Here is a 55,752-nt window from a genome sequence, read left to right as displayed (position 1 = left end):
TCGCCAAGGTGATCGGCACGCCGGTCGCCAAGATTGCCGCCCGCATCATGGCCGGCGAGAAGCTCGCCGACTTCAGGCTGAAGAAGGCCCAGCTAAAGCATGTCGGCGTCAAGGAATCCGTGTTCCCCTTCGCCCGCTTCCCCGGCGTCGACACGGTGCTCGGTCCGGAGATGCGCTCGACCGGCGAGGTCATGGGCATCGACCGCTCCTTCGAGGTCGCGTTCGCCAAGAGCCAGCTCGGCGGCGGCACGCGCGTCCCGCGCAAGGGCACGGTGTTCGTCTCGGTGCGCGACAGCGACAAGAACCGCATCGCGGACGCGGTGCGGCTGTTGCAGGCCGTCGGCTTCAAGGTGCTGGCGACGTCGGGCACCCAGCGCTTCCTGACCGACCAGGGCATTCCGACAGAGAAGGTGAACAAGGTGCTGGAGGGCCGGCCGCACATTGTCGACGCCATTACCAATGGCGACATCCAACTCGTCTTCAACACCACGGAGGGCCCGCAGGCGCTTGCCGACAGCCGTTCACTACGGCGCGCGGCCCTCTTGCATAAAGTGCCGTATTACACCACTCTTTCCGGGGCCGTGGCGGCCGCGCAGGGCATCCGCGCTTATCTGGGCGGGGACCTTGAGGTTCGTACCCTGCAGAGCTACTTTTCGGAAACCTGATCGTTAGCAGGGGCCAGGCCCTCGCTAAGTGATTGGCAATGAAGCCACAATGGCCGGAGGAACTGTCCGGCCATGTGGTTGTTCTGTTCCGGCGCCAGCCCCACATAACGTTCCGGTGGCCGCGTGTTCAGCCCCGGAATCACCGACGAATCAAGGTTGCGGCGCCCTTTGTTTCCGAGGGCGCGCGACCCGAGAACGAGAGAAGAGATGGAAAAGGTTCCGATGACTCTGGCCGGTTTTACCGCGCTCGGGGAAGAATTGAAGCAGCGCCAGTCGGTGGACCGTCCGCGGATCATCGAGCATATCGCCGAGGCGCGCTCGCACGGAGACCTGTCGGAAAACGCGGAATATCATGCCGCGAAGGAAGAGCAGTCCCACAATGAGGGCCGGATCGCCGAGCTCGAGGACAAGCTCGCGCGCGCCGACATCATCGACATCTCGAAACTTTCTGGCGACACCATCAAATTCGGCGCCACCGTGACATTGGTCGACGAGGACACCGAGAAGAAGACGGTGTGGCAACTCGTCGGCGAGGTCGAGGCCGACGCCAAGAAGGGCCGCATCTCCATCACCTCGCCGCTCGCCCGCGCGCTGATCGGCAAGAGGAAGGGCGCCTCCGTCGAGGTCAACACGCCCGGCGGCGCCAAGGCCTACGAGATCACCAAGGTCGAGTGGCGGTAATCCGCGCCGCAAGCTGGACGAAAAAGCCGCGCTTTGCGTGGCTTTTTTGTTTCGTCTGTTTCCTGGGCGCGATTGTGAACGGCAACGTCCTCCGCCATGCTTGGCGCCGCTGCACCTTGAGGCCACAAGGGAGGACACGATGGACGTCGATCGCATCGCCGCGCAGAGCCAGCCCTATCTGCTCAGCCTGTTCCGTTTCGTCACCGGCCTTCTGCTGTTCCAGTTCGGTGTGGCAAAACTGTTCAAGTTTCCGCCCGTCGAGATCTTCGCCGACGTCACGCCGCTATCGCTCTGGGGCATTGCCGGCATGATCGAGCTGGTGTTCGGCGGCCTGTTGATGCTTGGACTGTTTACGCGTCTCGCCGCCTTCATCCTGTCGGGCGAGATGGCATTCGCCTATTTCATCGAGCATCTGCCGAACAGCTTCTTCCCGCTCGTCAATGACGGGACCCTGGCGATCCTGTTCTGCTTTGCCTGCCTTTATCTTGCCGCCGCCGGCGGCGGTCCGATCAGCGTGGATGCGATGCGGCGCGGTTGAGTCTTGCGTCAGCGCCGCCCCTTCACCTCGAGCGGCACGGCGGCTTCGTATTTCGAATTGTGCAGCACCAGCGACGTCCGGACGTTGCGCACATGCGGGGCCGCGGTGAGATGCGTGACGAAATCCTGGAACGTGGCCATGTCAGGCGCGACGCATTTCAGGATGAAGTCGACCTCGCCCGACAGCATCCAGCATTCGCGCACCAGCGGCTCGGCACGCACGAACTCCTCGAAGGCACGCAAATCCACCTCCGCCTGGCTCGACAGATGAACCGCGGCGAACACCGTGACGTCGAAGCCGAGCTTTCGCGAATCGAGCAGTCCGCGATAGCCGTGGATGTAACCCTCCTCCTCCAGCGCCCGGACACGGCGCAGGCAGGGCGGCGGCGAAATGCCGACGCGCTTGGCCAGCTCGACATTGGTGATTCGCCCGTCGGCCTGGATTTCGGCGAGAATTTTGAGATCGATCTCGTCTAGGTTCCGCGACACGTGATTGGAACTCCTGGCCTTATCTGCGGTATCGGTTGGGTTCGTCGCAATCCTCATAGCCAGTCCGGCCAAGATGCGCAATTTTATTGCGCGTGCAGCGCAACGATCTTTTGTTCCCGGGGGGAAAAATCCGCCGACATGGGCTGCAATTCTTGCATAGCTCGCCAGAAGGCTTAGATTAGCACTGACATTTCAGCGCCTCCGCGGCGCCTTCCCAGGCACTATCCGCGCCCGCGCTGCAACTCCCCCAAGAGAGGCACCGGTCCACATGCGCGCGCCCATCCATGCCAAGGTCGTCATCATCGGCTCCGGCCCCGCCGGCTACACCGCGGCGATCTACGCCGCGCGTGCGATGCTCGAGCCGATCCTGATCCAGGGCATCCAGCCGGGCGGCCAGCTCACCATCACCACCGACGTCGAGAACTATCCGGGCTTTGCCGACGTGATCCAGGGCCCCTGGCTGATGGAGCAGATGGAGAAGCAGGCGCTGCACATGGGCACCGAGATCAAGACCGATCTGGTCACCAAGCTCGAGACCGCTCTGCGACCGTTCCGCCTCACCTGCGACTCCGGCGACGTCTACCTTGCCGACACCGTGATCCTCGCGACCGGCGCGCAGGCGCGCTGGCTCGGCATCCCCTCGGAAGAGACCTTCAAGGGCTTTGGCGTCTCGGCCTGCGCCACCTGTGACGGCTTCTTCTACCGCGGCAAAGAGGTCATCGTGGTTGGCGGCGGCAACACTGCCGTCGAGGAAGCGCTGTTCCTGACCAATTTCGCGAGCCAGGTCACGATCGTGCACCGCCGCGATCATTTCCGCGCCGAGCGCATCCTGCAGGAGCGCCTGTTCAAGAACCCCAAGATCAAGGTGGTCTGGGACAGCGCCATCGACGAGGTCTGCGGCGATGCGAACCCCAGCAAGGTCACGCATGTCCGCCTGAAGAACGTCAAGACCGGCGCGCTCACGAAGGTGAAGGCCGACGGCGTCTTCATCGCCATCGGGCACGCACCGGCGACCGAACTGGTGAAGGGCCAGGTGAAACTCAAACCGTCGGGCTATGTCGAGGTCGCCCCGAACTCGACCGCCACCTCGGTGCCCGGCCTGTTCGCGGCCGGCGACGTCGCCGATGAAACCTATCGCCAGGCCGTCACGGCCGCAGGCCTCGGCTGTATGGCCGCACTCGAAGCCGAACGTTTCTTGGCCCTGCGCGCCAGCGAGCGCGCGGCAGCGGAATAACGACCATGCCTCGAACACGCGACGGATTTACCGATATGGACTGGGACAAGCTGAAGGTGTTTCACGCCGCGGCGGAAGCGGGCAGCTTCACGCATGCGGGCGAGCAGCTCGGCCTGTCGCAGTCGGCCGTGTCACGCCAGGTCTCGGCGCTGGAGCAGGAGCTCTCGGTCTCGCTCTTCCACCGCCATGCCCGCGGCCTGATCCTCACCGAGCAGGGCGACCTCTTGTTCCGCACTGCGCATGACGTGTTCATGCAGCTCCAGGCGGCGCGCGCCAAATTGACCGACAGCCGCGAGCGGCCGAGCGGCGACCTCAAGATCACGACGACGCCCGGCGTCGGCATCAACTGGCTGATCCCGCGGCTCGGGGAGTTCACTGCGCTCTATCCGGAGATCCGCATCTCGCTGATCGTCACCGACGAGGAGCTCGACCTGTCGATGCGCGAGGCTGATGTCGCGATCCGCACCCGCAAGCCGACGCAGCCGGACCTCATCCAGCGCAAGCTCTTCGCGATGGGCTTCCACGCCTATTGCTCGCCGGAATACATCAAGCGTTTCGGCACGCCGCGGACGCTTGAAGAGCTCGATGCTCACCGCATCATCACGCTCGCCGATGGCAACTTCGCCCCGCACTTGCAGAACCGCAACTGGCTGGTCGAAGCGGCGCGCAACGGCTCCGGTCCGCGCGAGGCCTACTTCAAAGTCAACAACATTCTCGGTCTGGTGCGCGCCTGTCAGCAAGGCCTCGGCATCGCGGCATTGCCCGATTACTTGGTCGAAGAGAACAGCCGCCTCGTGCAGTTGTTCGGCGAATCGGACTCGATCCAACTCGATACGTATTTCGTCTATCCCGAGGAGTTGAAGACGGTCGCGCGCGTGCAGGTGTTCCGCGACTTCGTAGTGAGCAAGGCGCAACGCTGGCCGTCCTGATTTCCGCATGACTGACATGCGGCCCCGGCTGTTGCTGCATGGCGCTCGGCAAGCCCATAATGTTTGCACGCTGAGCCTTCGCGTTGCGCATTTGTCCCCCTCCTCCAGTGGCGCGGGAGTTCAGTAATCCCTCTTGGAAGGTGATTGTGTCGGCCTCACGTGGCCATACCTAAGCCGGGTCCTTCGGGCCCGGCTTTTTTTCTGCCAATTTGGCTTTCGCTTTCCGCGTGTATTGACAGTTCCACATATCCCCCGCATCATTTGCGCACCATGATCACGAATTCGTGCGCAATCCTCTCGAAGGCGATCGCCTCGAAAAAAGGCCCCCATCCGGGGTCCTCGGATTTTTGCGCGCGCTAACGACTTCGTTATCGTTGCAATCTTCGAAAACCCCCGCCGTCTGGACGGGGTTTTTTCATGTGCCCTCCGTCTCAGGCGTCAACTGAAAAGGAGATGACACATGACCGACCTGAGACAACAATTGCAGGGCCTCTGGCTGCCTCTGGTGACGCCGTTTCGCGACGGCCGTCTCGATGAGAAGTCGCTTCGGCAGCTCGCGCGGCATTACGCCGCCGAGGAGGCACGCGCGGTGGACGGCTTCATTCTGGGCGCGACCTCCGGCGAAGGCATGACGTTGAGGGGCGCGGAGCTCGAGCGCCTCGTCGCGACCGTGCGAGAGGAGCTCGCCGCGCACCGCCGCAGCATTCCGATCGTTCTCGGCCTCGCCGGCGCGGACACGACACGGCTGAAGGACAGCCTGGATGAGACCGCGGACTGGCCGATCGACGGCTATCTGATCGCGAGCCCATACTATCTTCGGCCATCGCAGCGCGGCTTGCTTGCGCATTTCGAGGCGCTCGCCGATCACGCCGCCTGGCCGATCGTTCTCTACAACATTCCCTACCGCACGGGCGTCAACCTCACCAACCAGACGCTGCTCCGGCTCGCCGGGCATCCCAACATCGTCGGCCTGAAGGATTGCAGCGCGAGCCGCGAGCAATCGGTCGCGCTGCTCCGCGACAAGCCGGATCACTTCCGTGTGCTCACCGGCGAGGACGCGCACACCTTTGAGGCGCTGAGCGACGGCGCCGATGGCGCCATCCTGCTGTCCGCCCACATCGAGACCGCAACGTTTGCTGCGATTCAAACCGAGCTGAAGCGCGGCAACACCGACGCGGCCCTCGCGCGCTGGCAGGATGTTGCCGAGCTGACGCGGCTGTTGTTCGCCGAGCCGAGCCCGGCGCCGGCCAAGTACTGGTTGTGGCGATGCGGCCTCATCGACAGTCCCGAGGTGCGCCTGCCGATGGTCGAGATCGGAAGCGAGCTCGCCGCCAGGCTCGATCGCGAGATCGCACGACGGATGAAGGCCGCGGCATAGCTCTTCGCCATCGCCGTCGCGGGCGCCGCATGGCGCATCCACGGCTCGTTTACGCATCGCGCCCCATCGTTTCCCCCAAAGACCAATCCATAGGGGCAAATCATGGGACATCGCACCCGGCCGACGGCCGCGAAAGACTTCGCGCCGGCGGATCTCATGCAGGGACTTCTGGTGATCTCGTCGTTCGGCTTGTGGGCCGTGATGCTCGGCCTGATGCCGGTGCTGCTGTTTCGCGTCTGGCTCGCGGGCTGACGCGAAGATGGTTAATCCGCGGTAGCGTCCGTGCCCAAATTGCACGGGGACCAGCGAGGCGGATGTTAAAACGTTTCTAGTATCACCTGACGCCATAAGCGAAGAACTCGCGGGGGCATTTTGTGAATACTCAATATGATATGGCGCCTGATTATCAGGCCGCCGAGCAGCAGGGCTTTACCACCGAGGACATCCTCTGGGCCGCCGGCATCTGGTCGGTGATCCTCACGCTGTCACCGGTGATCGTGTTCTACATGCTGATGGTGGCGTAGAGCACGATACGGAAAAGCGGGCACCGGTTTTCCCTAAGCGACAAACGCGTAAACGCGTTTGCGGGGAGATCATGCTCACTTGAAAAGCTTCATTTCCGGAAACGCAAAACGCGCGGGAACAGCCGCGCGCTTTTCGTTACAGAAAATGAACAATAAAAACTACGCAGCCTGCTTGTGCATTGCGCCGGAGGCCGACGCCGTGCCACGGATCGCCTTGACCGAACGCTCGATCGCAGCCCACAGCCTTGCGATCTCCTGCGCGGCGCGGCTCTCGGCCTGATATTCCCGCGCGCCCTCGCCGTGGCTCAGCGCCATCAACAGATCCGAGCGGTTGGTGATTTGGCCGCCCCAGACCGGCGCGCGGAATTTGGCGAGCGCCTCGCGGGCGATGGTGACGATCGGGCTTTCGGCTTCGTCGCGGCGGGCGGGTGCGCCGTTGAGCACAACCGCGTAGGGCTTGCGCGCCGCGCGGCACATCTGGATGGTTTCCTGCACGGCGTTGACGTCGAACACGCCAGGCCGCGCCGGAATGATCACCATGGTTGCATTCTTGATCGCGTCGTCGACCACGGCCGACAGGTTCGGCGGCGTGTCGATCAACACCCATTCATAGCCGTCGCGCCTCGCAGCGGAGACGATGCCGCTCACCGAGTTGACCGCGGCCTTGATCTGCGGCTCGTTGGTGCCACGCAGCTTGTGCCACAGCGTGAGCGAGCCCTGCGGATCCGCATCGACGAGCAGAACAGGCTTGGTCGCCTTGATCTGCGCGGCGAGATGTGCAGCCAGGGTACTCTTGCCCGAGCCGCCTTTACGCGATGCAAAAACAATAACGTTCATACCCTTGCCTCCAGATTGACCCCAGGCCGCGAAAATGAATCAGCGCGCTGATTCGTGAAAGAAAAATTTACCGGGAGTTGCGCCACGGCCACGAAATAACGAGTCGTGTTGGCTTTTGAGTCACAGTGCATGCGGCATCATGAACATGAACCGCAATGAACGGCTGTTGGACGGATCGTGCGTTTATTGAGCAATCGTTCGGGAAACGGCGAACTGCAACCTGCCCGAGCAAATCGAATGTCGGCTCTTTTCCGTCGCTCGAAGGCAGAATTACTGCGGGGGATCGCTGACCGAAGCGAACAAAAGGAGTCCTGAGGTTCGTCGCGCCCGACATTCAAGCTGCGCTTCAATGTGGCCTCTCCCGCAAGCGGGACGAGGTGACGCGGCAACTGCGGAGCTTCTGCTAGGTATCGTCAGCCTTCGGTTTCTTCTTGCCCGACTTGCTGCTCGCCGTGGTCTTCTTCGCGGCCGGCTTGCTCGAGGTCTTCTTCTTCGCCACCGGCTTGATGTTGACGGGCTGGCCGGCGGCCGCCTCGCCCGGCTCCGGCCCCTCGCGGAAGAACGCCCGGCACTGCGGCGAGAGCTGCGACTTCTTCTGGATCATGCAGGCGGTGATGGCGTCGACGTTCGGAACGAACTCGCCGCACAGCCGCATCGCGTCGGGCGTGCAGGCCTGCTGCTGCTCCGGCGTATAAGCGTGGCTGGTGACAGGCTGGACGATGACAGCCAGCGCGATCGCACAGACCGCGCTAGCCAGGAACTTCCGAAAGCGAAACGCCGGCATCGATCCCCCCAACCTTTCCGAGACGGAGGGAATAGTGGGTGAAGGCTTCCACGTTGGCAACCGGGCCGCGAACCGAAAACCGCCGGCTGTGCGCTCCGGGCAACAGGCGTCGGAGCGCGATGGGATTAGGCTTGATTTGCTGCCACAGGGGAGATGCGCCCCTCTCCCGCTTGCGGCGGAGGCATAGGCGGCCTTCGCCGCCGTTAAGGAAAACGCCGATGCGGAGCATCGGCTATGGGTGGGGATCTATCCACGTTGTGTCCCATTGCGGAGACACCCTCTCCCCGACCCTCTCCCGCAAGCAGGAGAGGGAGCGCACTTCCTTCGGCCTACTTTCATCCCGCTTGACCCCTTGGCTGCGCTGACGAGATCGGGGGTCGGTCCTTAGGCTGCCATGCGCCTCCGACAAAAATATCGAAAACAACCCCATGCAAAGGAGTCGGCGAGACCGTCGCGGAGGCTTTGCGGATTTTACGAAATCTAGTTGACACGTCGGGCAAATCAGGGGCATGATGCCATCATCGAGGGCGTGTGGGATGGTCAGCGGATCTCCCCTTGAGGTGAGGGCCGCACGGCCGGCGTGTTGATGGTCGCGCCGGTCTTTGCCCTGATCGCGCCGGCTGTGCAGCGGTGCTGTTTCGCTTCATCTCGGAGACCGCGCACAATCTCGGAGACCGCGCACAATGAGACCGCACACAGAGCCATCTCCGAATTCGCTTTCGGCAACGCGATCCCTGCAAATGGACGTCGACCGCAAGCAGACCGGCGCGGTCCTGTCGATCATCCTGCCGGTGCTCTCGGATCTTTCGCGCAGCCCGATCATGCTGGCGATTGGTTTCGGCCAAAGTGCGATGATGATTTCATCCCAGTCTCATCGCGATTCAGTGCGCAGCCGGGCATAGCCGGATGGAGACAAGCCGGACGACGCAAGGCCTAGACAGGGGGCCTCGGCTGGAGGATCATGCACGCCGAGCGAGCTGGGGCGCACCGACGGGGCTTTCTAGGAAAGGGAGATCGAGATGTGGCAGCTGCGAGTGCGTGATCACATAGTGGCGACAATGACCGTGCTCTTCGTGCTGCTCTTCGGTTTTGCAGCCGCTGACGCGAAGGGCCCCGGTCTGCCCAACGTCATGGTCCTGGCGACCGGCGGCACGATCGCCGGCACCGGTGCAAGCAGCACCACCGTGGTCGGTTACACCGCAGCAACGGTGGGCGTGGAGCGCCTTTTGGAAGCCGTTCCGGAATTGAAAACGGTGGCGAACGTCAAGGGCGAGCAGGTTTTCCAGATCGCCAGCGAGAACATGAACAATGACTACTGGCTCAAGCTTGCAAAGCGCGTCAACGCGCTCCTCGCACAGGACGACGTGGATGGAATTGTCATCACGCACGGTACTGATACGATCGAGGAAACCAGCTATTTCTTGGATCTTGTCGTCAAGAGCAAGAAGCCTGTCGTCATCGTCGGCGCGATGCGGCCGTCGACAGCGATCAGCGCGGATGGGCCGATCAATCTCTACAACGCCGTGATCCTCGCCGGCAGCGACGAGGCGGTCGGCAAGGGCGTGCTCGTTGCTCTCAACGATCAGATCAACGCGGCTCGCGACGTCACCAAGAACAACACCTCGACGGCAGACACCTTCCGTACACCTGAGCTCGGTTTTCTCGGCTACATGCAGGGAAACAAGCCGTACTTCTATCGTCAATCGACCCGCCGGCACACGGCGGACTCCGAATTCGACGTGTCTAACCTCGATGCCCTGCCGCAAGTCGATATCGTCTACGGCTATGCCAACATGAACCGGGTCGCGATCGACGCTTTTGTCGCCGCAGGGGCCAAGGGGATCGTGCATGCTGGCGTCGGCGACGGCAGCCTTGCCCGGCCCGCGGTCGAGCCGGCTCTCGACGACGCCCGCAAGAAGGGTGTCGTGATCGTTCGGAGCAGCCGTGTCGGGAACGGCATCGTCGCGCGCAATGGGGAAGCCAAGGACGACGAACACGACTTCGTCGTCTCGGATACGCTTAACCCTCAGAAGGCACGTATCCTGCTGATGCTGGCGCTGACCAAGACGACCGACACCAAGGAGATCCAACGGATGTTCTACACTTACTAGGCCGCCCGAAGCGCGGCTACGGCCGTCTCCGCTGTGTCGAACGTCAATTGGATGCAATGGTCGAGCGCTCGGTCACCTCGACCCGTCGATTTGTCGCCGCGCGATTCACGGCCGGTGACGCCGGGTTGTCGACCGTGATCCAGTGCGTGCATCGGTCGCCACGATAGGCGCGATCTTGGCACATCGCGTCGCGGCGTCGCGCTGCTCGCGCAGGCGGGATCGCCGGCCGCGCTGATCGCGCTCGGCATCGATCTGTTCCGCTTCGAGGTCAGGGGCGAGAAGCTCGGCATCGTCGTCATGTGCGCGCCCGAGCTGCCGGCGATGCCGGCAGTCGCCTTCCTGCTGGCCAAGCTCTCGAACCTGGCGCCGCTAACCTTACTGTGTCACTAACCCTCATGGTGAGGAGCGCGAAGCGCGTCTCGAACCATGAGGCCCCGCCCGTGGCCCACATCCTTCGAGACGCTTGCTTCGCAAGCTCCTCAGGATGAGGAGTTAGAGCGTTTGTGACGGAGTAAGGTTATTTCCGTCTACGCCGTCGTCGCTTGATGGTGAGACTCGGATTGGGCTTGCCTAATCGTTTCGCATTCGCCGCCACACGCCGCCTGTATCGACGAACGATATCTTCGTCCGAAGCGCCAGCCATGAGGCTCGCACCGGCTTTGAATGCCTCGTCTATCTTTTCTCTGACCATGAGTTTGGCTTCTCCCCGAGCGCGTTTGCCGCCCGCCATCAGCTTCAACATCCGCAGACCAACGACCTGATTGGCCTCCAATGCCAGCATCATCCAGGAATGAAGCAACCGCTGTTTTCCGAACTGCCGCAATTCAAGCGCTCCTAAAGGTCCGTTCGCGTTTTGCCAGGAGCCGTTCGGTCGAAGCAGACGACGCGATTGCGACGGCCAGGACAGTCGACAAGCCCGCTGATCGTGAAATCCTGGACCATAGAACCATTGCCATGGAACAGGAACACCCACGGAGTGCTGGGACCGCCTCGCTCCACGTAATGAAGTCGCATCCCATCATCCATCCGCCCATTCAACTGGACCTCCGAGCCCTCGTTCCGTCGTAGCTCCAGCACTGATGAAACGATCGCGGTAGAAAGGATCATCACAGCTGGAACGGTCCTCACGCGCCCACGTTTGGCTTTCAACGGTGAAGCAGATTGTGCTGACGACACAAAATACCAGCCACCTAACCAGCCACCAAAGAGGGAACATCGACATGGCCCATTCCCGCCAAGAGGAGAAAACGACCCACGCTGCTGAAGAGACGGTTCGGCGTACCGGCGAGAAGGCGGCCGAGCAGTCGCGGCGCATCGGCCTGGCCGCCACGCAGGCCGGAGAGGAAATCGCTGAGGTGAGCGCAAACCTGTTCCAGCAGAATGCCGAGATGCTGCAGAACACCTGGCGCCGCGAGGTGGACATGGCGACGACGATGTTCAGCCGTTCCATGGATCAACTTGGTCGCCCGCTCGGCTTCTCAGGACAAGAAGCGCAAGGGGCGGTCGAACGGTCGGCCCGCAACGCCGAGACGATCCTGCAACTCGCCAACGCGATGACAAAGGGCGTGAACGAGATTTCTCGCGAGTACTTTGACTTCATGCGGCAACGTTTCGAGAGCAACATGGACCACATGAATGAGCTCTGGCGCTGCCGGACTCCTCAAGAACTTGCAGCGCTTCAGACGGAGGTCGTTCGTGACAACGTCGCCAGCCTGCTCGAGAGCAGCCGTCGGATGGCCGACATGTCGCGCCGGCTGGCGGATGATGCTCGCAAACCGATAGCCGAAAGCATGGGACGCGCCGCTTAGCCGACAGGAAGGAAGCGGGCAGCGGCGAACGTCGAGGACGAGGTCAAACGGATCTCCATGCACATTCACCGAGCTGTCGGCCCATCCATCGGGTCGTTGCTCGAACTTGACGTGAGGAGTCGAAGCGCGCGCCAACAGAAGCGCGCGCTTCGCCTTTCGGGGAACGGTCCGTGATGACGACTTGCCGGCGCTGCTGCAGTTGGGGGTACTGCCGGCCACCTAAAGCGGGATCCGGATTTGGTCTGAGTACGGGCCGCGAAGTGAGTACGCTCCCTCTCCCGCTTGCGGGGGAGGGCTGGGGTGGGGGTGCTTCCGCGATGAGGCTATGGAGAGAGCCCCACCCGGCGCTACCCCATAGCCGAGGCTTCGCCTCGGCGCCTCTTAAGGAGACGGCCGCCGAAGGCGGCCTACGCCTCCCCGCAAGCGGGAGAGGTGAACTGCGTCCTCGGCTTGCATCGATTCAACCAAAACCCGTCCCGCTCTAGCTTCCCTTTGATAAGCCAAATTTATTTGCTCCTTCATTGAGCAGCTTTCGTATCGGGGCAGCGTCCAGATTGGCGCCCAGATACCGGGATTTTGCCTTTGCACGCGAAGGTAGCTACTCTGTTCTGGCGTGAGAACTTTGCAGGGGAGGTCCGATATGGGACATCGCGAAGACATGCTCGAAGTCATCAGGGTGGCTTACGCGGCGCGCGCTCGCGGCGATGTCGCTGGCCTTGTGGCAGCGTTTCATCCCGAAGGTGTTTTCACACTGGTCGGCGACAAAAGCGCACTCGAACTAACCGGAAGTGTTCAGGGGCACCCGCCCCTGCGCGAGGCTTTCGGTCAATTCATTGCCAACTTCGACTTCGTAAAGCGCGACATCCTGGGCGAGGTTGTTGAGGGGCAGCATGCGGCCGTGCGATCCCGCCTCGTCGTCCGACATAGCCCGACCGGGAAAACTTTCACGACCGAGGTCCTGGATCTCTTCAGATTTCAGGACGGCAAAATCGTTGAGCTAACTGAGTTTGCGGATACTGCGCAGATCAAGGCTATAGTCTCGTAGGACAGTGGGTGGATAGCGCCGCCGCGCAGGCGGGATCGCCCGCGCTGATCGCGCTCGGCATCAACCTCTTTCGCTTCGAGGTCAAGGGCGATTAGCTCGGCATCGTCGCGACGTGCGCGCTGAAGCTGCTGGCGATGCCGGCGCTCGCCTTCTTGCCAAGCTGTTGGACCTGCCGCCGCTGGCGGCCGGCGTGGTGGTGCTGTTCGCGGCGATGCCGACCGGCGCGAACGCATATATCTTTGCGGTTCAGTATCAGCGGCTGGTGAACCCGGTGTCGGGGGCCTGTTGCGCTGAGGACGCTACTGGCTGCGGCGACTTTGCCGGTGGTGGTGACGATCGTGGCGAGTTTGTCGATGGCGCGCGTTGACTGCTGCGGCATTGTGGTCGCCCTTGTCGTCGCGGTTGAGCTTCTCTCCGGCGATCGCGAAATTTTTGATTCACAGGTCCCCGCACTTCTGATTCAATGTCGCCATGGCCGATACTTCCATCGAATGGACTGATGCGACTTGGAATCCCGTTGCCGGATGCACGGTGCTGACTGCGGGCTGCACGAACTGTTACGCAATGCGCATGGCGGCCCGGTTAGAGATGATGGGCCTCAAGAAATACAAAGGGCTTACTCGCAAGAGCGGCGGCAGAGCGGTCTGGACTGGCGCAATTCGCCTCGATGAGAAGTCGCTCGATGCTCCCCGAACCTGGTCGAAGCCACGAAGAGTGTTCGTCAATTCAATGTCGGACCTGTTTCATCCCGATGTCCCCACGACCTTCATTCGCCGCGTGTGGGAGGTAATGCAGGATACTCCTCGTCATACGTATCAGATCTTGACGAAGCGCCCTGAGCACATGGCGGAAGTCCTCTCCGATTGCCATTTCAAGGTTCTGCCCAACGTTTGGCTGGGCACAAGCATCGAAGACGAGAGAGTTTTGGAACGCCTCGATGCGCTCCGAGCTGTGCGCGCGACGGTCCGATTTGTCTCCTTCGAACCGTTGATTGGCTCGGTTGCGGCAGCCGATCTGACTGGGATCCATTGGGCGATTGTCGGAGGAGAGAGCGGGCCACGTGCTCGCGAAATGAAACCGGAGTGGGTTGATGAAGTCGAAGCCCTGTGCCGGCGCTCCGGGACGGCCTTCTTTTTCAAACAATGGGGCGGCAAAAACAAAAAAGCTGCCGGCCGACTGCTTCACGGGCGCACCTACGATGCCATGCCAGCTTTGAGTATGTGATTTGCGACATCGCTAGCGAGGCGGATCGCCTTCGGATTCGAGATGCAAAAAAACAAGGAGAAGCGCTGGGGCCTTTCGTGCATCGGCAACGGTAGCGGCTTTAGAACGGCCGCGAAGATTGTTTCAAGCCTTGATTTTGCATAAGCCTCAAGCCCCGCAACATCTGCAGCACGCTGCCTTGGCTCTTCGACCAGTCCATCGAACAAATCCTCTCGCACCGTTTTCGGATACAGTTCCTCTTCCCACGCATCAGAACCAAACATGCGAGTAAGTGCAGCGCGCTTATGAGCGTCCACGTCCGCCAAATCGCGGGTAGCCTGCCGGTAGAGGCCAGACAACGGGAATAGGAACCAAACATCGATTGCCTTCGTGGCCGCCACTTTTTCAAGAGTCGACCATTCTAGCTGCATACCGTATGGATCCAGGAAGAGAACAGCACGAGTCGAATGCCAACTGTTCGTTGCTATCAGGGATTTTAGGGCCTCATTCGCGTCGTTCTTTATGACGACAATCCGTCGATTGGGATAATTGGCCTTCAGCTCCTCCAAGGCGGCAAAATAGGAGGGCTTGTTTTCGACGAAGACAATGAGGTCAAATGGCGGCTTTACGTCGATAGCGATGCGAGCAGAACCTCGGCGACGCTCGACCCGTTCAGGTTCTCCAGCATCTAGCAGGCCTGCGGGGCGGTGCTCGTGACGAATGGTTCGTGAACCTGTCCCGGCGAACGCGTCAATGTACCAAAGTTCATCAAACTTGCCGCGGAGGGCTGTCGTAAAGAACCTCAAATATTTCTCGACGATCGATAGCTTAAGTTCGGTGTGCTGGTCCCCGAATTCGTGATCGACTGGCATCTACCGCGTCCCCTCAACGACTCCCATGCTCCTTTCAACCACGAGTCGTTCTCGGCCTGCAATACCGCCTTGGTGGCATAGCGCCTGGCATCCGCCGTGCAATGCCATTCCCGCACAAAGGTCATAGCAGCGCTCAGCGAGCGCAGCCGATGTCAGGCCGCGCCCGCCACACCGAGCGAGGGACTCCGTTCAGTTCTGCATCAGCTGCTTCGCGTTGTCGGGCGTGATCGCGGTGGTCGGCACGGTCACCACGGTCTGCACCTTCTCGGCGCAATCGAGCAGGATCGACTTCGCCATGTCGATCGCCTCCGGGCCGCCGGTCGGATAGGTGAAGGTTGCCGCCCACTCGCCTTCCGCGACCGCGCGGATGCCGCCGGCGGGACCGGGCAGGCCATCCGTTCCGAGGATCTTCACCTGATCGAGCTTGCCGGCGCCCTTCGCCGCGAGGCGCGCGCCGGCGGCCATCATGTCGTTGCTGGCATAAACGGCCTTGATGTTCGGATGGGCCTGGAGCATCGCGGCGAACGCGGTCTGCGCCTTGTCCGGCAGCCAGTCGGCGGCCTGCTCGGCGACGACCTGGACCTTTGGATTGTCCTTCACGCCGGACTTGAAGCCGTTGAGCCGTTCGACGGCGGGCGTCGAGCTCGGCAGGCCCTGAAGCACCGCCACTTCGCCGCCTTGCGGCAGCAGCTTGTCGGCGACGTATTTGCCCGCCTCCTCGGCGATCTTGAAATTATCGCCGCCGATGAAGGCCGTGTATTCCTTGCCGGGCTCGCCGACCGTCTTGCGGTCGAGCTCGATGACGGGAATGCCGGCCTTCATGGCCCGCGCGACGACCGGCGTCAGAGGCGCGGCCTCGAACGGCGAGATCAGGATCAGGTCGACCTTCTGGGTGATGAAATTGTCCATCTGCGAGGTCTGCGTGTTCACGTTGCCGGCGCCGTCGGCGATCTGCAGCTTGAATTGCGGCACTTTCTTCGCCGCAGCGGTCAGCTGGTCGTTGACGTGCTGGCGGTAGGGCTCGGCATTGTTGGCCTGCGAGAAGCCGATGACGAACTCCCCGGTCTTGCTGCACTCCTTGACCAGCGGTGCGGCCTGCGCTGCACCGGCAACGAGCGTCGCCGTGCCGGCGCCCAGCACCAGATTGGACCAGAACCTTGCCTTCCCTGATACGCATCGCATGATGTCACTCCCCTGTTTGCTTCGAATGATCCACTACTGACGAGCAGTCCCTTCCCGGCGGCCGCTGGTCACCGCCAGGTCTTCACGTCGCCCTTGGGGTCAACGACCCAATCCCTCGCGGCGACGAACGAGAGATTGAAGAACCGCGGCCACGACGATGATCGCGCCGGTCGCGAGCAGCTGCAGCGCCGCATTGATGTTGTTGAGCTGAAGGATGTTGGCCAATGCGCCGAGCATGATCGCGCCTGCGATCGTGCCGATCATCGAGCCTGAGCCGCCGAACAGGCTGGTGCCGCCGATCACCACCGCCGCGATCGCGGTCAATTCATAGCCCGTGCCGTCATTGGCGCTGCCGAAATTGAACTGGCCGGCGTGGACGATGCCGGCGATGGCCGACACGAGACCGGTGATCGCGTAGACCGAGATCTTGACCAGCGTGACCGGCACGCCGGACAGCCGGGCCGCCCGCTCATTGCCGCCGACCGCGAAGACATAGCGGCCAAAGCGCGTGAAGTTCAGCACGAAGGTGGCCACGATCGCGACGACGAGAAACACCAGGGTTGCGACCGGAACCGTGTTGTCGAACAGACGATCGCCCAGCACCGAGAAGATCGGCGGCGCAAGACCCGGACCATTGCCGTAGGAGATGTTGATGTACTGGTTGTTGGAAATCACCAGCGCCAGGCCGCGCGCGACCTGCAGGCCAGCCAGCGTCACGATGAACGCCTCGAGGCGGAAGCGGGTCGAGATCGCGCCTTGCGTGCAGCCGAACAGGGCGCCGCAGGTCATCACGAACAGCAGGGTCGGAACCAGTCCCCAGCCCCATGTCGTCATGATCGTGGCGGTGAGCACGCTGCACAGGCTGAGCAGCGCGCCGACCGACAGATCGATGCCTGCGGTGATGATGACGAAGGTCATGCCGACGGCGATGATGCCGGTCTCGGAAATCGCCCGTACGATGTTCGCGATGTTGTCCGGCGCCAGGAACAGGATGGAGCCGTGCCGCCGCGGCGAGAAGATGACGCCGCCGATCGCGACGAGGATGAGGCCGATCACGCTCTGAAAGCGGACCGCGATGGCGAAGAAATCGAGACGGCGCCTTGGCGTGGACTGCACGGGTGCGGATTTCACGAGTGTTGCGGCGTCATTCATCGCTGTCGTCCTGACTGGATTCGGCCACGGCGAGGATGTCGTCCTCGGCGGCGCCGGCGGGAAACTCGGCAACCGTGCGCCCGCCCCTCAACACGACGATGCGGTCGCACAGGCCGATCAGTTCGGGCATTTCGCTGGAGGCGACGAGAATGCCGACGCCTTGCGCGGCGAGCTCGCGAATCCGGGCGTAGATTTCGCCCTTCGCCCCGACATCCACACCGCGCGTCGGCTCGTCGAGCAGAAGCAGGCGCGGCTCCCCGAGCACCTCCTTGGCAAGTGCGACTTTCTGCTGGTTGCCTCCGGAGAGGGCGCCGACCGCGAGCTCCAGCCGCGGCGGCCGTACGTCGAATGCCTTGATCGCCTGACCGGCGAGCCTCGCCTGGCGCGCTTGCGACATCAGAAAGAACGGCGACACGCGCCGCAGCACCGAGGCGACGAGATTGCGTTCGACGCTGTCGCGCAGCATCAAGCCGGCGCCGCGGCGATCGTCGCTGACGAAGGCGACGCCGGCGCCGCGCGCCTCCGGTATCGAGGTCAGCCTGGCCGGCCGTTCCTCGACCTCGACGCGGCCCGACCAGGCCCCGGAGCCGCCCGCGCCATAGAGCGCAGAGAGCAGCTCGGTCCGTCCCGCTCCCATGATGCCGGCGAGGCCGACGACCTCGCCGGCGCGCACCTCGAGCGAGACCTCGCGCGGCGCACGCCAACCTGCCCTGGGCCGGCGCGGGCGATAGGCGGCCCGCTCCAGATGCAGCACACGGCGACCGAATGCGCCGCTGCGGCGCGGATAAAGCTCGGTGAGCGGCCGTCCGACCAGCAGCGCCACGAGATCGGATTGCGGCGCGGTCGGCGGCGCCGTCCCTGCGATCCTGCCATCGCGCAGGACCGTCACGCGGTCGGCGACGCGCGGCACCTCTTCGAGCCGATGCGAGATGTAGACGATGCCGACACCGCGCCGTGCGATCTCGCGCATCACATGAAAGAGACGCTGCACCTCCGCGGCGGTCAACGCCGCCGTCGGCTCGTCCATCACGAGAATTCGCGACGCGTAGGTCAGGGCCTTGGCGATCGCGACGATCTGCCGCCTGCCGACCGACAATTCACCGACCGGCTGATCGACATCGACATCGAAGCCGATCTCCTCGAGCCTTGCCCGCGCCGCGCGGCGCATCGCGCCGCCATCGAGCACGCCGGCCCGCGTCAATTCCCGGCCGAGAAACAGATTGGCGGTCACATCGAGGCTCGGGACGAGATCGAGCTCCTGAAAGATCGTCGCGACACCCGCGGCCTGTGCGGCGCGTGGATCGGTGAAGCGGACGGCGGCCCCGTCGATGCGGATCTCGCCCTGATCCGGCGCGATCACCCCGGACAGAACATTCATCAGGGTCGACTTGCCCGCGCCGTTCTCGCCGAGCAGCGCGTGGATTTCCCCGCTCTCGAGATCGAAATCGACGCCGCGCAGCGCCTGCGCACCGCCAAAGCTCTTGACGATGCCACGCATGGCGAGCAGCGGGGTCTGAGAGCCCGTGTTCATTGCGGCCTCCCGCAGGATTCGCGCTCGATGATGACAGCGTCGAGTTGAATGGTGCGCCGCGCCCCTTGCGGCGCGGCGATGCGCTCCATGAGCAGGAAGGCGGCGCGCCGGCCGATCTCCGCGCAGGGCTGCGCGACCAGCGTCAGGCGCGGCTCGAAGCAATCGGCCCATTCGAAATCGTCGAAGCCTACGATCGAGATATCCTTCGGCACCCGCAATCCGCGCCCGTGAATTGCTTTCATGATGCCGATCGTCGCGAGATTGTTGCCGCCGACCAGTGCGGTCGGAGGCTGATCGAGATCGAGGAGCCGCTCCGCCGCCTGCATCGCGCTGTTCGTCGTCGCACTGCCGGTGACGAGAAGGCGTTCGTCGATCACGCCGCCGGCGCCGGCCAGGCCCTCGCGATAGCCGGCAATACGCTCGAGCGTGGTCGCAAATCCAGGATTGCCGCCGACATAGCCGATGCGGCGATGGCCGTGCGCGGCGACCCGCGCGACGAGATTGCGCATCGCCTCACGGTTGTTGATGCCGACCTGATCGAAGGCGGGATCGGGCATGCGATCGACCAGCACACAGGGCAGCCCGACCTCGGACAGATAGGCGAGCGCGCGGCGCCCGGGATCGGGGCTCGGCGCGAGGATGATGCCGTCGACGCGCCGTTGGTGCAGCGCCATGACGACCTCGAGCTCCCGGTCCGGGTCGTCCTCGGTATCGGACAGAAAGACCATCATGCCGAGGCGCGCGCACTCGGTTTCGATCGCACAGATGATGTCGCTGAAATACGGATTGGAAATCGAGGAGATGGCGATGCCGACCGAGCGGGTCGAAGCGGCCTTCAGGCTCCGCGCCATGATGTTGGGACGGTAGCTCAAGGAGGCGATCGCCGCTTCCACGGCCCGCGCCGTGTCCGGCGCAACCCGCCGCGTGCCGTTCACGACATGCGAAACGGTCGAGACCGAAACGCCCGCCTTGCGAGCAACATCGGCGATGGTCGCCACGTCCCCTCCCGGGCCTGGATTTTGTTCAGCAATCCAAGTTTTAAGCGATTATGGCATGCGAAAACGTTTGCGCAATCGTTTTTCTCATTTCTCATGAGATCTGCCGCAATAGCTCGTGTCACGTCGCCTGTTACTTCTGAGGGAGGAAGCCGCCGCGCAAGCCAGAGTTATTGATTTCGCTGGTACAGTTGGGTGGGCTCGAACCACCGACCTCCTGTTCCACAGACAGGCGCTCTAACCAACTGAGCTACAACTGCATTCCGCGCGAGCCGCCTTTGGGCGCTGCCTTAAAAGGCCGATTGCCAAGGGGCTGAACGGGCCGGAAACTAGGTGCAACGGCCCGGTTTGGCAAGGCCGCAGCGAAGCTAAAATCCGGCGTAAATCACCTTATTCCAAAACAAAACCCGGGCCGTCGGGCCCGGGTTTCTTATTCCAAAAGGGCCGATCGGCTCAGGCGGCGGGCTTGTAGAACTTGGCGGCGCCGGCCTTGATCGGCTCGACGGTCTCGGCGGCGACGCGCTGGCCGATCTCGGCGAGCTCCTTGGCTTGGGCCTGGAAGGTCTCGAGCTGCTTGCGGGAGTGGGTGGTCCACAGCTCCATCGCCTCTGCCGGCGACTTGAGGCCAAGCAGCTCCTGGGCGAAGTCCAGATGTGCGCTGGTGTTGGCCTTCATGAACTCCATCAGCTTGGCGGTGTACTCGCCAATGCCCTTGTTGGCGGAGGTGAACACCGCCTCGATGGTGCCGTTCTGACTCTCGGCAGCATCCTTGAACTTGGCGTAGCTTTCGCGGGCCTGTGACACGCCCTTTTCAGCGAACGCACGCATCTGCTCCGGGACCTCGAACGGAATGATCGAGGCGGAGAATGGATCAGTCGCACCTGTCATGGTTATCCCTCACAATGGTCGAAGAATGAGTGAGCCGTCTGGCGCGCCCGCCGGCCAAGATGGCGGGTACGGTCGAGGTGGAAACGCTTAAAACGAGATGGCTCGCCCAGCGCCTCCGATATTCTACGGATATCATGTCAACATTGTGCAACGCAAAGCAATCCGAGGTGCAGCGCCGCAATTTAATCCCGGTGAAGCGGTAGTTCCTGCCCGGGGAACCCTGGGGTTGCGAGTGGCCGAGGGGTCACGAAGGCGGTCCGCTCCCTCTCCCGCTTGCAGGAGAGGGCTGGGGAGAGGGTGTCGCCGCAACGGGACACCCCCGATGCGGAAAGAGCCCCCACCCGGCGCGTCGCGTCGCGCCGACCTCCCCCGCAAGCGGGAGAGGTTGAGCGAGCCCGCGGCCCGAGCGGAGCGAGGGAGTCGGGCCACAGAGTCCGCGGGTGAATGGATTCCGCGCTCGCGACGGAGCCTGTCACCGGGCCGCGCTTCTGCGCGGACCCGTTGGTCGCGCGGCGGAAGACATTCCTGGCTCTCAGTGCTTCGGCTTGGTCGCGTCGATGGCGGCGCGACTGACGGCCTGGCCCATTTCGCTGGCCTGCTCGGCGAGCGCGCGCATCTGGGCCTGCACATATTCGCTGTGCAGCCGCATGATCTCGGACAGATCCTTGGCGTGGATCAGCGACTGGGCGTAGTCGAGCGAGGCCTGCACGTTGGTCTCGGCGAAAGAGAGCGCCCGGGTCGTGATATCCTTCGCCCCGGCGCGCATGCTCTCGCCCCGCTCCTCGATCGAGCCGGCCGCGGCCTCGGCGCCGCTGAGGAACTTCTCGAACGCCTCACGCGCCTGCTTGAAGCTCGTCTCCGCCATGGATCGCATCTCCTGCGGAATCTCAAAATGTTCACGGGCTGGTTCGCTCATGCTGCCACTCCTGTTGCTCTGGTCTCGGCCTTGACCGCCCTTCTTTGGGCCGGCCGTTATTTTGGAAGCGCCGCCAGCGTAGCGGCGAATGGCCCGGCCGGTGTGACACGGCGCGATGGCGGCCCGCTTCCGTAAGGCCCCACAGCCCTTGCCCACATGCAACGCGCGGGCGGGCTTGCGGGTTCAGCCAGATTAAGGTTATCGCGGCCAGCCCGTGGACCTGAAGGCGGGCGCAGGCGATACTAACCCTTTCTTAAGGCTGCCATTCCCGCGGCAGCCTTGCGATCAAGAGTTGCGTGACCATCAAAACAAGCCGGTTGGATGAATAGTTCGGATTTCCAGTTGCGAGGCGTGGGCGATCCGCGGCTGGCCGTGCATGCGACCTCTCCCTTGCCGGCATGGCTGTGGTCGATCGACGGCGCGCGGGTGGTCTGGGCCAATCCGGTCGGTGCAAAACTGTTCGGCGCGGCCAATGCCACCGAGCTCGCCAGGAAGAGCTTCGGGCCCGCCGATCCGCACCGCCGCCAGGTCGCGCAGCTCGGCCGACGCCTGCGGGTCCGCGGCGCGGTGCGGCTCGAGCGGCTGCACGGCTTCGGTGCCTCGCTCGGCACGTTGATGACCTGCGCCTGCGCTCGGCTCGAATTTCCCGACGGCAGCCACGGCGTGCTGGTCAACGCGATGTCGACCAGCGGCCGCGTCATGCCGCTGGTCGAACGGCTGCGGCGCCTGGTCGAAGGCGCAGCGGTGCCGATGGCGGCCTTCGCATCGGACGGCCTGTTCATCGGCGCGAGCGAGACCGCGCGCGTCCTGCTCGGCTTCCCCGATCTCACCGCGGCAGGCCTCGATCAGGCGCGCAGCGCTGCGCTCGCGCAAGGGCGGGCGAAGACACCGCTCGGCATCGGCCACATGGTACTGCAACGGGTTGGCGTGGGGGCCGATACCGGCCTCGTCGCGCTGTTCGAGCCCGGCGCAACGCAGGGCCCGCTGGCGCCCCGCTACGTCGGGCCGGAGGCTGCGCCCGAGGCACCGGGCGTCGAGCCCGTTCAATCCAAGCCTCCCGCAACGCCGCTGCCCGACTACGAGCAGCCGGCGCTGACCAACGAGGCACCGGCCGAATTCGCACTGTTCGACGCTTTCGCCGAGCTGGAAACGCCCACACCGGAAGCAGCCAGCAGCAAACAGGCGGTTGATAACCCGGACAAAGACATTGTCTCGCCAAAAGCCGCGCCGATCAGTGCGGCCATGGACCAGCCGCCACCAGCCGCGGACCCGCCCGCCACGCCGCGCAATCAGCCCATGCGCTTCCTGTGGCAGATGGACGCGGTCGGCCGCTTCGTGCTCGGCTCGGACGATTTCGTCCGCCTGATGGGCGCGCACACCGCCGCCGGTTTCGGCCGCCTGTGGTCGGAGATCGCGGAAGAATTTGCGCTCGATCCCGAGGGGCGCGTCGCCAAAGCCCTCGCCACCCGCGACACCTGGGCCGGCATCACCGTGAAGTGGCCGGTCGATGGCGGCGAGCGGCTGCCGGTCGAGCTCGCCGGCATTCCGATCTATGACCGGATGCGCAATTTCGCGGGCTTCAAGGGTTTTGGCGTCTGCCGCGATCTCGATGGCCTCAACCGGCTCGATGCCTTGCGGCGCTTCGAGCTGTTCACCGATCCGCCCGCCCCGCAACGCTTCTCGGCCGACACGATCGAGCCCGTCACCGAGCCGGAGCGAGAGCCGCCCGTCGTGCCAGACATTCCAGAGCCCATTGCCGAACTGCCTGAGCCGATCATCGACGCGAATTCACAACAAGCCGATTTGGATCACCAAGTGGAAACGCCCCCCAATGTCGTGCCGTTCCGTCCGCTCGGCGACACGAAATCGCCGACGCTGACGCCGGTCGAAAACTCCGCCTTCAACGAGCTCGCCCGGCAATTGTCCGAGCGGCTCGAGCGCGAGAGGGATGCGGCCGCAGCCTCCGTCGAGCCGCAAGAGACGACGCAGGCAATCGCGGAAGAGCCTTCTGCCTCGCCCGCGGAGGCGGCGCCGCGCGCACTGGCCGAGTGGCTGACCGAGCCCGAGCCGACGCCACGCGGCGAACCCTTGCGCGACCGCCCGCTGCTCGATCTCGTGCCATCGGGCATCCTGATCTACCGGCTCGACCGCCTGCTCTATGCCAATCCCGCCTTCCTCGCGCGTGTCGGCCATGGCAGCCTGGATGCGCTGGAGGAAGCCGGCGGGTTGGACGCGCTCTATGTCGCGCCGGGCGTGTCCTCCGAGAGCAGCACCTCGGAGGCCGGCACGCCGGTGACGATCAGCGCGACCGACGGCTCCGATGCGACCGAAGCCCGCCTGCACACCATCGCCTGGGACGGCGACACCGCACACGCGCTGATCTGCACGCTGCCGCCAGCTGCGCCAGCCATTGCCGAAGCCCTGACCACGCCGCAAGAGTTCGAGCAAGAGCCTGAGCCCGAGTTCGAGGAAGAGCCGGAGTTTGAGGCCGGTCAGGCCAACGCAGAAGATCTCGCCGCCATCCTCGACACCACGGCCGAAGGCATCATCATGTTCGATGCCGAGGGCAACATCCACGCCTGCAACCGCAGCGCCGAGGCGCTGTTCGGCTATGACGGCGAGGCGCTGTTGCAGCAGAACCTAGCCACTCTGTTCGCGCCGGAAAGCCAGCGCGTGGTCATTGACTATCTCGACAGCATCAGGGGCGGCAACATCGCGAGCCTGCTCGACCATGGCCGCGAGGTGCTGGGCCGCGAGTGCAAGGGCGGCGTCATTCCGCTTGCCATGATCATGGGCCGCACCCAGCCCGATGGTCCGAACTTCTTCGCCGTGTTCCGCGATCTCTCCCAGAGCAAGAAGGGCGAGAGCGAATTGAAGCAGGCGCAGCGCCTCGCTGACGGCGCGGCGAACGCCAAGGCCGACATGCTGGCGCGCATCAGCCACGAGATCCGCACCCCGCTCAACGCCATCATCGGTTTTGCCGAGGTGATGATCTCCGAGCGCTTCGGCGCGCTCGGCAACGAGCGCTATGGCGACTACATGAAGGACATCCGTGCCTCCGGCGAGCGCGTGATCGCGATCATCGACGATCTCTCGGAGCTTTCGCGGATCGAGACCGGCAAGCTCGATCTCACCTTCGGCAATCTCAACCTCAACGATCTCGTCGAGGCCTGCGTGGCGGTAATGCAGCCACAGGCCAACCGCGAGCGCATCATCATCCGTACCTCGCTCGCGCATGCGCTGCCGCAGATTTCGGCCGATGCCCGCGCGCTGCGGCAGGTCACCATGAACCTGATCGGCAATTCGATCCGGCTCGCCAGCGCCGGCGGCCAGGTCATCGTCTCCACCGCGCTCACCGACCGCGGCGAGGTCGCCTTGCGCATCCGCGACACCGGTCACGGCCTTTCGGAGAAGGAAGTCGCCGCCGCCATGGAGCCGTTCCGCACTCCGCCGCCCCCGGACGCTTCGGAAAGCGCAGGCCTCAGCCTGTCCCTGACGCGGGCGCTGGTCGAAGCCAACCGCGCCAGGTTCAACATCAAGAGCGCGGCGAACACCGGCACGCTGATCGAGGTTGTATTCGCCCCGTCGCTGGCAAGGGCCTAGGCCACAAGCACTGCTGCTTCACCTCCCTCTCCCCGTTCTTACGGGTAGAGGATCGGGGTGAGGGCTGCCTCCACAATTACGGAAGCGGAGAGACTCGCGGAGGCTCACCTCACCCGGGTTGCATCTTCGATGCAATCCTCTCCCCAGCGGGGCGAGGTCGGGGCGCGCAACAGCGCGAGTCCCGGAGTCCCATCGTACAGCGAGCTAAGTGGCTCGCGCCAAGTGGCGCCCCCGGAAGACGGTGGAGAGAACTCACACCGCCCGGCTGTGCAGCTGCTTGGCGGCGTCCAGATGCGCATCGAAGGCGGCGGCGACGCTGCGGACGAGGAAGCGGGAACCCCTGGCGATCGCGAGCTGGTCGCCGTCGAGCCTGACCACGCCGTCGGAGATCAGCGTCTTCAACCGCGGCGCGGATTGCAGCATCGCATCGGCTCTCGCGCCATGGCGGGCGCAGATCGCGCCGAGATCGGCACCGTAGTCGCACATGATGCGCTCGATGATGTCGGCCCGCAGCCGGTCGTCGCCGGTCAGCGCGTAGCCCTTGACGGTTGCCAGCCGGCCGGCCTCGATAGCCTTCGCGTAGCCGACGATCGACACCTCGTTCTGGACATAGCCCTGCGGCAAATGACCGATGGCGCTGGCGCCGAAGCCGAGCAGAACGTCGCTCACATCGGTCGTGTAGCCCTGGAAATTGCGGCGCAGCGTCTTGTTGCCGAAAGCGAGCGCCATGGCGTCGTCCGGCCGCGCGAAATGGTCGAGCCCGATCTGCACATACCCGGCACCCTTCAGCGCGTTGGCGATCGCGCAGGCCTGATCGTTACGCGCGAGGCCGTCGGGCAGGACCGCCTCATCGATCTTGCGCTGGTGCTTCTTGAAGGCCGGCACATGAGCATAGCCGAACACCGAGAAGCGGTCGGGCGCGAGCTCCAGGCTGCGCCGCACGGTGTCGAGACAGGAGGCGATGGTCTGGTGCGGCAGGCCGTAGATCAGGTCGAAATTGACGCCCTTGATGCCGGCGCGCCGCAGATTCCGGGTGACGGCAGCGGTCTGTTCGAAGCTCTGCACGCGGTTGATCGCGAGCTGCACGCGCGGATCGAAACTCTGCACGCCGAGGCTCGCGCGGTTGACGCCGGCAAGCGCCAGCGCGTCGGTCATCTCTTGCGTCTGCGTCCGCGGATCGATCTCGATCGCGATCTCGGCTGACGGCAGCACGAAGTACGCCTGCCGGATCGAAGCCATCAATTCCGTGAAGGCCTCGGGCGCCATGATCGTCGGCGTGCCGCCGCCGAAATGGATGTGCGCGACCTTGATGCGGCGGCCGATCGTGTCGGCCACAAGGCCGACCTCGCGGCGCAGCGTCCGCTGATAGGCCGAGATCAGATCGTCGCGACGGGCGATCTGGGTGTGGCAGCCGCAGTACCAGCACATCTTGCGGCAGAACGGCACGTGCAGATAGAGCGAGGCGTTGACGCTGGCGGGAAGCTCGGCGAGCCATTGGCCGTAAGCCTCGGCGCCGACGGCGGGCGAGAAATGCGGGGCGGTCGGGTAGCTCGTATAGCGCGGCAGACGTTCGTCGCCATAGCTCACCGCAAGATCCGCTCTCATCTCTTGATCCGTTCCTGACGTCGAAATCTTGCGGAACGCCTGCCCGCAAGTCCCTTGGCTATCCCGGATCCGGCCGGTCCACCTTGCGCTCGCTCAAAGTGTCAAATGTCGGCGAAAACGTGCTGATCGTGCGCTCGCAGGCCAATCGCGACAGCCGACCGCATCTGATCGGCGGCCATGGCGACTACGTCTGGGAGACCGGCAAGTTCTCCAACGCGCCGGAGACCGGGCTCGAGACCTGGTTCATCCGCGGCGGTTCGGCGGGAGCTGCGATGTACAGGTTCCTGCAACCCGGCATCTACGCCTATGTCACGCATAACCTGATCGAGGCCGCCGATCTCGGTGCCACCGCTCACTTCAAGGTCGAAGGCAAATGGAACGACGACCTGATGGCCCAGGTGAAGGCGCCTGCGGAGGTCCCGCCTGCCGGCACCAACTAGCGACGACGAGGGGCCGGTCATCACCGGCCCCTTGTTCTTTCGGGGGATCACCATGCTGATCGCATTCAAACTCAAACTGGCGATCGCCTGCGTCGCCGGATTCGCAACGCCGCTTGCCGTTGCGCCTCTGGTCACCGACGTCGCCACGCACGGCGCCACCGAACCGGCGATCGTGGAGATCGCAGCCGGCGGTTTCACCTACCGTGCCGCCGGCGATTTCACCCGCGCGGGCCAGCAGGCCGAGGTGCCGCTGCGCAACGTCCGCTTTGCAAAGCCCCTTGCGATCATGCAGCAGCAGGTGTCCTCCGCCGACTATCAGCTCTACGTGCAGGAGGGCGCGTGCCGCGCGCTCGACCGCGGCGTCGTCGTCGCATCCGATCGCCCCGCGGTGCAGGTGAGCTGGCACGATACGCAAGCCTATGCCGGCTGGCTGTCGCGCAAGACCGGCAAGACCTGGCGCCTGCCGAGCGAATAAGGAATGGGCATTCGCCGCCGGCAGCAAGTTCAAGCGTGTCGCAGCGGCTCGGCAAGGTATTGTCGGCGAGGTCGTGACGCGCGCTGCCATTGGCAGCGCAATTCGGACTGTCGCCGTGGAAAGATTCTGGATTGCTTCGCTGACGACGTGGATACAGGTGCGCCGCTCGCATGGCCGCCGTAGGGTGGGCAGAGCGAAGCGTGTCCACCATTCGCACCGCAGTTGCGGATAGACGGTGGGCACGGCGCTATCGCGCCTTTGCCCATCCTACAAAGAAGCTCGCTTACGTATTCTTCAGCGCGACGCGGAATTCCGCTTCGGTCTTGGACTTGACCTCGTCGAGCGTGACGCCGTCGGCGAGCTCGATCAGGGCCATGCCGCCGTCGCCGTGCTTGTCGATGGTGAAGACGGCGAGATCGGTGACGACCATGTCGACGACGCGCTCGCCGGTCAGCGGCAGGGTGCAGCTCTTCAAGAGTTTCGCGCCATCCTTGGCGGAATGCTCCATCACCACCACGACACGCTTGACGCCGGCGACGAGGTCCATCGCGCCGCCCATGCCCTTGACCATCTTGCCGGGGATCATCCAGTTGGCGAGGTCGCCGTTCTGGGCCACCTGCATGGCGCCGAGGATCGACAGGTCCATGTGGCCGCCGCGGATCATGCCGAAGGAATCCGCGCTCGAGAAATAGGAGGTCGAGGGCAGCTCGCTCACCGTCTGCTTGCCGGCGTTGATGAGGTCGGCGTCAACCTCGTCCTCATAGGGGAACGGGCCCATGCCGAGCATGCCGTTCTCGCTCTGCAAGCTGACGTCCATGCCGTCGGGGATGTAGTTCGAGACCAGCGTCGGAATGCCGATGCCGAGGTTGACGTAGTAGCCGTCACGCAATTCCTTCGCGGCGCGCGCGGCCATTTGTTCGCGGGTCCAGGCCATCAGACTTCAACTCCAGTGCCGGCCGCCGGCGCACTCGCTGGGCGCGGACGGGTGTTGCGGAATTCAATACGCTTCTTGGCGGTGCCGACCTCAACGATGCGCTTCACGAAGATGCCGGGCGTGTGGATGTGGTCGGGATTGAGTTCGCCGGCCGGAACCAGATGCTCGACCTCGGCCACCGTGATCTTCGCGGCGGTCGCCATCATCGGGTTAAAGTTGCGCGCGGTCTTGCGGTAGATGAGGTTGCCGGCGGTGTCGCCCTTCCAGGCGTGGACGATGGCGAGGTCGGCGAACAGGCCGCGCTCCATCAGGTACTTCTCGCCGTCGAACTCCTTCACTTCCTTGCCTTCGGCGATCAGCGTACCGACGCCGGTCTTGGTGTAGAAGGCCGGGATGCCGGCGCCGCCGGCGCGGATGCGCTCGGCGAGCGTGCCTTGCGGATTGAATTCGAGTTCCAGCTCACCCGCGAGGTATTGCTGGGCAAACAGCTTGTTCTCGCCGACATAGGAGGAGATCATCTTCTTGATCTGCCGGGTTTCCAGGAGGCGGCTGAGCCCGATGCCGTCGACGCCGGCATTGTTGGAGACCACCGTCAGGCCCTTGACGCCGGAGTCGCGGATCGCGTCCGAGAGCGCCTCGGCGATGCCGCAGAGGCCGAAACCGCCCGACATGATCATCATGCCGTCCTTGAGAATGCCATCGAGAGCCGACTTGGCGTCGGGATAGACCTTGTTCATGCGGGAAACCTTGGGTGTGAGGCGTTGTGCCCGTTGTTGGCCGGGATTAATAGGCGAAATGGTCTTGAGCCGTCAATGATACGGGGTTTCGCCCGCTTGAGCCCGATGATAGAGGCTGCCTACGCCGTGGGCATAACCGCCTCCGCGGCCTTGAAAGCGACAAGAAAACCCATCAAGTTGCGGGACTTGCAAGTTGCGGACTGGTATTTGGGGCGCGTGAGGCCCCCGGCTCGTCCCTTTGAGCATCCGACAACAACCCGATCAGGACATGCCATTGACGATGGCCCAAGGAATGAAGCGCCTGGGGACGCCAATTGCGGCGCTGCTCGGCATCGTGCTGATCGCCCTGGTCGCGACCTCCTGGCTGATTAACCGCGAGGCGCTGCGCAAGGCGGTGGAGGGCCAGATCCGCGCCGTCACCGGCCTCGAGCTCAATGTCGCTGGCGCCATCGACATCTCGGTGCTGCCGGCGAGCTACGTCTCCTTCCATGACGTCAGCCTGAAGGGCCCCGGCGGGGACAGCGATCCGGCGCTCCATGTCGACGTGCTCACCGCGAATTTGCGGCTGCTGCCGCTCCTGCTCCAGCGCTTCGAGATCGCCGACCTGATGCTGCTGCGGCCGCATATCCACGTCAGCCTCGAAGCCAATGGCGACAGCAACTGGACTCCCTTCATCCAGACCATCGCGCGCACCATGAAGCCCGGCGCCGACAACCAGGTGTCGTTCTCCGAGATCCGGGTCCAGGACGGCGTGCTCGACTACGAGGACGTCGCCAGCCACGGCACCGAAAAGCTCGAGGACATCGACCTGTCGCTGGCGTGGCCCTCGATCTCGCGCTCCTTTGCCGCCACCGGACAGTTCGACTGGCGCGGTGAGCGCGTCGACGGCTCGATCAGCTTCTCCGATTTCGTCGCAGCGCTGTCCGGCGACCGCTCGGGCCTGAAGGCGCGGATCACCAGTCCGCCGCTGAAACTCGCCTTCGACGGCAGCGTCGCCAACCGCACCAGCGCGATGATGGAAGGCACGCTGACCATCGACAGCCCGTCCTTGCGCAACGCGCTGCGCTGGACCGGCCAGCCGCAGCCCGGCAGCGGCGGCTTCGGCCGCTTCGCGCTTAAGGCGCGCGCCAACGTGGTGGGCGCCTCGATCGCGCTCACCAACGTCAATGTCGAGCTCGACGGCAACGTCGCCGAAGGCGTGATGACCTACGCCAACAACGGCCGGCAGACGCTCCAGGCTACGCTCGCCGCCGACGCGCTCGACTTCACGCCCTACATCTCGACCTTCCGCCTGCTGGCCAGCGGCGCGCGCGACTGGAACAGGCAGCTGTTCGACCTCAACGGCCTGTCGAGCACCGATCTCGACATGCGCCTGTCGGCGGCGCGGCTGACGGTCGGACCGTCGAAATTCGGCCGCACCGCGATCGGCGCGAACTTGCGCAACGGCACGCTCGCGCTCTCGGTCGGCGAGGCGCAGGTCTATGGCGGCATCGCCAGGGGCTCGTTCGGGATCGCGCGCTCCGACACGGTCGCCGATGTCAAGGCGCAATTCCAGTTCACCGACGTCGATTTGCAGGCCTGCACCTCCGAGCTGTTCGGCATCAACAAGCTGTCCGGCCGCGGCAACATCAACGTGTCGCTGGTCGCCTCCGGCTCGAGCCCGTTCGGCCTCGTGCAATCGCTCGACGGTACCGCCTCGGTGACCGGGCATGACGGCGCGATCGCCGGCTTCAACGCCGAACAGCTGTTGAAGCGGCTGGAGCGGCGGCCGCTGTCGGGCGGCGGCAACTTCCGCAGCGGCTCGACGCCCTACAACAACATGACGTTGTCGGTGAAATTCGCTGACGGCATCGCGACCGCCGACGACATCCACATCGAGGGACCGACGGCGAAGATCACGCTGACCGGCACCGCCTCGGTGCCGACGCGCGAATACGACATGAAGGGCGTGGCGAGTCTCAACGGCGCGTCCGGCTTCGAGCTGCCCTTCGTGGTGCAGGGTCCCTGGGACGATCCGCTGATCTTCCCCGATCCGGAAAGCCTGATCCGCCGCTCGCCGGCGTCAGCACCGCTGCTCGAATCCGTGCGCAATCCCAAGACGCGCGACGCCGTGCGCTCGGTGCTCGAGCGCTTCACCGGCGCCAAGCCCGCCGCGCCCGATGCCGCGGCCGCGCCGACGGCGGAGAACGCGAAGGACAGCGCCAAGGACGGCGCGAAATCCAATTAACGCGCACGATCGGCACGACGCGAATTGATTGCCGTGAATTGATGCGTCGATTGGATCGATGCGCGACGTCAAGGCTGTTCGCGGGCGAAATCCCCCTCGACCTAGGTCTGACAAGATGCCGCTAGATCGGGCCACGGCCATGCGCTAGTGTTTTTAGCCAACCGGTTAAAACACCGGCGATTTGAGGGAGAAAAACGTGAAATCTAAGGTTGTTGGTGCACTATCACTCGCGGTCGCTGCGGTTGGGCTGTTTGCAGTCACTGCACCCGCGTTTGCCCAGCAGAAGACCATCACGGTCTGGTGGGGCAAGGGATTTTATAAATCTGAAGACGACGCGCTGATCGATACGATCAAGAAGTTCGAGGCCAAGACCGGCATCAAGGTCGAATTGTCGCAATACGCGATCCAGGACATGATTCCGAAGACGGTGGCCGCGCTCGATGCCGGCACCGTGCCCGATGTCGCCTATTCCGACTCCTATGACGTGCAGGCGCAGGGCAAGTGGGCCTTTGAGGGCAAGCTCGAGGATCTGTCCGACGTCATGGAGCCGATCAAGGACAGGTTCGTACCAAACACGCTGGAAGCGTCGATCCTCTACAATGACGTCGCCAAGAAGAAGGCCTATTACGGCTTCCCGCTGAAGCAGCAGAGCATGCACGTCCAGATCTGGAACGACATGCTGGAGAAGGCGGGCTTCAAGCAGAGCGACATCCCGACCGACTGGAACGGATACTGGTCGTTCTGGTGCGACAAGGTGCAGCCAGCGATCCGCAAGGCGACCGGTCAGCGCATCTATGCGGTCGGCCAGCCGATGGGCGTGGAATCGACCGACGCCTTCCAGTCGTTCTACACTTTCATGGACGCCTACCACGTCAAGCTGGTCGACGACGATGGCAAACTGCTGGTCGACGATCCCAAGGTGCGCGACGGTCTGATCAAGGCGCTGAAGGACTACACCGACACCTACATCAAGGGCTGCACCCCGCCCTCCTCCACGACCTGGAAGGATCCGGACAACAACGTCGCCTTCCACAACAAGACGATCGTGATGACCCACAACTTCACGATCTCGATCGCGGCGAAGTGGTACGAGGATTCCCAAAACCAGGCGCTCACACCCGAGCAGCGCGAGGCCGGCAAGAAGGCCTATGAGCAGGACATCATCACCGCGTCCTTCCCCAAGGCGCCCGATGGTTCGACCATCCGCTACCGCTCCGACGTCAAGACCGGGCTGATCTTCACCGCGGCCAAGAACAAGGCCGAGGCCAAGCAGTTCATCAGCTTCCTGCTCCAGGAAGAGAACGTCCGCCCCTACATCGAGGGCGCGCTCGGCCGCTGGTTCCCGGTGACGAAGGAAAGCCAGGCGAGCCCGTTCTGGCAGGCTGACCGGCACCGCAAGGCAGTCTACAACCAGTTCACGGGTGGCACCGCGCCGTTCGACTTCACCAAGAACTGGAAGTTCACGATCCTCAACAACGAGAACGTCTGGGCCAAGGCGATGAACCGGGTGGTGAGCGAGAAGGTCCCGGTCGACAAGGCCGTCGACGAGCTCATCGCCCGCATCAAGCAGGTCGCGGGTTGAGTCATCCTCACCTCTCCCCGCTTCGCGGGGAGAGGTGCAAGAACAACACCGCGTTTCGCGGCCGGCATCTCTTTGAAGAGTTTGACAAGAGAAGAGTTTGAAAAGAGAAGAGTTCGAAAAGAATGGCGATCACGCTCTTTGGCGATCACGCGATAGCCTCGCCGCCTCTGTCGTCGCGGCTGACCCCGGCGCAGATCTGGGGCATCGTGCTGCTCGCGCCCTATTTCCTGGTCTTCCTGGCCTTCGTCGTCTATCCCGTCTGTTACGGGCTGTGGCTGGCGCGCGATCCAGCGAACTATGTCGCGCTCTACAACGACCCGATCTTCGCACGCGCCGCAGTCAACACCCTCATCTTCCTGGTCATCGGCATCAACATCAAGATGCTGATCGCGCTGTTTCTGTCCGGCTTCTTCGTGCAGCAGCGCACCTGGATCAAATGGCTTTCGGTGATCTTCATCCTGCCCTGGGCAGTGCCGTCGATCCCGACCATCCTGTCGGTGCGCTTCATGCTCAATCCCGAATGGGGCATGGTCAACCACCTCATCTTCTCATTCACCGGCGATGACGGCCCGAACTGGCTGAACGATCCGACCGTCGCGCTGACCATGGCGATCGCCGTGCACATCTGGAAATCGCTGCCGTTCTGGACGCTGATCCTGATCACCGGACGCCTTGCGATCTCGCACGATTTGTTCGAGGCCGCCGAGGTCGACGGCGCGAGCTGGTGGCAGAAATTCCGCTACATCACCTGGCCGTCGATGCAGACACTCTACGTCACCTGCACGCTGCTCTCGATGATCTGGACGCTCGGCGACTTCAACAGCGTCTATCTGCTCACCGGCGGCGGCCCGGCCGACCTCACGCATGTGCTGTCGACGCTCGGCATCCGCTATCTCCGGCTCGACCAGCTCTCGCTCGCGATGGCTTCCATCGTCTGCGCGATGCCGTTCGTCCTGCCGCTCGTGTACTTCATGATGAAACGGTTGTCGCGATGAAGCTCCCTACCTTACGCGAAGTCGCGACCGAAGCAAAGTTGCTGCTGATCGGAATCCCGGTGTTCATCTGGACGATGGTGCCGATCTATCACATGTTCCTGTTCGCGATTTCCCCGAAGGAGGACGCGTTCTCGGGAAAACTGTGGCCTGACCATCCGACGCTGCACAACTTCTCGATCGTGTTCAATCAGCAGCACTATTTCCTGCGCGACTTCTACATCCAGTTCTGGAATTCGGTCGTGATCGCGGCATCCGTCGGCGCGCTGACGCTGTTCATCGCGACCGCCGCAGCATTTTCGATCTCGCGGCTCAAGGTGCCCGGCGGACGCGTGGTGATGAATCTGGCGCTGTTCACCTATTTCATCCCGGCGGCGTTCCTCGCCGTGCCGATGTACCGGACCATGGGCAATTACGGGCTGCTCAACAATCACTGGTCGCTGATCCTTGCGATGGTGACGATCGCCTCGCCCTATGCGATCTGGGTGTTGAAGCAGGCCTCCGACAAGCTGCCGGTGGAGCTCGATGAAGCGGCGGTGATGGACGGCGCCACCACGCTGCAGATCTTCCGCCTGGTCTACCTGCCCCTGATGATGCCCTCGCTGGTCGCGATCGGCACTTATGCGGTGCTGCTGGCCTGGAACGAATATCTCTACGCGTTCCTGCTGCTGTCGAACGACCGCGAGATCACGCTCCCCGTCGCGCTCGGCAACTTCCTCGCCGCCGACGACTCGCCGTGGGAGCTGCTCATGACGACCGGCTTCATCTACGCGCTGCCGCCGGCTGCGATCTACTACGCCTTCCGCCGCTACATGGTGGGCGGACTCACGGCGGGTGCGGTGAAGTCGTAGTCCCACACACCGTCATTCCGGGACGGTGCGTCAGCACCGGACCCGGAATCTCGAGATTCTCAGGTGCGCAATTGCGCACCATAGTTCGCGCTCACGCGCGCCCCGGAATGACAGATCAGAGTGCGGCCGCGCGCTTCCTGCGATAGGCGATCAGGAGCGCGATCGTCGAGCCGATGAAATAGCCGGCGGTCGCGCCCGAGACGACGCGGCCGACGATGATCGCGAGCGCGCGGTCGCTTGCATCGATCGCCGAGATCACGCCGACGGCATATTGCAGGCCGAACACGATGAGGTTGCGGATCAGCGGGAATGCGCCGCCCGGCCGGATGATCTCGCCGCTCTTGTGGTCCACCTCGAACGGACGCGGCGTCAGGATACCGAGCGGCAGCAGCGCCAGCGCCGCCGCGATCCAGGCGAACAGCGGCCACGCACTATCCTGATGCCCGAAGCCGATCCGCGAGACGCCCCAGACGATGAACACCACTGGCACGATCAAGGCGCGCCAGATCGGCGTCGTACGCGGCTGCATGGCCTTGATGCCCTGCCACACCAGGAAGGCGAACAGCGCGAACACCCAGACCGGGGTATGGATCAGGATCTGATAGGCAAAGGTCATGATTGCTCCCTGCTCAAAGCGGCGCCGCACTCTCGCCCTGCGAGCTCGAGAGTTTCGAGGCGAGCGAGGCAATGACGATGACGATGGCGATCAGGCCGATCACCAGCGTGCAGATCGCGTTGATCTCGGGCTTCACCCCGAGCCGCACCTCGGAATAGATCCGGATCGGCAACGTCGCCGAACCAGGGCCGGTGGTGAAGCTCGCGATCACGAGATCATCCAGCGACAACGTGAACGCCAGCATCCAGCCGGCCACGATCGCGGGCGCGATCAGCGGCAGCGTGACCGAAAGGAAGGCGCGGACGGGGGCGCAGCCGAGATCCATGGCGGCTTCCTCGAGCGAGCGGTCGAGCGAGCCGAGGCGCGACTGCACCACGACAGCGACGAAGCACATGGTGAGCGTGGTATGCGCGATCGTCACAGTCCAGAAGCCGCGCTCGGCGTTCAGCGCCACGAATAGAAGGAGCAGCGACAATCCGGTGATCACCTCCGGCATCACCAGCGGCGCGTAGAGCATGCCCGAGAACAGCGTGCGGCCACGAAATCCTTCGCCGCGCGACAGCGCCACCGCGGCCAGTGTTCCAAGCACGGTCGCAATGCTGGCCGAGGCGACAGCGACGCGCAGGCTCATCCAGGCCGCCTCGATCATGGCGCGATCGCCAAACAACTCGCGGTACCAGCGCAGCGACCAGCCACCCCACACCGTCACCAGCCGCGAGGCATTGAAGGAATAGATGACGAGAATCAGGATCGGCAAGTAGAGGAATGCGAGCCCCAGCGCGAGCGAGGCGATGTTGAAGCGGGACAGGCGAGCGCGCTTGCGCATCTCACCGCTCCTCCAATTGCCGCCGCTGCACCCGCTCGTAGAGCAACAGCGGTGCGAGCAGCACGACCAGCAGGATGATGGCGGCCGCGGACGCGACCGGCCAGTCCTTGTTGGTGAAGAATTCCAGCCACAGCGTCTGGCCGATCATCAGCGAGTTGGAGCCGGCCAAGAGATCCGGGATCACGAACTCGCCGACGATCGGAATGAAGCAGAGCAATACGCCGGCGCCGACGCCGGGCAGCGACAGCGGAAAGGTGACCCGCCAGAACACCGCCCCGGGCGGCGCGCCGAGATCGGCGGCCGCCTCCTCCAGCGCCGGCTCCATCTTGGCCAGCGTCGCGTAGAGCGGCAGGATCATGAACGGCAGGTAGGAATAGACGATGCCGAGATACATCGCGCTGTCGGTGGATAGCCACACCACCGGCCGGCTGACCAGATGCAGCCCGAGCAGGATCTGATTGAGCAGACCATCGTGCTGCAGGATGTTGATCCAGGCGTAGATGCGGATCAGGAACGAGGTCCAGAACGGCACGATCACCAGCACCATCGCCACCGCCTGCCACCGCCTCGGCAGCCGCGCCATGCCATAGGCAATGGGATAGCCGATCAGGAGCAGGATCGCGGTCGCCGTGATCGCGACGGTGAGGCTGCGCACATAGGCGAAGACGTAGAGGTCGTCGGAAACCAGCAGCTTGAAATTGTCGATCGACAGCGCACCGAAGGCGGCCTTGATCGCCGCCCACCCCGCCGTCAGATCGAACACCGGCTCGTACGGCGGCTGTGCGATCGCCGTCTGCGACAGGCTGATCTTCAGCACGAAGCCGAACGGCACCAGGAAGAACAGCGCCATCCAGAGATAAGGCGCGATCGCGGCGAAGCGCGCTGGCCTCGTGAAGATGCGGCGTGCGCTCATCGCTCCAACACCACGCAATCATCAGGCGCGAACCAGGCAACCACCTGCTGGTTCAGGCCGAAGACGTCGGTGTCGAGCCGCGCGGTGTTGGCCATCGAGGACTGCATCGTGCCGCCGGTGTCGAGCTTCACCTTGTAGCTGGTGCTGCCGCCGAGATAGCAGACGTCGGTGACGGTGCCGTTAAGCTGGTTGACCGACGACCGCTGGTCCATCCCGCCTGGGGAGCCGCGACGCGCCAGCTTCACCTTCTCGGGGCGGATAGCGACGGACATTTTGCCTTTGCCGACCGCCTCGCGCGGCTCGGTGACGACGAGCGTTCCGGCATCGCGCGTGGCAATGGTCAGGCGATCGGCTTCATGCGATTGCAGCTCACCTTCGAAAAGGTTGATGTCGCCGACGAACTGCGCGATCCAGCGCGAGCGCGGCGCTTCATAGAGCTCGCGCGGCGATGCGACCTGAACGAGCTTGCCGGCGTCCATCACGCCGATACGGGTCGCCATCGTCATCGCCTCCTCCTGGTCGTGGGTGACGATGATGAAGGTCATGCCGAGCCGGCGCTGCAACTCCATCAACTCTCCTTGCGTGCCCTCGCGCAGCTTCTTGTCGAGCGCCGCCAGCGGCTCGTCGAGCAGCAGCAGTTGCGGGCGGCGCGCCAGCGCACGCGCCAGCGCGACACGCTGACGCTGCCCGCCGGAGAGCTGGTCCGGCTTGCGCTTCTCCATCCCCTCCAGCTTCACCAGCGCCACCATCTCAGCCACGCGCGTGGCGATATCGGCGCGCGCCATGCCGGCGCGCTTCAGGCCGAAAGCGATGTTGTCGCGCACCGACAGATGCGGAAACAGCGCGTAGCTCTGGAACATCATGTTGATCGGCCGCTCGTGCGGCAACGCCTGCGCGATGTCAATGCCGCCGAGCAGAATGCGCCCTTGGTCCGGCGTCTCGAAGCCTGCCAGCATGCGCAATAGCGTGGTCTTGCCGCAGCCGGAGGGACCGAGCAGCGCAAAGAACTCGCCCGCCCCGATGTCGAGCGACACGCCGTCGACGGCGCGGAACGCGCCGAAATTCTTCACCACGCCGTCGATGCGCAGCAGCGGCCGATCCGCCGCCGGATGCACTTCAGGCCTGGCCGCGTCCGCAGCCTCGATCCTCTCTCGTTCGTCAGCCATGTTCCCTGCCGGCCCCAATGCTGCCGCACGCTAAAGCGCGATGAGACTAGGATGCATCGTCATCGCGCTTTAGGTTATTGCTTGCGCATGATCTTTCCGGAAAACCGCTTCACACTTTTCCGGATCATGCTTTAGCGGCGGAACGCCGCGGGCTCAACCGGTTCGATGCCGATCATTCACCGCATTCGCCATGAACGCGGCCAGCGCGTCGCGATCGGCGGGCGGCATGGTCAGGCCGAGCTTGGAGCGGCGCCACAGGATGTCATCGGGGAAGCGGGCCCATTCGGTTTGCATGAGGTAGCGCACCTCGGCGCCCGTCAATTCAGAACCGAAAGCAGGCCCCAGCTCGGCACGACTCGTCGCCTCACCCAGCACGGCCGACAGCCGCGAGCCGTAGGCGCCGACCAGACGTTGCGCCTGCGCCTCGGAGAGAAAGCGCCAGCGGTCGCGCGCGGCATCGACTTCCGCCTCGAAGCTCTGCCAGGGAAAATTGCCGCCCGGAAGCGCCGCCGCCGCCGTCCAGGGCCGCGACATCGGATAGAACGGCGTCAGCCTGGTCACCGCGCGCTGCGCGCGCCACCGCGCGGTCGTGACGTCGCCGCCGAACACCGTGAGGAGCGGCGCCTTGCGCCGCCGCGCATCGAATGCGAGCCCAGCATCCCGCCGGCGCACAGCCTCGGGCGCCAGATTGACGCCCGACATCGTCCGCACCACATCGACCGGCGCGACGGGCTCGCGAAAATAGCGACTGGCCGCCTCGCAGAGATAGGTCACGTCGGCGACCGGCATGGCGACGATCGCGGGATCGCCCTTGAAGGCATGCGTGACGGTGCCGATCAGGGTGAAATCACGCTCGAACGGGCTGGCGAAGATCAGCCGGCCATCGCTGTTCTGGAACACGTAGACATTGTCGGACTCGAACAGCCGCGGCAGGACGATCTGACTGATCTGCACGGCAGCGCCTGCGCGCGGTGGCGGCTGTCGGAGCACGGTCTCGGCGACGCTCACGCTCCATCCGCCGCTGGTGTTCGCCAGCGCGCGGGTCGTGATGACCCTGCGGTGGCCGCGATCGACGACGGCGAGCCGCCAGATATCGTTGCGATCGGCCCGCACACAGCGCGCGCCGGTACGGATCACGGCGCCGCGCTCCGCCGCATCCAGCGCGGTCAGGACGGTGAGCCTGGAATCATCGACGACGCAGTCCGAATATTCAAAGGCGGTGCCGAACGGCCGTCTCAACGCGTTGCCGACCGGATGATGCGTGATGTCGATGGTCGCGGACGGCGGCAAGCCGCCACGCCCTGCAAGGCGGTCGTAGAGCAGGAGACCGGCGCGCAGCAGCCAGGGCGGACGTTCGTCGGAATGCGCAGGGATCACGAAACGCATCGGACGAACCAGATGCGGGGCAATCGCGAGCCAGACCTTCCGCTCGGCCAGCGCCCGGCGCACGCGAGCAAAGCCGCGACGCTCCAGCACCGAGAGATCGCCGTGGATCAGGTGCGGCGTCGCCGAGGAGGCCGCGCCAGCGAGATCGCCCTGCTCGAACAGAATGACGCGAAGGCCGCGCCCGGCGGCGTCGCGCGCAATGCTGACGCCGTTCAGGCCGCCACCGATGATCGCGAGGTCGTAATCCGCCATGAAGCCGTCGTGAACGAACGAAGCAGGGACTTCGTCATCACTAGCGCATGATCCGGAAAAGTGTGTAGCGATTTTCCCTCGCGACAAACGCGGAACGCGTTTGCGCGGAGATCATGCGCAAACAGACGGCTAACGCGATCAGCGCTCTAGCCGGTCTTGAGCGCAAGCTCCATCGTCTCGGCGCGGCCGATGAGGCGGGCATATTGCCCGATCGGCAAGGGCTTGCCGAGCAGATAGCCCTGCACGCCGTCGCAGCCCTCCTTGGCGAGGAAGGCGAGTTGCTCGATCGTCTCGACGCCTTCTGCGATGATCGACATTTCGAGGCCATGACCGAGATCAATCACGGCGCGCACGATCGCGGCCGATTGGGGATTGCGGCCGAGATTGATCACGAAGGCGCGGTCGATCTTGATCTTGTCGAACGGGAACGCCTGGAGATAGCTCAGCGAGGAATAGCCGCTGCCGAAATCGTCCATCGAGATGCGCACCCCCAGCGCCTTCAGGCGGCGCAGCAGCGCGAGGCCGCGATCAAAATCCTCGATCAGCACGCCCTCGGTGATTTCGAGCTCGAGCCGGCCCGGGGAAAGCCCGGTCTCCAGCAGGATCGAGTGGACGAGGCCGACCACGTCGCCATGGGCAAACTGCGCCGGCGACAGGTTGACCGCGATCTGGAGCGGCTTGGCCCAGGAAGCCGCCTCGCGGCAGGCCTGACGCAGGATCCACTCGCCCATCTCGACGATCAGGCCGCTCTCCTCCGCTATGGGAATGAACTCGGCCGGCGAGACCTGGCCGCGGACCGGATGCTGCCAGCGCGCCAGCGCCTCGAAGCCGATGATCTCGCTCTCGGCGACAGTGTGGCCGGCGACACCCTGCGGCTGGAACGCCAGGGAGAGCTCGCCGTTCTTGATCGCCGTCGACAGGTCCTGGTGCAGCACGCGGCGGTCGCGGATCTGCTGGTCCATCTCGGGCTGGTAGAGGCTGATCGTGCCGCGCGACTTCTGCTTGGCGCGGAACAACGCCGCCCCGGCATTGGCGAGCAGCGAGGCGCCTTCCGCGCCATTGTGCGGAAAGACCGATATGCCAGTGGTGACCCCTGCGCGCACCGCGCGGCCGTCGATCTGGAATTCCTGGGCAAGGGCTTCACCGAGCTGGCGCGCCAGCGCAAGACCCGTCTCGGGCTGCTTGCCGTCGATGATCAGGCCGAACTCGTCGCCGGACAGCCGCGCGACCACGCCGCCGCGGGCAGCGTTCTGAAGCCGCTGGGCGACTTCGACCAGGAGCTTGTCGCCGAGCGCATGGCCGAAGACGTCGTTGACCTCCTTCAGCCCATCGAGATCGATGCAGAGCACGGCGAACTCCTCGTCAGTGCCCTCGCAGGCCTCGATCATCTGCGTCAGCGCCTGGAGGAAGGCGGCGCGATTGGGCAGGTCGGTCAGGCCGTCGTGATAGGCCATGTGCGCCATGCGCGACTCGGTCTGGCGGCGGTCGGTGACGTCCTCGTGGGTCTTGATCAGATATTCCGGCTCGCCGGCATCGCTGAGCACGGTGGCGCGGCGGGTGAGGAACAGCCGCAGACCATCCTTGGTCGAGATCGGATGCTCCTCGGTGATCATCCCCCGCTTCTTGATCGCGGCCTCGTCGCGGGCGATGATCAGCTTGGCCTCTTTGGCATTGAAGATGTCGGAAGCGGTCAGGCCAGTGGCATCCTCGCGCCTGCGGTTGAGGATCGTCTCCGCGCTGCGATTGGCGAGCAGATAGCGGCCGTCCTTGACCTGCTCAACGATGAGCGCGACCGGAATGTTGTCGACCACCAGCTCGAGGAATTTCTTGGTGCTCTCCAACTCCTCCGAGAGCGAGCGCCGGTTGGTGACGTCCTCGAACAGGGCGATGAGGAATTCGGGCTGGTTGTTCTGGTTGCGGGCGATCACGCGGACCGAGGACAGCACGCGGCTCTCCCTGCCCCGCTCGACCTTGATCTCGCTGCGGTACTGCCCCTCGGCCGACGCCAGCGCCGCGCGATCGGCCGCCTCGATGCTAGCTGCGGTGGCAGGGCGGAAGATCTCGTCGGCGCGCTTGCCGACGATGCGGTCGCGGGAGAAGCGCGAGAAGCGCTCGAAGGCGCGGTTGGCGAAGATATAGCGGCCGTCCTCGATGTTCTTCGCGGCCACGCAGACCGGGACGTTGTCGAGCACCGATTCGAGGAACTGCTTGGTGGAGGCAAGTTGCCGCGACAGGTTGCGCTGCTCGCTGACGTCGAGATGCGTCGCCACCGAGCCGCCATTCGGCAGCACGAAATATTTCACCAGGATGGCGCGCCCGTCGGGCAGCTCGGTGATCAGGCCGTTCGAGCTTGCCGCTTTCTCGTAGAACTCGTCGTCGGCCACGCCGAGCACGCCGCGATCACGGCACAGCTTGAGGATGTCTAGACCGGTCATGTCGGTCCAGAGATCCGACCGCGCCAGCCCGTAGATCTCGAGATAGCGGTCGTTGCAGAAGATGATCCGCGCTTGCGCATCGGTCATCAGCACGCCCTGGTTCAGATTGTTCAGCGCGGACGAGACGAAGGCATTGCGTCTGAGCTGTGTGCCCTGGGCCCGTCGCAACGCCGAGTGGATCCACAGCACGGAGGCCGCAAGAAACGAGCACACAGCGATGCCGCCGAGCAGAGCCTCCCAGAGCAGATTGGGATCGAGCCTGCCCAGATAGCTCGGCGGGGCGAAATTGTCGGGCAGCGCAAAGGCGCGCACGGGCGCAACCGTGCAGGCCAGGCACACCAGGGCCTGCACAGACGTCGGAATCGTGCCGCTCGCGTGCCAGTACTTGTCGGCCATCAGCCACCCGCGATTTCAACTCCGGATTGTCTGGCCTCACGGGTTGGGATCGGGTAAACGCCTGTCAGCACGACAGAAAAATGTGATGCCAGATGCGGCAATTGCCCTGACATGATAAATTCTTCCTTAATGGAGAGCCGCCTTGGATGCGGTTTATTAGGTCTCTCGGCCCTGCCGCTCACCGACCTCCCGTCCCACCATGGATAGAGTTGACTGCGTCGTCATCGGAGCGGGCGTGGTCGGGCTCGCGGTCGCGCGGCGGCTCGCCCAGGCCGGGCGCGAGGTGATCGTGCTGGAAGCGGCGGAAGCCATCGGCACCGTCACCTCCTCGCGCAACAGCGAGGTGATCCATGCCGGGATCTACTACCGGGCCGGGAGCTGGATGGCGCGGCTGTGCGTCAGCGGCAAGCATGCGCTCTACCGCTACTGCGCCGAGCGCGACATCCCGCACAAGAATTGCGGCAAGCTGATCGTCGCGACCAATCCGAAAGAGACCGAGAAGCTGCAATCGATCAAGGCGCATGCCGAGGCCAACGGCGTGCTCGACATGCAGATGCTCGCAGGCGACGCCGCGCGTGCGCTGGAGCCGGCGCTGGCTTGCGATGCCGCGTTGCTCTCGCCCTCGACCGGCATCATCGACAGCCACGCCTTTATGCTCTCGCTGCGCGGCGAGGCCGAAGCGGCGGGCGCTGCGTTCGCGTTTCACACGCCGCTGATCCGCGGCAAGGCATCCGGCGGCGTCATCGAAATCGATGCCGGCGGCGAGGCGCCGATGACGCTGCAATGCAGCCTGCTGGTCAACTCGGCAGGCCTTTCAGCGACGACGGTGGCGCGCAATATCGACGGCATGCCGCTCGACCGGATTCCGCCGGCCTATCTCGCCAAGGGCAACTATTTCAGCTGCAGCGCCAGGGCGCCGTTCTCACGGCTGATCTATCCCGTGCCCGAGCCCGGCGGACTCGGCGTGCACCTCACCCTGGACATGGCAGGCCAAGCGCGCTTCGGTCCCGACGTGGAGTGGATCGAAGCGATCGACTATGCCGTCGATCCCGCACGCGCAGAGCGATTCTATCCGGCGATCCGCAAATACTGGCCGGACCTGCCTGATGGTGCGTTGATGCCAAGCTATTCGGGCATACGGCCGAAGATCGTTCCGCCGGCGGTTGCCACGCAGGATTTCCTGATGCAGGGCCCGCGCGATCACGGCGTGGACGGCCTGATCAATCTCTTCGGTATCGAATCGCCCGGCCTGACGTCATCGCTTGCGATCGCCGACCACGTCGCCGAGCTCGCGAACATCTAGACGTCGCGCGAAGTTGATCGCGCAACGCTTCGCACCTCGACGCGGGATGAGTGCAACAGCTCTCATCCCTGCGCTAAGGGTACGAGATCAGGCTTGTTCATGTATGGAGGTTATTAGTGGAGCGTGTCGTCCGCGCCGTGCTTCAACCGCTCGATCTGGTCCTTGACCATCAACTTCCGGCGCTTCAACTCAACAATTTGCAGGTCGTCTGTTGAAAGGTGCACGAGAGCTTCGTGCAATTCGTTTTCGAGAAGTTTGTGTTTCCGCTCCAATTCAACAAGATGTGCCTGAATTGTCATTCGAAACCTCCTCGGTAGGGTTGAACCTCAGGATTCGATCCGGACAAACAAGTCTACATCACCGATTCGTTCTGTCGATGGGTATCCGTGGTCGTACTGTCATTTTTGAAAATTCATATGTAATGAACCGTGAGTAAGGAACTGCGACTAGAATCATCCATGATTTCAATGCCGCTTCCGCGACCGCGCCGAGATCCGCTTAAATATCTTGCGAGAGAACGTTGATAGAGGACCCAGATCGCTTGCGATCACGTCGCGCAAGGACGATACTTTCCACAGGCCTTCCACAGCCTTTCGCAACCTCATCGGGTTTTCCGGCTACCGCACATCATGACCAATGAAAACGAGCGCGAACTCGAAGCCGAGCTCGCCCGGTTGCAGCAGGAACACCGAGATCTCGATGCGGCGATCGATGCACTGCATCAATCGCCCGCGCCCGACCTGTTGCGGCTACAGCGCCTGAAGAAGCGCAAGCTGCTGTTGCGGGACCGTATCGCTTTCATCGAAGACCAGATCACGCCCGACATCATCGCCTGATTGCAGCCGGCATGCCCGACGCGTTTTCCGCGCATCGGATTCCTCTTGACTCAAAAAGAACAAAAGAAGAACATTCGATCATCAACCGCTTTCGGGGGAAATGCCATGTCCGCAGCCGTCTTCGACAACAGCCATTACGAACAAGCCTGCGATCAGGCGATCGCGATGTGTGACGGCAATCTGCGCAGCACCATCAAGGCGCTGATCATGGCCAACGAATATCTGGAAGCGGAGCTCGAGGAATTGCAGGCGGCAATTTCGGCCGGCTGCATTCCCGAGACGTCGCGCAACAAGCTGCGGAGCGCATCCAGCGCCGCGTGAGCCAACGAGCACTCGGAGCCGACCATGTCCGATGTCACCTATTACGTTGCACTGCCTTTCCTCATCGACGAAGACGGATCGCCGGTCGCCGGCGCGGCGGAGGAATGCCAGACCTCAGCCGCCGCGCTGCGGCGCGCCGAGATCCTGGCGCACGGGGCCGGCCATATCGGCGCGATCGCGTTCAGCCGCAGCGGCGACCCCATGACCGGCGAGTTCGGCGACGCCAAGCTGCTGCGCAGGTTCGGCAACGTGCCGGAAGACCTCAGCGCGCTGTAAAACGTATGAAAGTAAGTTGCGATCGCTGGGCTGGGTTCACGTCCACAAGGCGGGGAGAAGTGAATCCAGCCCTCGGCTCGTACCGGTTCAACCAAGACACATCATGCTCCAGCCTCATGCTCCGGCCTCGCTGCTGATCAGCCTGATCCGCGGCTCGTGCCGCCGCTGGGCCTTGCGGACGTACATGGCTGCGTCGGCTTCCTCCATTGCGCGGCCTGCCTTGGCGTGAGATCCGAGCAGCGCGACGCCGGCGGAGGCGCCCGCATTCACGCGATGGCCGCGAAAGACAAAGGACAGGTCGTCGATCGCCTGCTCGAGAGCCGCCGCCTTGGCCCTGGCGTCGGTCTCGCTGAGGTTCCACAACAAAAGCGCAAACTCGTCGCCGCCAAGGCGACCGACCACGTCTGAGGCGCGCACCTGCCGCGTCAGCGTGGCGGCTATCGCCTTGAGCATCTCATCACCGGCGGCATGACCGAAGCTGTCGTTGATGGGCTTCAAGCGGTCGACATCGAGCACGATCAGCGCGCCGCGAGCGGCGTAGCGCGTCATATAGGCGATCGCACGGTGAAGCTCGCGCTCGAAGCCGCGCCGGTTCGGGATGCCGAGCAGAAAGTCGGTATCGGCAGCAGCCTCGAGCTCGTCGATGCGTCGCTGCGCCTGGGCGAGCTTGGTGCGCAGACCGCGGATGATCGCGTCGGCTTGGTTCTTGGTCTCGTCCTCGGCGGCGGTCGCAGCGGACTGCTTGACTGGCCGCCTTGCGCGCCTGGCCGCGGGTTTGGATCGGCTCCCGCTGCTTTTCCGGCCCTTTTTTGCCTTCGCAGCGATCGCCCTTTTTGGTTTCTTCATGGGCATCCTGCTCAATGAAGGCTTGCGGGGATTCACCAAGACAGGATAGTGCATTCCCTTCTCCTTGCCACCGCCTTGCGAGCCGCCGGCCGGAACCGTTAATCTGGCCTCTGTTTCTGTATTCCCGAGCACAATTGACGTCATGACCGCGCCGATCGCCATCATCATGGGAAGCCAGTCGGATTGGGACACCATGCGGCATGCCGCCGATACGCTCACAGCGCTCGGTGTCGCCTGCGAAAGCCGCATCGTCTCGGCCCACCGCACTCCGGAACGGCTGTTCACCTTTGCCAAGGGCGCCAAGGCCGAAGGCTTCAAGGTCATCATCGCCGGCGCCGGCGGCGCCGCGCACCTGCCCGGCATGACGGCGGCGCTGACGGAACTGCCGGTGTTCGGCGTCCCCGTCGAATCCAAGGCGCTGAGGGGGGTCGATTCGCTCCACTCGATCGTCCAGATGCCTGCCGGCATCCCGGTCGGGACGCTCGCCATCGGCAAGGCGGGCGCGATCAACGCGGCGCTGCTGGCCGCGGCCGTGCTGGCCCTGTCCGATCCGGCGCTGTCCGATCGCCTCGTGGCCTGGCGCAAGGCACAGACTGATGCCGTGGCCGAGCGCCCGGAGGACAAGGCGTGACTGGCAGCAAACGGGTGAAGCTGAAGCCCGGCGACACGATCGGAATCCTCGGCGGCGGACAATTGGGACGGATGCTTGCGATGGCCGCGGCGCGGCTCGGCCTGCGCTGCCAGGTGTTCTCGCCCGATCCGGACTCACCGGCCTTCGACGTCGTGCTGAACGCGACCTGTGCGGAATATGCCGACGTCGAGGCGCTCGAGCTGTTCGCGAATGACGTCGATGTCATCACCTACGAGTTCGAGAACGTGCCGGCCGCGGCCGCGCTGGTGCTGGACGCACGCCGCCCCGTGCTGCCCAACCGCAAGATCCTCGAAACCACCCAGGACCGGCTCGCCGAGAAGGACTTCGCCACCCGGCTCGGAATCGGCACGGCGGCCTATGCCGACGTCACCTCCGTTACCTCCTTGCGTGACGCGATCGCCAGGATCGGCCTGCCTGCCGTGCTGAAGACGCGCCGCTTCGGCTATGACGGCAAGGGGCAGGTGATCATCCGCGAGGATGACGACGTCGCGAGAGCGTGGACCAGCCTCGGTACCAAGTCGGCGATCCTCGAAGCCTTCGTGCCGTTCGAGCGCGAGATTTCCGTGATCGCCGCGCGCTCGGCCGAAGGCCAGGTCGAATGCTTCGACGTCACCGAGAACGAGCACCGCGATCACATCCTCAAGGTCTCGCGCGCGCCGGCCGCGATTCCGGACGCGCTTGCCGAAGAGGCGCGCGACGTCGCCGGGAAGATCGCCGACGCACTCGACTATGTCGGCGTGCTGGCGGTCGAGATGTTCGTGCTCGCCAACGGCACGGGACCGAAGGTGCTGGTGAACGAGATTGCGCCGCGCGTGCACAATTCCGGGCACTGGACGCTCGACGGCGCGTCCGTCTCGCAGTTCGAACAGCATATCCGCGCCATAGCCGGCTGGCCGCTCGGCAAGCCCGTGCGGCACGGCGAGGTCGTCACCATGACGAACCTGATTGGCGATGAGATCAACCGCTACCAGGACTGGCTGACCGTTCCGGGCGCGACCGTCCACATCTACGGCAAGGGCACGCCGCGGCCGGGCCGCAAGATGGGCCATGTCACCGAAGTGCTTCAGGCCCGCGACAAGTGAAGGGACCGCGGCGCTTCGCGATCCCCCACTGTGATCACGCGGTCTTCACACCGGCGACGACACCTGACGGCTCTTCGCTCAGCCAGCGATAGATTACGCCGCCGAGCGCGCCGCCGATCAGCGGCGCAAACCAGAACAGCCAGAGTTGCGCAAGCGCCCAGCCGCCGACGAACAACGCGGGCCCGGTGCTGCGCGCCGGGTTCACCGACGTGTTGGTGACGGGGATGCTGACGAGATGAATCATCACCAGCGCAAGCCCGATCGCGAGCGGCGCGAAGCCCGCAGGCGCCCTTCCGTGCGTGGCGCCCATGATGACGAACAGGAACATCATGGTCATCACCACCTCGGTGATGAAGCACACCACCATGCCGTACTGGCCGGGCGAATGCGCGCCATAGCCGTTCGACGCAAAGCCCTTGGTGATGTCGAAGCCCGGGGCGCCGCTGGCGATCACATAGAGCAGCGCGGCCGCGACGATCGCGCCGACGACCTGCGCGACGATATAGGGCAGGATCTGTCCCGTCGGGAACCGGCCGCCCGCCGCAAGACCGGCCGTGACGGCCGGATTGAGATGGCAGCCCGAGATGTGGCCGATGGCGTAGGCCATGGTCACCACGCTCAGGCCGAACGTCAGGGACACACCGACCAGGCCGATCCCGACCTGCGGAAAGCCGGCTGCGATCACCGCGCTCCCGCACCCCGCGAAGGTGAGCCAGAAGGTGCCGATGGCCTCGGCGGCATATTTCTTCATATCCATGCGCGTCTCCCCTGATTTCCTAGACTTCCGGATCAAAGTTCCGGGAGCGGCCCCGCCATTGGCGCCAAACCACCCAAATCAGGGCCGCACGGGGGCATTTTTGCCCCATTTAATGGCTTATCTTGGCCCGAGAGGCCGCTTGGCAGGTGGACATCTCAGGTTTTGTCTGATACATCCGCGCGCTCAAGGTTAAGGGCTTGCGCTTTTCTGCCATCCCCTTTGACTTGCCAGAATTCAAATCCGATCCACTGAAGAGGATGCCGCGTGCAGGTTCTCGTTCGCGATAACAATGTCGATCAAGCCCTCAAGGCGCTGAAGAAGAAGATGCAGCGCGAGGGGATTTTCCGCGAGATGAAGCTCCGCGGTCACTACGAAAAGCCATCCGAGAAGAAGGCCCGCGAAAAGGCCGAAGCCGTGCGCCGCGCGCGCAAGCTGGCGCGCAAGAAGCTGCAGCGTGAAGGCTTGCTGCCGATGAAGCCGAAGCCGGTGTTCGGCGCTGGCCCCGGTGGCGAGCGTGGCGCCGGCGGCCGTGGCGGCCCCGGTGCAGGTCCGCGCGGACCGCGCTGATATTGCTGGTCTTGCAAGACTGAGTTTTCGATGACGCGGGCCTCGGGCCCGCGTTGTTGTTTTGTGAGCGGTGCCTTTCTGGGACGGGGCACTACCGATGCGGCACCAGCGCGAGCGAACCCGTAGATGGCCTCCCCTTTCCCCGAGCACAGCCCGGCACAGTCGTGCCGACCCTGGCGGCGCTCCGTCACGCTCGCGCTGATCGCGATCGCACTGTCCGGCTGCTCGTTCGACCTGGGATCGCTGATGCCGGAGAAGGAGAAGCCGCAGGACCCGCCCAAGGCTGCTGCCGCGCCCGCCGAGAGCGCGGTCAGCGCCGGCAATGTCACTGAGGCACAGAGCCATACGGCCAAGGGTCAGGCGCTCGCGAAATCGGGAGAAGCGGCGGCGGCGCTCGAAGAGTTCAACCGCGCGGTCGCGCTCGATCCCTACAATGCGCAGGCGCTCTATGGCCGCGCCCTGATCTATCAGGGCAACAACGAGCACGAGTTCGCGATCGCGGATTTCAGCGCGGCGAGCGGGCTCAATCCGCAGAAGCCGGAGCCGTTGCTCGGCCGCGCCATCAGCTATCTCGCCGTCGGCAAGGTCAAGGAAGCCGCAACCGACCTCGACGAAGCCTCCGAGGCCGATCCGCATAATGCACAAGTCTGGACCACGCGGGGGCTCGCCTATGAGCGCCTCGGCGACAAGGTCAAGGCGGCGGCGTCCTACACAAGGGCGGTCGCGCTACGTCCACGCGACGATGCCGCTCGCAGCGGTCTCGCCCGCATCGGCGGCTGAGAACGGGATGAGATCAGGCCTTGTTGCCTCGGAGGACGTGCGCTCCCTCTCCCGCTTGCGGGGGAGCGCTGGGGTGGGGGTGCTTCCGCGATCGAGATACTCCCCGTGTGGAGAGAACCCCCACCCGGCACTTCGCGCCGACCTCCCCCGCAAGCGGGAGAGGTTGAACGAGCCCGCGGCCCAGTCGATTCAACCCAAAGCCATTCCGCGCTAGGAACGAATCGCGAAGGCGCGAGCCGCGCCAGGTCAGTCCGGGGTGGCGCTCTTCGGCAGAACCGCGTGGAACATCGACTTCATGCCCGACAGCATCTCGTCGGCGACGTTGGTCTTTGGCCGCGGCATGGGACCGGCGGCATTGGCCCGCAGATCGAGCGGCGGCGCGACCACAACCGGGACCGGGATATCGGCGGGCGGCGTCAATCGATTCGCATCGTCACCGGCGCCGACGGACGCGGTGTAGGGCGGATTCGAGGTCATCGGGGAGCCGTAGGCCTCCGGGCCCGGCGTCGACACCGAGATCGGCGGTGGCAGCGGCTGCACGGAAGACGGGGCCGCCGTGACGAGGCGCGGAGCTTCATGAACGCGCGGGGCCTCGGGCGCACGGGCCGTCTCCTGCGAGCCGGCCTCGGGCGACTTGCGCAGCCGTTCGATCGCCGCGCGGGCAAGATCGTTGGCGTCAGGTGTCGCGGCGTTCGACGCCGGTGCCTGCGTGGCCTCGGCAGCCGGCGCGGTGACGACCGGGGCAGACGTCGCCTTGGCCATGGCCTTGCCGTCGCGGGAAGCCGCCGGCCGGCCGCGCGGCGTGGCGGGAGCGGCGGCGGTCTCGGCGGGTGCAGTCTCGGCGGGCTTGGCCTCGGCCGGCTGGTCGGCAGCCTTGTTGTCCGCCGGCTTCTCGGCCGCCGGCTTGTCCGTCAAGTTCTTCTCGGACATGCCCTTGGCCTTCACTCCGGGCGCGGGAAGATTCGCGACGTCGGCAGGCTTGGCATCCTTCTTGGTCTGGGCAGGGGCGACCGCGGCAGCGGGAGTGTCGGGGGCCGGCCGGGCGTTGATGTAGTGATTAACGATGTACGCCCCGATGATCGTCGCGAGCACCGAGGGGAAGATATCCATGGAGATTTTAGTCAGGTATTTCAGCATTCCGGCCACTCCCCACACGATCTGATGCGGGAACTTTGAGGCAATAGTAAGGGGGTCAACTGCGACGGATCGGTGGCAATTGGCACAACCGCTTTACGGTTTCAACTCGATCTCAAGGAACACGATCTCCGTTGCAGTTTCGTTAAGCACGTCGTGCGCGACGCCGGCCTTGCGGAAGTAGGACTTGCCTGCCGAAAGCTGCGCCGTGGAGCGTTCCCCATTGGGCGCCACGATGGTCATCTGGCCGGCTGTGACGGGAACGATCACATAGTCCATCCCGTGAATGTGATGGCCGGTGGCGCCGCCCGCCGGCAGCCGCCACTCGGTGACCCTAACCTCGTCGGTGTCGACCTGAACGTCGGATTTGGCGGACAACATTCCCATTCTCCCGATTGAAGCACGATGAGGGTCAGGATGGATTCGACATCGCGCCTCAGGTTGTTGTTTGCGCATGATCTCCGCGCAAACGCTCCGCGTTTGTCGCGAGTGAAAACCGCTTCACACTTTTCCGGATCATGCCCTACGGCACGAACACCATGAACACGTAGACGGCAAATACCACCATATGGACCAGCCCGAACAGGACGTTGGTCCTGCCGGTGCCGAAGGTCAGCATGCTCAGGAAGAAGGTCAGGAGCAGCAGGACGCTGTCCTGGGGGCTGAGGCCGAGCTCGAGTTTCTTGTCGAGCGCGTAGGTGGCGACCCCGACCGCCGGGATCGTCAGCCCGATGGTCGCGAGCGAGGAACCCAGCGCAAGATTGATGCTCTTCTGGAGATCGTTCTTGCGCGCCGCCGCAATCGCCGAGACGCCCTCGGGCAGCAGGATCAGCAGCGCGACCAAGAGACCCGCGAACGCCGGCGGCGCACCGATCCTGGCTGCGACCGCGTCGACCACCAGCGAAAATTTCTTCGCCAGCAGCACCACGGCCAACAGCGAGATCAGGAGCAGCGCGACGCTGAGCAGGAACAGCCCGCCCGACAGATGGGCCTTCCCACCCTCGCCTTCCGCGGCCTCGTTGATGAAGTAATCCCGGTGCAGGACTGTCTGGGTGTAGAGGAACACGCCGTAGAGCGCGAGCGTAACAACGTCGACGAAGCCGAGCTGGATCGACGAGTAGAACGGTCCCGGCGTGGTGACCGTGTAGTTCGGCATGATCAGCGTGATGGTCGCGAGCGCGAACAGCACGCTGAGATAGACGTTGGCGCCGGAGACCTGAAAGCCCTGCTCGCGGTAGCGCAGGCCGCCGATGAAGACGCAGACGCCGACCAGCCCGTTGCAGACGATCATGACCACCGCGAACACGGTGTCGCGCGCCAATTCCGGCGCCGGCTTCTCGCCCAGCATGATCGTGGTGATCAGCGCCACCTCGATGATCGTGACCGCGAGTGTCAGCACCAGCGTTCCGTAGGGTTCGCCGACACGTTCCGCGATCACCTCGGCATGATGAACAGCCGCGAACACCGTTCCGAACAGGATCACGAGGAGGAGAAGCGCAAAGGCGAGGCCGCCGAGCGACAGCGTGAAGGTGTAGTCCGTCGCAGTGACGGCGACGAACAACAGCACGGCCAGCGCGGGAAAGATCCAGGCCGACCGGGGCATCGGGCTATGGGCGCTCATCCACGGATTCCATTTGCTCAGAGCGTGATCCGGAAAAGTGTGCCGAGGTTTCCTGCGCCGAGATCATGCTCAAACGAAAACCCCAAAGCGCGGTGAAATTCATCGCGCTTTGGACGAGCAGTACCAAATCGGCGGGCAGATTCAATGCCCGTGCAGGATCGGCGCTACCGGCAGGATGGTGAGCAGCAGGAACAGCGGGATCAGCACCGCGCCCGCGCGCAGGAGGTAGCCGAAGAAGCTGGGCATCTCGATGCCGCTCTCGCTCGCAATGCTGTTCACCATGAAGTTCGGCGCGTTGCCGATATAGGTGAGCGCCCCCATATAGACTGCTCCCATGGAGATCGAAGCGAGCGTGCCGGAGAGCTCGTTCATCAGCACCGGCGGATCGCCGCCTGCGAGCTCGAAAAACAACAGGTAGGTCGGCGCATTGTCGAGGAACGCCGACATCAGCCCGGTGAACCAGAAATAGGCCACTTCGCGCGGGCTCCCATCCGGCGCCGTCACCGCCGACAGCAGCCAGGCGAACGCGCCGTGATGGCCGGCATCGAGCATGGCAATGACCGGAATGATGGCGACGAAGATGCCGGCAAAGAGCTTTGCCACTTCGCGGATCGGCTCCCAGGTGAAGCCATTGGCCTGCCGGTGCTCGTCCGGCGTCAGCCACACCGAGAGAGCGGCAATCGCGAGCAGCACCACATTGCGGAAGATGCTCTCCAGCTCCAGCCTGGTTCCGAGAATGTCGAATGCGATGCCCGGCTTCCACATCGCCGACACGAGCAGGCTCGCGACGATGGCAGCGATCAGCAAGAGGTTGATGAGGCCGCGGATCCGAAGCGGCTCCCCGGGTAATGTGCCGGCCGGCAACGGCTCGTTGCGGAAGCGCCAGACATCGACGACGACAAATATCGCGAGCAACAAGCCCGCAACGATCGCGGTCTGGAGCCAGATGTTCCGCATGGTCCAGAAGAAGTCGACGCCGTGCAGGAAGCCGACGAACAGTGGGGGATCGCCGAGCGGGCTCAGCGCGCCGCCGACATTAGCGACCAGGATGATGAAGAAGATGACGACATGGGTGTTGTAGCGCCGCTGCCGATTGGCGCGGATCAGCGGACGAATCAGGATCATCGCAGCGCCCGTGGTGCCGACGACGCTCGCCATCAGCGTGCCCAGCGCGAGGATGCCGGTGTTGGCCCCCGGCGTTCCCTTGATGTCGCCGCTGATGAGGATGCCGCCGGCCACGACATAGAGCGAGAACAGCAACACGATGAAGCCGAGATATTCGGCGAGCATGGCGTGGACGAACGCCGCCAGCGTCGCCATGCCGCCCGCGAGCCAGACCAGCGAGATGAGCGCGAGCACCGACCAGGCGGCGGCGATCTTGCCGTAATGGTGATGCCAGAATTTCGGGAACGACAATGGTCCGAGCGCGATCGACAGCAACAGCCCGGCAAACGGCAGCGCGTAGGGCCAGCCCATCGCCGCGCCGTCGAGCGAGGCTGCGGCCGAGGCGCGCTGCGGCAGCAGCGCGAAGATAAGAGCGATGAGCGCAACCGCGCACCCTGTGCCGAGCTGCCTAGGACGCAATGAACCGCCTCACCGTTTCGATCGCCCCGAAGGAATCGAGATTGTCGTGTCCGCCCCCCGGAAACCGGACGAACCGTTTTGGCTCGTGCGCGAGCGCGAACAGACGCTGTCCGAAGACGATCGGAATGACAAGGTCATCGGTGCCATGCATGACGAGCAGCGGCACCGTGACGCGCGCGATCCGCTCATCGGAGCGAAACCGGTCGCGCATCAAGAGCCGGATCGGAACGAAGCGGAAGAGCGAGGCAGCGACGTCGACCGTCGACGTGTAAGGCGCTTCCAGGATCAACTTGCCTATGCGATGTTCGGATGCGATGGCGACCGCCACGCCGGTCCCGAGCGAAAAGCCCCAGACGGCGATCCGTTCCGCCGCGTAACGCGCGGTTGTGAAGGCGTAGGCGGCCGCGGCATCCCGCAGCAAGCCCTGTTCGCTCGGCGCCCCGCTCGAGCCGGCATAGCCGCGATAGGACAGTGCGACGAGGCCGGTACCGTCGGTCGTCACGGCCTTGAAGCGTCCGGCAAGGCCGGCAAGGGAATCGCCATTGCCGTGAAAATAGAGGATGACGGGACGACCGGGTTTCGCCGGCACGTGCCAGACGATGACCTTCTCACCATCCGACGCGGTCAGCACGTGCTCTTCCGCCCCGGGAAGACCTGCAGCAGCCGGTGGGGTGCGACCGACCGGCGGGATCGGAAACAGCATGTCGCGCTGCCTCACATACAGCACGACGAGGCCGGCGAGATAGCCGGTCGCGATGACGATCGCGATCCACTTCAGGAATGTCATGACTGCACA

General features: G+C 64.2%; 56 protein-coding genes, 1 tRNA gene and 2 pseudogenes (1 of these 59 running past the window's edge). 29 read left to right on the top strand and 30 right to left on the bottom strand.

What is annotated here, in order from left to right:
* The 3 genes from carB to QA640_RS05700 all read left to right on the top strand — a co-directional run.
* Positions 1-665: the 3' portion of a carbamoyl-phosphate synthase large subunit gene (carB, locus tag QA640_RS05710; protein ID WP_283039769.1), read on the top strand. 2,800 nt of this gene lie to the left of the window's left edge; the window shows 665 of its 3,465 coding nt (coding positions 2,801-3,465); the start codon falls outside the window, past its left edge; the stop codon is at positions 663-665.
* Between the two features lie 207 nt (positions 666-872).
* Complete coding sequence (greA, locus tag QA640_RS05705) at positions 873-1,346, top strand: transcription elongation factor GreA (RefSeq protein WP_283039768.1); 474 nt, start codon at positions 873-875, stop codon at positions 1,344-1,346.
* Positions 1,347-1,485: 139 nt separating this feature from the next.
* Positions 1,486-1,884, top strand: coding sequence for a DoxX family protein (locus QA640_RS05700; RefSeq protein ID WP_283039767.1), 399 nt, complete (start codon positions 1,486-1,488; stop codon positions 1,882-1,884).
* An 8-nt stretch (positions 1,885-1,892) separates the two neighbouring features.
* Here the strand turns inward: QA640_RS05700 and QA640_RS05695 are convergent, their stop codons facing one another.
* Positions 1,893-2,372: an Lrp/AsnC family transcriptional regulator gene (locus QA640_RS05695; RefSeq protein ID WP_283039766.1), complete on the bottom strand. Its 480-nt coding sequence runs from the start codon at positions 2,370-2,372 to the stop codon at positions 1,893-1,895.
* Between the two features lie 268 nt (positions 2,373-2,640).
* Between QA640_RS05695 and trxB the strand changes: the two genes are divergently transcribed.
* From trxB to QA640_RS05670, 5 genes are all read left to right on the top strand, one after another.
* Entirely contained in the window at positions 2,641-3,606 is a 966-nt protein-coding gene (trxB, locus tag QA640_RS05690; protein WP_283039765.1) for a thioredoxin-disulfide reductase, read from the top strand.
* A gap of 5 nt (positions 3,607-3,611) precedes the next feature.
* The gene (locus QA640_RS05685; RefSeq protein WP_027525214.1) at positions 3,612-4,535 is read left to right on the top strand and encodes a LysR family transcriptional regulator; all 924 of its coding nucleotides are present in this window, start codon (positions 3,612-3,614) and stop codon (positions 4,533-4,535) included.
* 460 nt (positions 4,536-4,995) lie between these two features.
* Positions 4,996-5,913 carry a 4-hydroxy-tetrahydrodipicolinate synthase gene (locus QA640_RS05680; protein WP_283039764.1) on the top strand — a complete coding sequence of 306 codons (918 nt, stop codon included), beginning with the start codon at positions 4,996-4,998 and terminating at the stop codon, positions 5,911-5,913.
* A gap of 102 nt (positions 5,914-6,015) precedes the next feature.
* Entirely contained in the window at positions 6,016-6,165 is a 150-nt protein-coding gene (locus QA640_RS05675; protein ID WP_283039763.1) for a hypothetical protein, read from the top strand.
* Positions 6,166-6,287: 122 nt separating this feature from the next.
* Entirely contained in the window at positions 6,288-6,437 is a 150-nt protein-coding gene (locus tag QA640_RS05670) for a hypothetical protein (protein WP_283043143.1), read from the top strand.
* A gap of 159 nt (positions 6,438-6,596) precedes the next feature.
* Here the strand turns inward: QA640_RS05670 and QA640_RS05665 are convergent, their stop codons facing one another.
* Complete coding sequence (locus QA640_RS05665; protein ID WP_283039762.1) at positions 6,597-7,274, bottom strand: ParA family protein; 678 nt, start codon at positions 7,272-7,274, stop codon at positions 6,597-6,599.
* A 403-nt stretch (positions 7,275-7,677) separates the two neighbouring features.
* The gene (locus QA640_RS05660; RefSeq protein WP_283039761.1) at positions 7,678-8,058 is read right to left on the bottom strand and encodes a hypothetical protein; all 381 of its coding nucleotides are present in this window, start codon (positions 8,056-8,058) and stop codon (positions 7,678-7,680) included.
* Between the two features lie 740 nt (positions 8,059-8,798).
* On the opposite strand from QA640_RS05660, the gene QA640_RS05655 reads away from it, so the two are divergent.
* Together QA640_RS05655 and QA640_RS05650 are read left to right on the top strand one after the other, a co-directional pair.
* The gene (locus tag QA640_RS05655) at positions 8,799-8,960 is read left to right on the top strand and encodes a hypothetical protein (protein WP_283039760.1); all 162 of its coding nucleotides are present in this window, start codon (positions 8,799-8,801) and stop codon (positions 8,958-8,960) included.
* Positions 8,961-9,077: 117 nt separating this feature from the next.
* Positions 9,078-10,169 carry a type II asparaginase gene (locus QA640_RS05650; RefSeq protein WP_283039759.1) on the top strand — a complete coding sequence of 364 codons (1,092 nt, stop codon included), beginning with the start codon at positions 9,078-9,080 and terminating at the stop codon, positions 10,167-10,169.
* 517 nt (positions 10,170-10,686) lie between these two features.
* On the opposite strand, the gene QA640_RS05645 is transcribed toward QA640_RS05650, so the two are convergent.
* Together QA640_RS05645 and QA640_RS05640 are read right to left on the bottom strand one after the other, a co-directional pair.
* Positions 10,687-10,992, bottom strand: a complete 306-nt coding sequence (locus QA640_RS05645; RefSeq protein ID WP_283039758.1) for a hypothetical protein — start codon at positions 10,990-10,992, stop codon at positions 10,687-10,689.
* 44 nt (positions 10,993-11,036) lie between these two features.
* A pseudogene (locus tag QA640_RS05640) lies at positions 11,037-11,189 on the bottom strand (alpha/beta hydrolase); the annotation flags it as partial.
* 131 nt (positions 11,190-11,320) lie between these two features.
* Here QA640_RS05640 and QA640_RS05635 point away from each other — a divergent pair.
* The 4 genes from QA640_RS05635 to QA640_RS05620 all read left to right on the top strand — a co-directional run bounded on the left by QA640_RS05635 (position 11,321) and on the right by QA640_RS05620 (position 14,246).
* Entirely contained in the window at positions 11,321-11,977 is a 657-nt protein-coding gene (locus QA640_RS05635; protein ID WP_283039757.1) for a phasin family protein, read from the top strand.
* A gap of 640 nt (positions 11,978-12,617) precedes the next feature.
* Positions 12,618-13,022 (top strand): nuclear transport factor 2 family protein, encoded by a 405-nt coding sequence (locus tag QA640_RS05630; RefSeq protein WP_283039756.1) that lies wholly within the window; start codon positions 12,618-12,620, stop codon positions 13,020-13,022.
* A 112-nt stretch (positions 13,023-13,134) separates the two neighbouring features.
* Positions 13,135-13,389, top strand: coding sequence for a hypothetical protein (locus QA640_RS05625; RefSeq protein ID WP_283039755.1), 255 nt, complete (start codon positions 13,135-13,137; stop codon positions 13,387-13,389).
* 104 nt (positions 13,390-13,493) lie between these two features.
* Positions 13,494-14,246, top strand: a complete 753-nt coding sequence (locus tag QA640_RS05620) for a DUF5131 family protein (protein ID WP_283039754.1) — start codon at positions 13,494-13,496, stop codon at positions 14,244-14,246.
* Here QA640_RS05620 and tcmP read toward each other — a convergent pair.
* From tcmP to QA640_RS05580, 8 genes are all read right to left on the bottom strand, one after another.
* On the bottom strand, positions 14,216-15,097 hold the full coding sequence (tcmP, locus tag QA640_RS05615; RefSeq protein ID WP_283039753.1) for a three-Cys-motif partner protein TcmP: 882 nt from the start codon (positions 15,095-15,097) through the stop codon (positions 14,216-14,218). The two genes, QA640_RS05620 and tcmP, sit on opposite strands and share 31 nt — an antisense overlap.
* A 189-nt stretch (positions 15,098-15,286) precedes the next feature.
* On the bottom strand, positions 15,287-16,279 hold the full coding sequence (locus tag QA640_RS05610; RefSeq protein ID WP_283039752.1) for a substrate-binding domain-containing protein: 993 nt from the start codon (positions 16,277-16,279) through the stop codon (positions 15,287-15,289).
* Between the two features lie 99 nt (positions 16,280-16,378).
* Positions 16,379-17,431: an ABC transporter permease gene (locus QA640_RS05605; protein WP_283039751.1), complete on the bottom strand. Its 1,053-nt coding sequence runs from the start codon at positions 17,429-17,431 to the stop codon at positions 16,379-16,381.
* Positions 17,424-18,962 carry a sugar ABC transporter ATP-binding protein gene (locus QA640_RS05600; RefSeq protein ID WP_283039750.1) on the bottom strand — a complete coding sequence of 513 codons (1,539 nt, stop codon included), beginning with the start codon at positions 18,960-18,962 and terminating at the stop codon, positions 17,424-17,426. Before QA640_RS05600 ends, QA640_RS05605 begins: the two co-directional genes overlap by 8 nt.
* Complete coding sequence (locus QA640_RS05595; RefSeq protein ID WP_283039749.1) at positions 18,959-19,960, bottom strand: LacI family DNA-binding transcriptional regulator; 1,002 nt, start codon at positions 19,958-19,960, stop codon at positions 18,959-18,961. Before QA640_RS05595 ends, QA640_RS05600 begins: the two co-directional genes overlap by 4 nt.
* Positions 19,961-20,140: 180 nt before the next feature.
* Positions 20,141-20,217: transfer RNA gene (locus tag QA640_RS05590), tRNA-His, on the bottom strand.
* A gap of 193 nt (positions 20,218-20,410) precedes the next feature.
* Positions 20,411-20,845, bottom strand: a complete 435-nt coding sequence (locus tag QA640_RS05585; RefSeq protein WP_283039748.1) for a phasin — start codon at positions 20,843-20,845, stop codon at positions 20,411-20,413.
* A 532-nt stretch (positions 20,846-21,377) separates the two neighbouring features.
* Positions 21,378-21,761 (bottom strand): phasin, encoded by a 384-nt coding sequence (locus QA640_RS05580; protein ID WP_283039747.1) that lies wholly within the window; start codon positions 21,759-21,761, stop codon positions 21,378-21,380.
* 321 nt (positions 21,762-22,082) lie between these two features.
* On the opposite strand from QA640_RS05580, the gene QA640_RS05575 reads away from it, so the two are divergent.
* Positions 22,083-25,364 (top strand): PAS domain-containing protein, encoded by a 3,282-nt coding sequence (locus QA640_RS05575; protein WP_283039746.1) that lies wholly within the window; start codon positions 22,083-22,085, stop codon positions 25,362-25,364.
* A gap of 252 nt (positions 25,365-25,616) precedes the next feature.
* Here QA640_RS05575 and hemN read toward each other — a convergent pair whose 3' ends face one another.
* Positions 25,617-26,969, bottom strand: coding sequence for an oxygen-independent coproporphyrinogen III oxidase (gene hemN / locus QA640_RS05570; RefSeq protein WP_283039745.1), 1,353 nt, complete (start codon positions 26,967-26,969; stop codon positions 25,617-25,619).
* Between the two features lie 101 nt (positions 26,970-27,070).
* Between hemN and QA640_RS05565 the strand changes: the two are divergent.
* Both QA640_RS05565 and QA640_RS05560 read left to right on the top strand, forming a co-directional pair.
* Positions 27,071-27,409, top strand: a pseudogene (locus QA640_RS05565) (nitrite reductase, copper-containing); the annotation flags it as partial.
* Between the two features lie 52 nt (positions 27,410-27,461).
* Entirely contained in the window at positions 27,462-27,884 is a 423-nt protein-coding gene (locus QA640_RS05560) for an SUMF1/EgtB/PvdO family nonheme iron enzyme (protein ID WP_283039744.1), read from the top strand.
* Between the two features lie 283 nt (positions 27,885-28,167).
* On the opposite strand, the gene QA640_RS05555 is transcribed toward QA640_RS05560, so the two are convergent.
* Together QA640_RS05555 and QA640_RS05550 are read right to left on the bottom strand one after the other, a co-directional pair.
* Complete coding sequence (locus QA640_RS05555; protein ID WP_283039743.1) at positions 28,168-28,818, bottom strand: 3-oxoacid CoA-transferase subunit B; 651 nt, start codon at positions 28,816-28,818, stop codon at positions 28,168-28,170.
* Positions 28,818-29,555 carry a CoA transferase subunit A gene (locus QA640_RS05550; RefSeq protein ID WP_283039741.1) on the bottom strand — a complete coding sequence of 246 codons (738 nt, stop codon included), beginning with the start codon at positions 29,553-29,555 and terminating at the stop codon, positions 28,818-28,820. The genes QA640_RS05555 and QA640_RS05550 overlap by 1 nt, the downstream gene beginning before the upstream one ends.
* Before the next feature lie 280 nt (positions 29,556-29,835).
* On the opposite strand from QA640_RS05550, the gene QA640_RS05545 reads away from it, so the two are divergent.
* From QA640_RS05545 to QA640_RS05530, 4 genes are all read left to right on the top strand, one after another.
* The gene (locus tag QA640_RS05545; RefSeq protein WP_283042729.1) at positions 29,836-31,782 is read left to right on the top strand and encodes an AsmA family protein; all 1,947 of its coding nucleotides are present in this window, start codon (positions 29,836-29,838) and stop codon (positions 31,780-31,782) included.
* 196 nt (positions 31,783-31,978) lie between these two features.
* Positions 31,979-33,364, top strand: coding sequence for an ABC transporter substrate-binding protein (locus tag QA640_RS05540; protein ID WP_283039740.1), 1,386 nt, complete (start codon positions 31,979-31,981; stop codon positions 33,362-33,364).
* A 122-nt stretch (positions 33,365-33,486) separates the two neighbouring features.
* Complete coding sequence (locus tag QA640_RS05535) at positions 33,487-34,359, top strand: sugar ABC transporter permease (RefSeq protein ID WP_283039739.1); 873 nt, start codon at positions 33,487-33,489, stop codon at positions 34,357-34,359.
* Positions 34,356-35,207 (top strand): carbohydrate ABC transporter permease, encoded by an 852-nt coding sequence (locus tag QA640_RS05530; RefSeq protein WP_283039737.1) that lies wholly within the window; start codon positions 34,356-34,358, stop codon positions 35,205-35,207. Before QA640_RS05535 ends, QA640_RS05530 begins: the two co-directional genes overlap by 4 nt.
* Positions 35,208-35,322: 115 nt before the next feature.
* On the opposite strand, the gene QA640_RS05525 is transcribed toward QA640_RS05530, so the two are convergent.
* The 6 genes from QA640_RS05525 to QA640_RS05500 form a co-directional block, all read right to left on the bottom strand.
* Entirely contained in the window at positions 35,323-35,823 is a 501-nt protein-coding gene (locus QA640_RS05525) for a DUF6622 family protein (protein ID WP_283039736.1), read from the bottom strand.
* 13 nt (positions 35,824-35,836) lie between these two features.
* Entirely contained in the window at positions 35,837-36,649 is an 813-nt protein-coding gene (locus QA640_RS05520; protein ID WP_283039734.1) for an ABC transporter permease subunit, read from the bottom strand.
* 1 nt (position 36,650) lies between these two features.
* The gene (locus QA640_RS05515) at positions 36,651-37,562 is read right to left on the bottom strand and encodes an ABC transporter permease (RefSeq protein WP_283039733.1); all 912 of its coding nucleotides are present in this window, start codon (positions 37,560-37,562) and stop codon (positions 36,651-36,653) included.
* Positions 37,559-38,728 (bottom strand): ABC transporter ATP-binding protein, encoded by a 1,170-nt coding sequence (locus QA640_RS05510; RefSeq protein WP_283039732.1) that lies wholly within the window; start codon positions 38,726-38,728, stop codon positions 37,559-37,561. Before QA640_RS05510 ends, QA640_RS05515 begins: the two co-directional genes overlap by 4 nt.
* Before the next feature lie 153 nt (positions 38,729-38,881).
* Complete coding sequence (locus QA640_RS05505) at positions 38,882-40,366, bottom strand: glycerol-3-phosphate dehydrogenase (RefSeq protein ID WP_283039731.1); 1,485 nt, start codon at positions 40,364-40,366, stop codon at positions 38,882-38,884.
* 146 nt (positions 40,367-40,512) lie between these two features.
* Positions 40,513-43,197: an EAL domain-containing protein gene (locus QA640_RS05500; protein WP_283039730.1), complete on the bottom strand. Its 2,685-nt coding sequence runs from the start codon at positions 43,195-43,197 to the stop codon at positions 40,513-40,515.
* 199 nt (positions 43,198-43,396) lie between these two features.
* On the opposite strand from QA640_RS05500, the gene QA640_RS05495 reads away from it, so the two are divergent.
* Positions 43,397-44,500 (top strand): NAD(P)/FAD-dependent oxidoreductase, encoded by a 1,104-nt coding sequence (locus tag QA640_RS05495; RefSeq protein WP_283039729.1) that lies wholly within the window; start codon positions 43,397-43,399, stop codon positions 44,498-44,500.
* 113 nt (positions 44,501-44,613) lie between these two features.
* On the opposite strand, the gene QA640_RS05490 is transcribed toward QA640_RS05495, so the two are convergent.
* Positions 44,614-44,799, bottom strand: coding sequence for a DUF465 domain-containing protein (locus QA640_RS05490; protein ID WP_283039728.1), 186 nt, complete (start codon positions 44,797-44,799; stop codon positions 44,614-44,616).
* Positions 44,800-45,129: 330 nt separating this feature from the next.
* On the opposite strand from QA640_RS05490, the gene QA640_RS05485 reads away from it, so the two are divergent.
* From QA640_RS05485 to QA640_RS05475, 3 genes are all read left to right on the top strand, one after another.
* Positions 45,130-45,336 carry a DUF465 domain-containing protein gene (locus QA640_RS05485; RefSeq protein WP_280966661.1) on the top strand — a complete coding sequence of 69 codons (207 nt, stop codon included), beginning with the start codon at positions 45,130-45,132 and terminating at the stop codon, positions 45,334-45,336.
* Positions 45,337-45,441: 105 nt separating this feature from the next.
* Positions 45,442-45,657 carry a hypothetical protein gene (locus QA640_RS05480; RefSeq protein ID WP_283039727.1) on the top strand — a complete coding sequence of 72 codons (216 nt, stop codon included), beginning with the start codon at positions 45,442-45,444 and terminating at the stop codon, positions 45,655-45,657.
* A 24-nt stretch (positions 45,658-45,681) separates the two neighbouring features.
* Positions 45,682-45,933, top strand: coding sequence for a hypothetical protein (locus tag QA640_RS05475; RefSeq protein WP_283039726.1), 252 nt, complete (start codon positions 45,682-45,684; stop codon positions 45,931-45,933).
* A 114-nt stretch (positions 45,934-46,047) separates the two neighbouring features.
* On the opposite strand, the gene QA640_RS05470 is transcribed toward QA640_RS05475, so the two are convergent.
* Positions 46,048-46,779, bottom strand: a complete 732-nt coding sequence (locus QA640_RS05470) for a GGDEF domain-containing protein (RefSeq protein WP_283039725.1) — start codon at positions 46,777-46,779, stop codon at positions 46,048-46,050.
* 142 nt (positions 46,780-46,921) lie between these two features.
* Here QA640_RS05470 and purE point away from each other — a divergent pair, with 142 nt between their 5' ends.
* Both purE and QA640_RS05460 read left to right on the top strand, forming a co-directional pair.
* Positions 46,922-47,410, top strand: coding sequence for a 5-(carboxyamino)imidazole ribonucleotide mutase (gene purE, locus QA640_RS05465; RefSeq protein ID WP_283039724.1), 489 nt, complete (start codon positions 46,922-46,924; stop codon positions 47,408-47,410).
* Positions 47,407-48,513, top strand: coding sequence for a 5-(carboxyamino)imidazole ribonucleotide synthase (locus QA640_RS05460; protein WP_283039723.1), 1,107 nt, complete (start codon positions 47,407-47,409; stop codon positions 48,511-48,513). Before purE ends, QA640_RS05460 begins: the two co-directional genes overlap by 4 nt.
* A gap of 34 nt (positions 48,514-48,547) precedes the next feature.
* Here the strand turns inward: QA640_RS05460 and aqpZ are convergent, their stop codons facing one another.
* The gene (gene aqpZ, locus QA640_RS05455) at positions 48,548-49,270 is read right to left on the bottom strand and encodes an aquaporin Z (protein ID WP_283039722.1); all 723 of its coding nucleotides are present in this window, start codon (positions 49,268-49,270) and stop codon (positions 48,548-48,550) included.
* 264 nt (positions 49,271-49,534) lie between these two features.
* Between aqpZ and rpsU the strand changes: the two genes are divergently transcribed.
* Together rpsU and QA640_RS05445 are read left to right on the top strand one after the other, a co-directional pair.
* On the top strand, positions 49,535-49,837 hold the full coding sequence (rpsU, locus tag QA640_RS05450; RefSeq protein ID WP_027525171.1) for a 30S ribosomal protein S21: 303 nt from the start codon (positions 49,535-49,537) through the stop codon (positions 49,835-49,837).
* A gap of 126 nt (positions 49,838-49,963) precedes the next feature.
* On the top strand, positions 49,964-50,617 hold the full coding sequence (locus tag QA640_RS05445; RefSeq protein WP_283039721.1) for a tetratricopeptide repeat protein: 654 nt from the start codon (positions 49,964-49,966) through the stop codon (positions 50,615-50,617).
* Positions 50,618-50,863: 246 nt separating this feature from the next.
* Here QA640_RS05445 and QA640_RS05440 read toward each other — a convergent pair whose 3' ends face one another.
* The 5 genes from QA640_RS05440 to QA640_RS05420 form a co-directional block, all read right to left on the bottom strand.
* Positions 50,864-51,754, bottom strand: coding sequence for a hypothetical protein (locus QA640_RS05440; protein WP_283039720.1), 891 nt, complete (start codon positions 51,752-51,754; stop codon positions 50,864-50,866).
* A 93-nt stretch (positions 51,755-51,847) separates the two neighbouring features.
* Positions 51,848-52,132, bottom strand: a complete 285-nt coding sequence (locus QA640_RS05435; protein ID WP_283039719.1) for a cupin domain-containing protein — start codon at positions 52,130-52,132, stop codon at positions 51,848-51,850.
* A gap of 142 nt (positions 52,133-52,274) precedes the next feature.
* Positions 52,275-53,372, bottom strand: a complete 1,098-nt coding sequence (locus tag QA640_RS05430) for an ionic transporter y4hA (RefSeq protein ID WP_283039717.1) — start codon at positions 53,370-53,372, stop codon at positions 52,275-52,277.
* Positions 53,373-53,513: 141 nt separating this feature from the next.
* Positions 53,514-54,848: a sodium:proton antiporter gene (locus tag QA640_RS05425; RefSeq protein WP_283042728.1), complete on the bottom strand. Its 1,335-nt coding sequence runs from the start codon at positions 54,846-54,848 to the stop codon at positions 53,514-53,516.
* Positions 54,849-54,945: 97 nt separating this feature from the next.
* The gene (locus QA640_RS05420) at positions 54,946-55,743 is read right to left on the bottom strand and encodes an alpha/beta hydrolase (RefSeq protein ID WP_283039716.1); all 798 of its coding nucleotides are present in this window, start codon (positions 55,741-55,743) and stop codon (positions 54,946-54,948) included.
* Positions 55,744-55,752 lie beyond the last annotated feature (9 nt).

Origin of the sequence: Bradyrhizobium sp. CB82 (assembly GCF_029714405.1) — a bacterium.
GTDB lineage: Bacteria > Pseudomonadota > Alphaproteobacteria > Rhizobiales > Xanthobacteraceae > Bradyrhizobium.
The sequence above is the reverse complement of the archived record's forward strand: the minus strand, read 5'-3'. Positions and strand labels throughout refer to the sequence as shown.

What these genes read in the sequence shown, in the direction of transcription:
- QA640_RS05585 (WP_283039748.1), bottom strand. Translation starts at nt 20,845, where the DNA reads ATGACAGGTGCGACTGATCCATTCTCCGCCTCGATCATTCCGTTCGAG.
- QA640_RS05560 (WP_283039744.1), top strand. Translation starts at nt 27,462, where the DNA reads ATGCTGATCGCATTCAAACTCAAACTGGCGATCGCCTGCGTCGCCGGA.
- QA640_RS05500 (WP_283039730.1), bottom strand. Translation starts at nt 43,197, where the DNA reads ATGGCCGACAAGTACTGGCACGCGAGCGGCACGATTCCGACGTCTGTG.
- QA640_RS05480 (WP_283039727.1), top strand. Translation starts at nt 45,442, where the DNA reads ATGTCCGCAGCCGTCTTCGACAACAGCCATTACGAACAAGCCTGCGAT.
- QA640_RS05510 (WP_283039732.1), bottom strand. Translation starts at nt 38,728, where the DNA reads ATGGCTGACGAACGAGAGAGGATCGAGGCTGCGGACGCGGCCAGGCCT.
- QA640_RS05555 (WP_283039743.1), bottom strand. Translation starts at nt 28,818, where the DNA reads ATGGCCTGGACCCGCGAACAAATGGCCGCGCGCGCCGCGAAGGAATTG.
- QA640_RS05430 (WP_283039717.1), bottom strand. Translation starts at nt 53,372, where the DNA reads ATGAGCGCCCATAGCCCGATGCCCCGGTCGGCCTGGATCTTTCCCGCG.
- QA640_RS05420 (WP_283039716.1), bottom strand. Translation starts at nt 55,743, where the DNA reads ATGACATTCCTGAAGTGGATCGCGATCGTCATCGCGACCGGCTATCTC.
- trxB (WP_283039765.1), top strand. Translation starts at nt 2,641, where the DNA reads ATGCGCGCGCCCATCCATGCCAAGGTCGTCATCATCGGCTCCGGCCCC.
- QA640_RS05620 (WP_283039754.1), top strand. Translation starts at nt 13,494, where the DNA reads ATGGCCGATACTTCCATCGAATGGACTGATGCGACTTGGAATCCCGTT.
- QA640_RS05655 (WP_283039760.1), top strand. Translation starts at nt 8,799, where the DNA reads ATGGACGTCGACCGCAAGCAGACCGGCGCGGTCCTGTCGATCATCCTG.
- QA640_RS05660 (WP_283039761.1), bottom strand. Translation starts at nt 8,058, where the DNA reads ATGCCGGCGTTTCGCTTTCGGAAGTTCCTGGCTAGCGCGGTCTGTGCG.
- QA640_RS05685 (WP_027525214.1), top strand. Translation starts at nt 3,612, where the DNA reads ATGCCTCGAACACGCGACGGATTTACCGATATGGACTGGGACAAGCTG.
- QA640_RS05515 (WP_283039733.1), bottom strand. Translation starts at nt 37,562, where the DNA reads ATGAGCGCACGCCGCATCTTCACGAGGCCAGCGCGCTTCGCCGCGATC.
- QA640_RS05630 (WP_283039756.1), top strand. Translation starts at nt 12,618, where the DNA reads ATGGGACATCGCGAAGACATGCTCGAAGTCATCAGGGTGGCTTACGCG.
- QA640_RS05530 (WP_283039737.1), top strand. Translation starts at nt 34,356, where the DNA reads ATGAAGCTCCCTACCTTACGCGAAGTCGCGACCGAAGCAAAGTTGCTG.
- QA640_RS05665 (WP_283039762.1), bottom strand. Translation starts at nt 7,274, where the DNA reads ATGAACGTTATTGTTTTTGCATCGCGTAAAGGCGGCTCGGGCAAGAGT.
- tcmP (WP_283039753.1), bottom strand. Translation starts at nt 15,097, where the DNA reads ATGCCAGTCGATCACGAATTCGGGGACCAGCACACCGAACTTAAGCTA.
- QA640_RS05520 (WP_283039734.1), bottom strand. Translation starts at nt 36,649, where the DNA reads ATGCGCAAGCGCGCTCGCCTGTCCCGCTTCAACATCGCCTCGCTCGCG.
- QA640_RS05470 (WP_283039725.1), bottom strand. Translation starts at nt 46,779, where the DNA reads ATGAAGAAACCAAAAAGGGCGATCGCTGCGAAGGCAAAAAAGGGCCGG.
- QA640_RS05610 (WP_283039752.1), bottom strand. Translation starts at nt 16,279, where the DNA reads ATGCGATGCGTATCAGGGAAGGCAAGGTTCTGGTCCAATCTGGTGCTG.
- QA640_RS05680 (WP_283039764.1), top strand. Translation starts at nt 4,996, where the DNA reads ATGACCGACCTGAGACAACAATTGCAGGGCCTCTGGCTGCCTCTGGTG.
- QA640_RS05425 (WP_283042728.1), bottom strand. Translation starts at nt 54,848, where the DNA reads ATGGGCTGGCCCTACGCGCTGCCGTTTGCCGGGCTGTTGCTGTCGATC.
- QA640_RS05485 (WP_280966661.1), top strand. Translation starts at nt 45,130, where the DNA reads ATGACCAATGAAAACGAGCGCGAACTCGAAGCCGAGCTCGCCCGGTTG.
- QA640_RS05550 (WP_283039741.1), bottom strand. Translation starts at nt 29,555, where the DNA reads ATGAACAAGGTCTATCCCGACGCCAAGTCGGCTCTCGATGGCATTCTC.
- purE (WP_283039724.1), top strand. Translation starts at nt 46,922, where the DNA reads ATGACCGCGCCGATCGCCATCATCATGGGAAGCCAGTCGGATTGGGAC.
- QA640_RS05445 (WP_283039721.1), top strand. Translation starts at nt 49,964, where the DNA reads ATGGCCTCCCCTTTCCCCGAGCACAGCCCGGCACAGTCGTGCCGACCC.
- QA640_RS05525 (WP_283039736.1), bottom strand. Translation starts at nt 35,823, where the DNA reads ATGACCTTTGCCTATCAGATCCTGATCCATACCCCGGTCTGGGTGTTC.
- QA640_RS05535 (WP_283039739.1), top strand. Translation starts at nt 33,487, where the DNA reads ATGGCGATCACGCTCTTTGGCGATCACGCGATAGCCTCGCCGCCTCTG.
- QA640_RS05700 (WP_283039767.1), top strand. Translation starts at nt 1,486, where the DNA reads ATGGACGTCGATCGCATCGCCGCGCAGAGCCAGCCCTATCTGCTCAGC.
- QA640_RS05475 (WP_283039726.1), top strand. Translation starts at nt 45,682, where the DNA reads ATGTCCGATGTCACCTATTACGTTGCACTGCCTTTCCTCATCGACGAA.
- QA640_RS05490 (WP_283039728.1), bottom strand. Translation starts at nt 44,799, where the DNA reads ATGACAATTCAGGCACATCTTGTTGAATTGGAGCGGAAACACAAACTT.
- QA640_RS05605 (WP_283039751.1), bottom strand. Translation starts at nt 17,431, where the DNA reads ATGAATGACGCCGCAACACTCGTGAAATCCGCACCCGTGCAGTCCACG.
- greA (WP_283039768.1), top strand. Translation starts at nt 873, where the DNA reads ATGGAAAAGGTTCCGATGACTCTGGCCGGTTTTACCGCGCTCGGGGAA.
- QA640_RS05600 (WP_283039750.1), bottom strand. Translation starts at nt 18,962, where the DNA reads ATGAACACGGGCTCTCAGACCCCGCTGCTCGCCATGCGTGGCATCGTC.
- hemN (WP_283039745.1), bottom strand. Translation starts at nt 26,969, where the DNA reads ATGAGAGCGGATCTTGCGGTGAGCTATGGCGACGAACGTCTGCCGCGC.
- QA640_RS05440 (WP_283039720.1), bottom strand. Translation starts at nt 51,754, where the DNA reads ATGCTGAAATACCTGACTAAAATCTCCATGGATATCTTCCCCTCGGTG.
- QA640_RS05495 (WP_283039729.1), top strand. Translation starts at nt 43,397, where the DNA reads ATGGATAGAGTTGACTGCGTCGTCATCGGAGCGGGCGTGGTCGGGCTC.
- QA640_RS05435 (WP_283039719.1), bottom strand. Translation starts at nt 52,132, where the DNA reads ATGTTGTCCGCCAAATCCGACGTTCAGGTCGACACCGACGAGGTTAGG.
- QA640_RS05545 (WP_283042729.1), top strand. Translation starts at nt 29,836, where the DNA reads ATGGCCCAAGGAATGAAGCGCCTGGGGACGCCAATTGCGGCGCTGCTC.
- QA640_RS05580 (WP_283039747.1), bottom strand. Translation starts at nt 21,761, where the DNA reads ATGAGCGAACCAGCCCGTGAACATTTTGAGATTCCGCAGGAGATGCGA.
- QA640_RS05505 (WP_283039731.1), bottom strand. Translation starts at nt 40,366, where the DNA reads ATGGCGGATTACGACCTCGCGATCATCGGTGGCGGCCTGAACGGCGTC.
- QA640_RS05650 (WP_283039759.1), top strand. Translation starts at nt 9,078, where the DNA reads ATGTGGCAGCTGCGAGTGCGTGATCACATAGTGGCGACAATGACCGTG.
- QA640_RS05575 (WP_283039746.1), top strand. Translation starts at nt 22,083, where the DNA reads ATGAATAGTTCGGATTTCCAGTTGCGAGGCGTGGGCGATCCGCGGCTG.
- QA640_RS05675 (WP_283039763.1), top strand. Translation starts at nt 6,016, where the DNA reads ATGGGACATCGCACCCGGCCGACGGCCGCGAAAGACTTCGCGCCGGCG.
- aqpZ (WP_283039722.1), bottom strand. Translation starts at nt 49,270, where the DNA reads ATGGATATGAAGAAATATGCCGCCGAGGCCATCGGCACCTTCTGGCTC.